This is a genomic window from Desulforamulus putei DSM 12395 (assembly GCF_900129195.1).
In the GTDB taxonomy this organism is placed as follows: Bacteria; Bacillota; Desulfotomaculia; order Desulfotomaculales; family Desulfotomaculaceae; genus Desulfotomaculum; species Desulfotomaculum putei.
In genome coordinates, this window is record NZ_FQUY01000021.1 from 1 (window position 1) to 53,956 (window position 53,956).

44 protein-coding genes and 3 pseudogenes are annotated in these 53,956 nt (G+C 50.0%); 6 read left to right on the top strand and 41 right to left on the bottom strand.

The window, feature by feature from the left end; all coding sequences use genetic code 11:
• The 35 genes and pseudogenes from BUB67_RS12255 to BUB67_RS12425 form a co-directional block, all read right to left on the bottom strand.
• Positions 1–296 (bottom strand): annotated as a pseudogene (locus BUB67_RS12255) (2,3-bisphosphoglycerate-independent phosphoglycerate mutase); the annotation flags it as partial.
• Positions 297–401: 105 nt separating this feature from the next.
• Entirely contained in the window at positions 402–1,154 is a 753-nt protein-coding gene (tpiA, locus tag BUB67_RS12260; protein ID WP_073239717.1) for a triose-phosphate isomerase, read from the bottom strand.
• A 63-nt stretch (positions 1,155–1,217) separates the two neighbouring features.
• Positions 1,218–2,399 (bottom strand): phosphoglycerate kinase, encoded by a 1,182-nt coding sequence (locus BUB67_RS12265; protein ID WP_073239718.1) that lies wholly within the window; start codon positions 2,397–2,399, stop codon positions 1,218–1,220.
• A gap of 4 nt (positions 2,400–2,403) precedes the next feature.
• Complete coding sequence (gene gap, locus BUB67_RS12270; protein WP_073239719.1) at positions 2,404–3,429, bottom strand: type I glyceraldehyde-3-phosphate dehydrogenase; 1,026 nt, start codon at positions 3,427–3,429, stop codon at positions 2,404–2,406.
• Between the two features lie 80 nt (positions 3,430–3,509).
• Positions 3,510–4,268 carry a DeoR/GlpR family DNA-binding transcription regulator gene (locus tag BUB67_RS12275; protein WP_073239720.1) on the bottom strand — a complete coding sequence of 253 codons (759 nt, stop codon included), beginning with the start codon at positions 4,266–4,268 and terminating at the stop codon, positions 3,510–3,512.
• Between the two features lie 32 nt (positions 4,269–4,300).
• Positions 4,301–6,034, bottom strand: a complete 1,734-nt coding sequence (pyk, locus tag BUB67_RS12280) for a pyruvate kinase (protein WP_073239721.1) — start codon at positions 6,032–6,034, stop codon at positions 4,301–4,303.
• A 195-nt stretch (positions 6,035–6,229) separates the two neighbouring features.
• The gene (locus tag BUB67_RS12285) at positions 6,230–7,444 is read right to left on the bottom strand and encodes an anaerobic glycerol-3-phosphate dehydrogenase subunit C (RefSeq protein ID WP_073239722.1); all 1,215 of its coding nucleotides are present in this window, start codon (positions 7,442–7,444) and stop codon (positions 6,230–6,232) included.
• Positions 7,441–8,706, bottom strand: a complete 1,266-nt coding sequence (gene glpB, locus BUB67_RS12290) for an anaerobic glycerol-3-phosphate dehydrogenase subunit GlpB (RefSeq protein WP_073239723.1) — start codon at positions 8,704–8,706, stop codon at positions 7,441–7,443. The genes BUB67_RS12285 and glpB overlap by 4 nt, the downstream gene beginning before the upstream one ends.
• Complete coding sequence (glpA, locus tag BUB67_RS12295) at positions 8,706–10,310, bottom strand: anaerobic glycerol-3-phosphate dehydrogenase subunit GlpA (RefSeq protein WP_073239724.1); 1,605 nt, start codon at positions 10,308–10,310, stop codon at positions 8,706–8,708. The genes glpB and glpA overlap by 1 nt, the downstream gene beginning before the upstream one ends.
• Positions 10,311–10,426: 116 nt before the next feature.
• Positions 10,427–11,929 carry a glycerol kinase GlpK gene (gene glpK, locus BUB67_RS12300; RefSeq protein WP_073239725.1) on the bottom strand — a complete coding sequence of 501 codons (1,503 nt, stop codon included), beginning with the start codon at positions 11,927–11,929 and terminating at the stop codon, positions 10,427–10,429.
• 65 nt (positions 11,930–11,994) lie between these two features.
• Positions 11,995–12,705 (bottom strand): MIP/aquaporin family protein, encoded by a 711-nt coding sequence (locus BUB67_RS12305; RefSeq protein WP_073239726.1) that lies wholly within the window; start codon positions 12,703–12,705, stop codon positions 11,995–11,997.
• Positions 12,706–13,245: 540 nt separating this feature from the next.
• Positions 13,246–13,818, bottom strand: a complete 573-nt coding sequence (locus BUB67_RS12310; protein ID WP_073239727.1) for a glycerol-3-phosphate responsive antiterminator — start codon at positions 13,816–13,818, stop codon at positions 13,246–13,248.
• Between the two features lie 309 nt (positions 13,819–14,127).
• Positions 14,128–14,349: a hypothetical protein gene (locus BUB67_RS12315; protein WP_073239728.1), complete on the bottom strand. Its 222-nt coding sequence runs from the start codon at positions 14,347–14,349 to the stop codon at positions 14,128–14,130.
• A 128-nt stretch (positions 14,350–14,477) separates the two neighbouring features.
• A complete protein-coding gene (locus BUB67_RS12320; RefSeq protein ID WP_073239729.1) occupies positions 14,478–16,181 on the bottom strand; it encodes a formate--tetrahydrofolate ligase in 1,704 nt (567 codons plus the stop codon).
• 238 nt (positions 16,182–16,419) lie between these two features.
• Positions 16,420–16,818: a thioesterase family protein gene (locus BUB67_RS12325; protein WP_073239730.1), complete on the bottom strand. Its 399-nt coding sequence runs from the start codon at positions 16,816–16,818 to the stop codon at positions 16,420–16,422.
• 105 nt (positions 16,819–16,923) lie between these two features.
• Positions 16,924–17,373, bottom strand: a complete 450-nt coding sequence (ndk, locus tag BUB67_RS12330) for a nucleoside-diphosphate kinase (protein WP_073239731.1) — start codon at positions 17,371–17,373, stop codon at positions 16,924–16,926.
• A 112-nt stretch (positions 17,374–17,485) separates the two neighbouring features.
• On the bottom strand, positions 17,486–19,312 hold the full coding sequence (gene ftsH / locus BUB67_RS12335; protein WP_073239732.1) for an ATP-dependent zinc metalloprotease FtsH: 1,827 nt from the start codon (positions 19,310–19,312) through the stop codon (positions 17,486–17,488).
• A 61-nt stretch (positions 19,313–19,373) separates the two neighbouring features.
• Positions 19,374–20,810: a tRNA lysidine(34) synthetase TilS gene (tilS, locus tag BUB67_RS12340; RefSeq protein WP_073239733.1), complete on the bottom strand. Its 1,437-nt coding sequence runs from the start codon at positions 20,808–20,810 to the stop codon at positions 19,374–19,376.
• 200 nt (positions 20,811–21,010) lie between these two features.
• Positions 21,011–23,497, bottom strand: coding sequence for a stage II sporulation protein E (spoIIE, locus tag BUB67_RS12345; RefSeq protein WP_073239734.1), 2,487 nt, complete (start codon positions 23,495–23,497; stop codon positions 21,011–21,013).
• A gap of 77 nt (positions 23,498–23,574) precedes the next feature.
• On the bottom strand, positions 23,575–24,477 hold the full coding sequence (locus BUB67_RS12350) for a Ppx/GppA phosphatase family protein (protein WP_073239735.1): 903 nt from the start codon (positions 24,475–24,477) through the stop codon (positions 23,575–23,577).
• Between the two features lie 224 nt (positions 24,478–24,701).
• Positions 24,702–25,085: a S1 RNA-binding domain-containing protein gene (locus tag BUB67_RS12355; RefSeq protein ID WP_073239736.1), complete on the bottom strand. Its 384-nt coding sequence runs from the start codon at positions 25,083–25,085 to the stop codon at positions 24,702–24,704.
• 92 nt (positions 25,086–25,177) lie between these two features.
• Complete coding sequence (locus tag BUB67_RS12360) at positions 25,178–25,627, bottom strand: FtsB family cell division protein (RefSeq protein ID WP_073239737.1); 450 nt, start codon at positions 25,625–25,627, stop codon at positions 25,178–25,180.
• Positions 25,624–25,860 (bottom strand): helix-turn-helix transcriptional regulator, encoded by a 237-nt coding sequence (locus BUB67_RS12365; RefSeq protein WP_073239738.1) that lies wholly within the window; start codon positions 25,858–25,860, stop codon positions 25,624–25,626. The genes BUB67_RS12360 and BUB67_RS12365 overlap by 4 nt, the downstream gene beginning before the upstream one ends.
• A gap of 178 nt (positions 25,861–26,038) precedes the next feature.
• Positions 26,039–26,599 carry a spore cortex biosynthesis protein YabQ gene (gene yabQ / locus BUB67_RS12370; RefSeq protein ID WP_073239739.1) on the bottom strand — a complete coding sequence of 187 codons (561 nt, stop codon included), beginning with the start codon at positions 26,597–26,599 and terminating at the stop codon, positions 26,039–26,041.
• Between the two features lie 70 nt (positions 26,600–26,669).
• Positions 26,670–26,954, bottom strand: a complete 285-nt coding sequence (gene yabP, locus BUB67_RS12375; RefSeq protein ID WP_073239740.1) for a sporulation protein YabP — start codon at positions 26,952–26,954, stop codon at positions 26,670–26,672.
• A 232-nt stretch (positions 26,955–27,186) separates the two neighbouring features.
• Entirely contained in the window at positions 27,187–28,098 is a 912-nt protein-coding gene (locus BUB67_RS12380; protein ID WP_073239757.1) for a SpoIID/LytB domain-containing protein, read from the bottom strand.
• Positions 28,099–28,253: 155 nt separating this feature from the next.
• Positions 28,254–28,499: an RNA-binding S4 domain-containing protein gene (locus tag BUB67_RS12385; RefSeq protein WP_073239741.1), complete on the bottom strand. Its 246-nt coding sequence runs from the start codon at positions 28,497–28,499 to the stop codon at positions 28,254–28,256.
• A 29-nt stretch (positions 28,500–28,528) separates the two neighbouring features.
• Complete coding sequence (locus BUB67_RS12390; protein WP_274377243.1) at positions 28,529–28,834, bottom strand: HU family DNA-binding protein; 306 nt, start codon at positions 28,832–28,834, stop codon at positions 28,529–28,531.
• A 78-nt stretch (positions 28,835–28,912) separates the two neighbouring features.
• The gene (gene yabN / locus BUB67_RS12395) at positions 28,913–30,445 is read right to left on the bottom strand and encodes a bifunctional methyltransferase/pyrophosphohydrolase YabN (RefSeq protein WP_073239743.1); all 1,533 of its coding nucleotides are present in this window, start codon (positions 30,443–30,445) and stop codon (positions 28,913–28,915) included.
• Positions 30,446–30,685: 240 nt separating this feature from the next.
• Positions 30,686–31,246, bottom strand: coding sequence for a stage V sporulation protein T (spoVT, locus tag BUB67_RS12400; protein WP_008412147.1), 561 nt, complete (start codon positions 31,244–31,246; stop codon positions 30,686–30,688).
• Between the two features lie 132 nt (positions 31,247–31,378).
• Complete coding sequence (locus tag BUB67_RS12405; protein WP_238457050.1) at positions 31,379–32,404, bottom strand: peptidylprolyl isomerase; 1,026 nt, start codon at positions 32,402–32,404, stop codon at positions 31,379–31,381.
• Between the two features lie 60 nt (positions 32,405–32,464).
• Positions 32,465–35,974 (bottom strand): transcription-repair coupling factor, encoded by a 3,510-nt coding sequence (mfd, locus tag BUB67_RS12410; RefSeq protein ID WP_073239745.1) that lies wholly within the window; start codon positions 35,972–35,974, stop codon positions 32,465–32,467.
• Between the two features lie 240 nt (positions 35,975–36,214).
• Positions 36,215–36,655 carry a hypothetical protein gene (locus tag BUB67_RS12415; RefSeq protein ID WP_073239746.1) on the bottom strand — a complete coding sequence of 147 codons (441 nt, stop codon included), beginning with the start codon at positions 36,653–36,655 and terminating at the stop codon, positions 36,215–36,217.
• A gap of 111 nt (positions 36,656–36,766) precedes the next feature.
• Positions 36,767–37,408 carry an aminoacyl-tRNA hydrolase gene (gene pth / locus BUB67_RS12420; RefSeq protein WP_073239747.1) on the bottom strand — a complete coding sequence of 214 codons (642 nt, stop codon included), beginning with the start codon at positions 37,406–37,408 and terminating at the stop codon, positions 36,767–36,769.
• 111 nt (positions 37,409–37,519) lie between these two features.
• Positions 37,520–38,152: a 50S ribosomal protein L25 gene (locus BUB67_RS12425; protein ID WP_073239748.1), complete on the bottom strand. Its 633-nt coding sequence runs from the start codon at positions 38,150–38,152 to the stop codon at positions 37,520–37,522.
• A gap of 136 nt (positions 38,153–38,288) precedes the next feature.
• On the opposite strand from BUB67_RS12425, the gene BUB67_RS12430 reads away from it, so the two are divergent.
• The 3 genes from BUB67_RS12430 to BUB67_RS12440 are packed head-to-tail and all read left to right on the top strand — an operon-like array spanning position 38,289 to position 39,799.
• A complete protein-coding gene (locus tag BUB67_RS12430; protein WP_084127731.1) occupies positions 38,289–39,314 on the top strand; it encodes a PRC-barrel domain-containing protein in 1,026 nt (341 codons plus the stop codon).
• A gap of 27 nt (positions 39,315–39,341) precedes the next feature.
• Positions 39,342–39,548 (top strand): DUF1904 family protein, encoded by a 207-nt coding sequence (locus BUB67_RS12435; protein ID WP_338011676.1) that lies wholly within the window; start codon positions 39,342–39,344, stop codon positions 39,546–39,548.
• A gap of 20 nt (positions 39,549–39,568) precedes the next feature.
• The gene (locus BUB67_RS12440; RefSeq protein ID WP_143157079.1) at positions 39,569–39,799 is read left to right on the top strand and encodes a hypothetical protein; all 231 of its coding nucleotides are present in this window, start codon (positions 39,569–39,571) and stop codon (positions 39,797–39,799) included.
• A gap of 985 nt (positions 39,800–40,784) precedes the next feature.
• Here the strand turns inward: BUB67_RS12440 and BUB67_RS12450 are convergent.
• Positions 40,785–41,735 (bottom strand): Rpn family recombination-promoting nuclease/putative transposase, encoded by a 951-nt coding sequence (locus BUB67_RS12450; RefSeq protein ID WP_073239751.1) that lies wholly within the window; start codon positions 41,733–41,735, stop codon positions 40,785–40,787.
• An 82-nt stretch (positions 41,736–41,817) separates the two neighbouring features.
• Positions 41,818–41,976: pseudogene (locus BUB67_RS17440) on the bottom strand (tyrosine-type recombinase/integrase); the annotation flags it as partial.
• Positions 41,977–42,125: 149 nt separating this feature from the next.
• Here BUB67_RS17440 and BUB67_RS12460 point away from each other — a divergent pair.
• Together BUB67_RS12460 and BUB67_RS17445 are read left to right on the top strand one after the other, a co-directional pair.
• Positions 42,126–43,208 carry a transposase gene (locus BUB67_RS12460; RefSeq protein WP_073239752.1) on the top strand — a complete coding sequence of 361 codons (1,083 nt, stop codon included), beginning with the start codon at positions 42,126–42,128 and terminating at the stop codon, positions 43,206–43,208.
• Between the two features lie 65 nt (positions 43,209–43,273).
• On the top strand, positions 43,274–43,702 hold the full coding sequence (locus BUB67_RS17445) for a transposase (protein ID WP_420795746.1): 429 nt from the start codon (positions 43,274–43,276) through the stop codon (positions 43,700–43,702).
• 388 nt (positions 43,703–44,090) lie between these two features.
• Here the strand turns inward: BUB67_RS17445 and BUB67_RS12470 are convergent, their stop codons facing one another.
• The 4 genes from BUB67_RS12470 to BUB67_RS12485 are packed head-to-tail and all read right to left on the bottom strand — an operon-like array spanning position 44,091 to position 51,962.
• Positions 44,091–44,537 (bottom strand): hypothetical protein, encoded by a 447-nt coding sequence (locus tag BUB67_RS12470; protein ID WP_073239753.1) that lies wholly within the window; start codon positions 44,535–44,537, stop codon positions 44,091–44,093.
• Positions 44,538–44,557: 20 nt separating this feature from the next.
• Positions 44,558–46,027 carry a DUF1998 domain-containing protein gene (locus BUB67_RS12475; RefSeq protein WP_073239754.1) on the bottom strand — a complete coding sequence of 490 codons (1,470 nt, stop codon included), beginning with the start codon at positions 46,025–46,027 and terminating at the stop codon, positions 44,558–44,560.
• A 20-nt stretch (positions 46,028–46,047) separates the two neighbouring features.
• On the bottom strand, positions 46,048–49,839 hold the full coding sequence (locus BUB67_RS12480; RefSeq protein WP_073239755.1) for a DEAD/DEAH box helicase: 3,792 nt from the start codon (positions 49,837–49,839) through the stop codon (positions 46,048–46,050).
• Between the two features lie 14 nt (positions 49,840–49,853).
• Positions 49,854–51,962, bottom strand: coding sequence for a hypothetical protein (locus BUB67_RS12485; protein WP_143157080.1), 2,109 nt, complete (start codon positions 51,960–51,962; stop codon positions 49,854–49,856).
• Positions 51,963–52,570: 608 nt separating this feature from the next.
• Between BUB67_RS12485 and BUB67_RS12490 the strand changes: the two are divergent.
• Positions 52,571–53,787 (top strand): annotated as a pseudogene (locus BUB67_RS12490) (IS110 family RNA-guided transposase).
• The last annotated feature ends 169 nt before the right edge of the window (positions 53,788–53,956 follow it).

The window sequence follows — 53,956 nt, forward strand, 5'->3', positions numbered from 1 at the left end:
AGTTCCGGGTTGCTGAAGAATTCCCCGTCTTGGATGGATTTGGTGATGCGGGTCAGTTCCTGGTAGACCACCCGGCCGGCCCCCATGTTTAGGTGTCCCACCTCGGAGTTTCCCATTTGCCCTGCGGGCAGGCCCACGGCCAGTCCGGAGCATGCCAGCGTGGTATACGGGTAGTTGGTTATATAGTTCTTGATGTTGGGGGTCACTGCCTGGGCGATGGCATTGCCCTTCTCATTTTCACTGACACCCCAGCCATCCAGGATAATTAAGGCCAGGGGATGTTTTTCTTTGTTCAATTTCGGAACCTCCTCAGTTTCGAGGTTCGAGGTCGCAGGTCGAGGTTCCATAATATCCCTGTTTCATCCGGGTCTCGAGCTTAAACCTCGCAGGTCTCATATGTTTTACAGAGAGTTTTCAATGATACCGATAAAGTCGTCCACTTGCAGGCTGGCGCCGCCCACCAGGGCGCCGTCGATATCCGGCTGCGCCATTAACGCCCTGGCATTGCCGGGCTTCACGCTGCCGCCGTATTGTATGCGCACCGCCTCGGCAGCAGCGGCGCCGTATTGGTCGGCAATCACTGTACGGATGCAGCGGTTGACCTGCTGGGCATCTTCCTCTGAGGCTGTTTTGCCGGTGCCGATGGCCCAGACCGGTTCATAGGCAATGACCAGGCCCGCCACCTGCCCGGGGGTCAGACCCTCCAGGGCCCCTGTGGTCTGGGTGGCCACCACTTGTTCGGTGAGGCCGGCTGCCCGCTGGTCCAGGGTCTCTCCCACACAGATGATGGGAATAAGACCGTGTGCCAGGGCTGCTTTCACTTTTTTGTTAACACTGTCGTCGGTTTCTCCAAAGTACTGCCTTCTTTCCGAGTGGCCCAGGATGACATATTTACACCCGATCTCCCTTAGCATAAGGGGTGAAATTTCCCCGGTATAGGCCCCTTGCTTTTCCCAGTGCATGTTTTGGGCACCCAGAGCAATGCTGCTGCCCTTTAAGGCTTCGGCCACCGGCGCCAGGGCGGTAAAGGGCGGGCATACCACCACTTCCACCGGTGTGCTGCCCAATTTCCCTTGCAATTCTTGCAAAAACTCCAGTGCCTCGTGAATATTTTTATGCATCTTCCAGTTTCCGGCGATGATTAACTGCCGCATCGTTGTACCTCCAACACCACGCATTTAGATGGCGGCGGCACATGTACCGCCGCGCTGTTGCTTTTATTTACTCTGAAGCACCGCTACTCCGGGCAACTCTTTCCCTTCCAGGAACTCCAGAGAAGCTCCGCCGCCAGTTGAGATATGGGTGATCCTATCCGCTACGCCAATCTTATTCACCGCAGCCACCGAGTCACCGCCACCTATGATAGTAATGGCAGGAGAATCCGCTAGGGCTTTGGCCACTGCTTCGGTGCCTTTGGCAAAGGCATCCATTTCAAAAACTCCCATGGGCCCGTTCCAAACAACGGTTGCTGCTTTTTGAACCGCTTCAGCATACTTAGCAGCAGTGGCCGGTCCGATGTCCAGCACCATCCAGTCCTCCGGAATCTCTGTCACCGTTACCACCCGGCTCTCGGCAGTTGGTTCAAAGGCCCGCGCCACCACCACATCGGTGGGTAAAAGAAGTTCTACATTACGGGACGCCGCCCGCCGCATTAACTCTTTAGCTAGTTCTACTTTTTCCGGCTCAATCAGAGATGTTCCCGTACCATACCCCTGGGCCTTTAAAAAGGTATTGGCCATCCCGCCGCCGATGATCAATGTATCAACTTTATTTAACAGGTTCTCAATGACGCCGATTTTATCGGACACCTTGGCGCCCCCGATAATGGCCACAAAGGGCCGCCTAGGGGTGGTTACCGCCTGGCCCAACATTGCCAGTTCCTTCTCCATCAGAAAACCGGCCACAGCGGGCAGGTATTTGGCAATTCCGGCTGTTGATGCATGGGCCCGGTGGGCGGCGCCAAAGGCATCGTTGACAAAGATATCGGCCAGTTCCGCCAGCTGTCTGGCGTATTTTTCATCATTTTTGGTTTCCTCGGCATGGAAACGGACATTTTCCAGCAGCAGCACATCACCGTTCTGCATGGCTGCAATGGATTGCTTAACTTCTTCCCCCACCGAATCGTTCACCTTGATAACTTCCTTGCCCAGCAATTCCGAAAGCCTTTTGGCCACCGGGGTCAAACGGTATTTTTCAACCACTTCGCCTTTGGGGCGGCCCAGGTGGGAGGCCAGGATCACCCTGGCCCCCTGATCCATCAGGTATTGGATGGTGGGCAAGGCCTTGCGGATACGGGTATCATCGGTAATGACGTCGCCGTCCAGGGGAACGTTGAAATCCACCCGGACAAAGACCCGCTTGCCTTTTACATCAATGTCCTTAACGGACTTTTTTTGCATAGTTCTACAGCCCCTTTTCAGCTACCAGCAGCGCCAGATCCAGCACGCGGTTGGAATAGCCCCACTCGTTGTCATACCAGGAAACCACCTTGACCATATTGCCTTCAATGACCATGGTGGAAAGGCCGTCAATAATGGAAGAATGGGGGTTACCGTTAAAGTCTTTGGACACCAGCGGCAAGGAACTGAAAGCAAGAATACCTTTCAGGGGGCCCTCGGCAGCTTCTTTGAGGGCGGCGTTAACCTCCTCTGCGTTGGTGGGTTTAGCCAGTTCAGCCACCAGATCCACCACTGACACGTTGGGGGTGGGAACCCTCATGGCAAAACCATTCAGCTTACCCTTTAATTCAGGCAGCACCAGGGCCACTGCTTTGGCCGCGCCGGTGGTGGTGGGAATAATAGATTGTCCTGCCGCCCGGGCACGACGCAAATCCTTGTGAGGCAAATCCAAAATACGCTGGTCGTTTGTATAGGAGTGTACGGTGGTCATTAAGCCCTTCACAATGCCAAATTTTTCATGCAACACTTTGGCAAAGGGGGCCAGGCAGTTGGTGGTGCAAGAAGCGTTAGAGATAACATGATGGTTGGCCGGGTCGTAGGTATGGTCATTAACCCCCATAACAATGGTGGCATCCACTTCTTTGCCAGGTGCAGAGATAATTACCTTTTTAGCGCCGGCCTGGATATGTTTGGCGGCATCCGTGCCCTTTGTAAAGCGACCGGTGGACTCAATGACAATATCAACACCCAGTTCGCTCCAGGGCAGTTTAGCCGGGTCGGTTTCAGCACATACTTTAATTTCAGTACCATTAACCAGAATAGTATTTTCGGTGCAAGCCACTTCAGCATCCAGTTCGCCATGTACAGAATCATACTTCAGCAAATGAGCCAAGGTTTGCGGGTCGGTCAGGTCGTTTACGGCTACGATCTCAACAGGATCTCCCGGACCAAACAAATCCCGTTTCAACATGGCCCTCAAAACATTCCTGCCAATCCGTCCAAAACCGTTAATGGCAATTTTAACTGTCATTTTCATTACCTCCATTTAATTTATTTTTTTAGTTAACTAAAAAGAATTTACCAGCTGTACATTATTTATTACCGTTCGTTTTATATTTGAGCCACCAATACCCTGACCCCTAAATTTTCAAGTTCCCGGCGGGTTTCCTCCGGCAACCCGGCGTCGGTAATCACAGTATGTACCTTATCCCACCGGGCAAAGGTATGATAGTATACATGGTTAAATTTCCCACTATGGGCCACTAGAATGACTTCCCTGGCGGCAGTCAGCATGGCCTGTTTAACCTCTGATTCCAACATATTGTTGGTAGACAACCCGCGTTCAATGCTGACACCGGTAGCAGCAAGAAACAACTTGTCAGCGTTGAAGCCAGCAAAACCGGCCCGGGCCATTGGCCCCACCAGCGCGTGGGTGGTTCCCCGCACTTCTCCCCCGGTAACCAGCACGGTGGTTTCTTCCCCGCGGTTGGCCAGAACCGAGGCGATGGGCAGCGAGTTGGTAATGACAACGCAGGGTTTGTTGATGGATTGCGCAACAGCCAGGGTGGTTGTCCCCGCATCCAGGATAATGGTCTCTCCCTCTGCAACCAGGCCCGCAGCCATACGGCCAATGGCGGTTTTTTCCCGCTCGGCCTCTCCCAACCGGGAGAAAAAACGAGTATCGGTGGCAGTCTGAGGATAGAGCGCCCGCCCGTGTTCACGCTGCACCAGGCCTAAGGCGGCAAGGGCCTTTAAGTCCCGTCGAATAGTCATTTCAGATACTTCAAAACGCTGGGCCAATTCCGAGACGGTCAGATGCCCGTGTTCCTGGAGTAATAAGCGAATCTTCTCTTGGCGCTCGCCACTCATTCCATTGCCTCCCACCTGAACTTGTGTTTACTCTATAGAATGGCTACAGAACCTTCGTAAACCACCCCCGAGAGGGCGTCCACCGTAACGGTCTGCCCCTCGGAAATTTTTATTAAAGCCTCTGCCGCGCCTACCACCGCCGGAATACCATAATGCAGGGCCGCAATGGCGGCGTGGGAAGTTAAACCGCCCTCCTCAACAACCAGCGCCCCGGCCCGGGCCACCAGCGACATAAAACCGGCATCAATGGCAGCTGCCACAAGGACATCCCCGTTGTTGAAGGTGTCCGTTTCAGGAGAGGTGATCTTCCGGGCAGTCCCCGAGTAGGCCTGACGGCCGATACCGGCTCCCCTAGTTAAAATATTACCCACAACCTGGATCTTGATCATGTTGGTGGTTCCTGCTTGACCGGCGGGGACACCGGCGGTAATCACCACCACATCACCGGTTTGCACCAGGTTGTGCTGCAGGGCCGTTGTCACTGCCACCGACATCACCTGGTCCGTACCGGCGCTTTCCGGCACCAGCAGCGGTTGTACACCCCATTGCAGGGCCAACCGCCGGGCCGTCCCTGCAAAGGGTGTGGCTGCCACAATGGGGCACCGGGGGCGATATTTGGAAATCATCCTGGCCGTCAGGCCGGAGTGAGTGGGCGTCAAGATGGCCGCTGCATGGAGATCTTCGGCAATGGTACAGCTGGCGTGACTGATTGCCTCCGTTACATTAACGTGAAGGTTTCGCTCCCTGCTTTGGTTGGATAGTATAGTTTCTGTACGTCTGGCGATTTTATCCATCATTTTTACCGCTTCCACCGGATACTTACCGGCAGCGGTTTCACCGGACAACATGATGGCATCGGCCCCGTCTAAAATGGCATTGGCCACATCGCTGGCTTCGGCCCGGGTAGGGCGGGGCTGACGAATCATAGAGTCCAACATTTGTGTGGCAACGATCACCGGCTTGCCCAGAAGATTGCATTTATTGATCATTTCTTTTTGGGCAATGGGCACTTCCTCAGCCGGAATCTCCACGCCAAGATCCCCACGGGCTACCATCAACCCATCAGCCACTTGTAAAATGGCATCGAGGTTTTCCAGCCCTTCTCTGTTCTCAATTTTGGCAATGATATGCACACTGGCGCCCGCCTCTTCAACGATCCGGCGTACCGCCAGAATATCGGCCGCTTTGCGTACAAAGGACGCGGCAATGAAATCAATGCCCTGGGAAAGCCCGAACCGGATGTCCGCAATGTCTTTTTCGGTAACGGCAGGCAGTTGAATGGAAACTCCGGGGATGTTGACTCCCTTTTGGGACTTCAGGAGCCCGCCATTGCGCACCACGGTGGTGATCCGCTCCTGCTGCACAGCGGTGACCTCCAGTTCAATTTGCCCGTCATCAATTAAAATCCGGGTTCCCGGGGCCACCTCCTGCCACAGGTCTCGGTAAGTAATGCCCACCCTTTCTCGGGAACCGGGTTCGGGATCGGTGTCCAGTATAAAGGTGTCACCGCTACAGAGATACACACCCTGCTCAGGAACCATTCTTGTACGGATTTCAGGCCCTTTGGTATCAAGAATAATGGCCAAATGCTTACCCATTTTGGCAGCCTCTTCCCGGAGGGTGGAGATGCGTCTGCCGTGTTCTTCGTGGGTGCCATGGGAAAAATTCAGCCTCGCCACATCCATTCCGGCGGCCAACAGCCGCTGTACCTGTTCCCTGCTTTCACTGGCCGGCCCGATGGTACAAATAATTTTTGTTTTTCTCATCCGCCGTTCCTCCCCGCGGTAATCATGGTTACTTGCCTACTCATGTTTAAATGATCCTTTCAATTGTTTATATGAACATTGTATTCTGTGCGTATGAGCAAATTCCTGCCAACAAAGTTGTTTATTTGCACATTTTTTAAAAATTAACGCAAGTAAAAAACTTGCATGCTGATGCGTGCAAGTTTTTATATCATTTTACTTGGCAAGCCATTTGCCAGGGCCACAGGCCTGTGCCAGCACCTGGAGGGGATGGTACACAGCAACACCGGTAAGATGGTGAATTTGTAACTGGCACATGCCACATTCGCTGATGACCTGCCGAACCCCCAGTTCTTTTACAGCGTTAAAAACATTGCGGCCGATTGCCTGGCTGATGGCGTATTTTTCTTTTTTAAACCCGTAGGTACCCGCAAGGCCGCAGCAGCCGGCATCCAGGTCTGCCACCCGCAAACCGGGGATCAATTGCAGGATCTCCCGGGAAGGCACACCACACCCGGCCGCTTTAAGGTGACAGGGCTGGTGGTAACCCACTTGTAAGGGCAATTCCTCAAATCGGGTAACCAATTTCCCTTGCTGTAGCAACACGCTTAAATATTCAAAGACATCCAGCATTTTTTCATGTAACGGGTCGGTATTCAATTGAAAGAGTTCCCGGTATTCTTGCCGCAAGGTGAGATGGCAGCTGGGACAGGTGGTGACAATATCATAACCCCTGTTGATATAACCCTGTAACTTGGCCAGGTTTTTCTTGGCTTGATCCCTGGCCGTATCTAACAATCCGTTAGCAATTAACGGCAGGCCGCAGCAGTCAAATTGCTCCACTTCCACCCGGATGTTGTTATGCGCCAAAACTTCTGCCAGGGCCAACCCGACCTCAGGTGCATTGTAGTTTACATAGCATCCCGGGTAGTACAGCACTTTTCTCCCGGTATCGCCAATGTTTTTGGGCTTATATAATTCCAGAAAGGTTTTTTTTGCATAGCGGGGCATGGTCATGGCGGCGCTTATACCCAGCATTTTTTCCGCCAGTAACCGGAGAGGTCGCAAGCCAGCCAACCGGTTCACCAGGGACGGCGCCAGCCGGGCTGCTCTACCCATCCGGTCTACCCTGGCCAGGATCTTATCCCGCAGGGGAGCGCCATGCAGAGACACATATTCTCCCCTGGCCCGGCAGTTCATGGCCGAGACGGCAACGCCCGAGGGACAGACCACATCACATCCTTTACAGTTGGTGCAATAACCGATGGACGGGTGTACCGCCGCCGGTTCCTCCAACCGGAAACGCTCCAGGTCGGGCCCGTTTTGCTTGGGACCGGCAAACTTGTCCGTCACCCTGGCCACCGGGCAATGGGACACGCAAATGGAGCATTTTATGCAGTTATCTAAAGCAAGTCGGTGATCACTGCTCATTCTCCCACCTCCCCTGCCAGTTTTCCTGCCTTATATCCCGAAGCAACCGCCACCCCGTTGCCGCATTTTTCAATGGGGTGGTTGCACCCCGCCAGATTGGCACCGGTGACCATAACATTTTCTATGATGACCTCTCCCGTTTTATCGACCGGCCGCAAGTGTTCATTTACCTTGATGCCCATTTGATTAAACAGGTGCCCTGCCATGGACAGGAAATCCCGGGCAGACCACTTTTCATGGCCGATTTCCACCGGCAAACGGAAAATGCTTTCCCAGGCTTTGCCCGGTTTGGACTCCAGGCCTCCCCCGAGGAATGAACCGGTGGCCAGTATAACGGTTTTGGCGGATATTTTTATTGGTTTGCCGGCGCCGGTGGCCAGCACTTCCGTACAGCGTTTGTCGGCCACCCGGGCGCCGTTGACCGTGCAGCCAATGACCACTTCAACGCCCTGGCCCTTAACGTGATGCAGCAGCATTTGCTGTAACCTTTGCCCGGGTAAAGCCGGGGGTATATTGGCCACTTCGTAAACCGGGTGACCCAGTTTCTCGGCCAGGTTCTTTGCCACTTGGGAATCCCAACGTTCCCCCAGTACCGGCGGCAACAGCAAGACCGCACCGGGCAACAGGTGGGGCTTTATTTGGTCAACGATACGATCCACTACCGCCGGGTTCTCCAGGCGGTGGGCCAGCGTGTTAGGGGTAAGTTCTCCCCCGCCGGCGCATACCATCAGAGTATTTAAGGGGCAATCGGCCTGTAGTACCCCGGACTTCTTCAGGTTGGCTGCCAGCACATCCGGGTAGAAATCCTTTAATTCTCGAAAACCCACCACCAGAACGCCGCGGACTTGCTGCAGGTCACCTACGGCCATGCTGGCGGGGGCCAGGTATGTGGGGCGCAGAGTGCCAAGGGCGGTGGGAAGCAGCCAGTTGCCCCCCCTGTGGTCCAGGTATGGGTTACCGTTTTCCTGGCAAACCCGCCGGAAAAAGAGAAGGCTTTCCTCCAGCACATCCTGTACCCTGGCATAGGGATGCTGCGGGTTGACAGCGCACAGCCGGGCAATTTCAGCCAGAGGGTCCTGACATACCTGGTTCGGATCCTCCAGGTTATAACCCCAGAGGTCAATACAGCCGGAGGAAAGTCCCACCGCCCCCATGCCTTTGGCCACCAGCGTCACTTTTTTACCTAGCTCAGCAGCTTTGGCAGCGGCCATGAGTCCGGAGAGACCGGCTCCGATTATTAATACGTCCGTATATTTATTCATTACCTCATTCTCTCCATAGCAAATAGTGTGCAATAAATTCCGGTTGACAGTTGGGCCTCCCGCAGTTGCTGGCCCCACAACACCGGTCTCATGCCCTTCCAACGCTTTTGCAAAAACTTGGTTAAATACTCCCGGTGGTTCCCGGCGAACTGGGGGTAACCACTTAAAGCCCCCAGTATACGATAGCTGCAAAAGGTGCCCTGGCAGGTGCCCATGCCCATTCTGGTCTTGCGGCGAATGTCTCCCAGGGTAAAGCTGTCCCCACTGTGGGCTGCATGCTCGATTTCAGCCAGGCTGACCACTTCACATTCGCAAAAGATCCTGCCTTTGTCAGGATTTTTTTCTGCCTGCTCCACCACCTGGGCAAAGCTGTCTCCCAATCTCTCAGCGGCCTTTTTGGCACCGGGAACACCAAAGACTTTCTTGCCCCGTTCCAGCAGTTCCTCTGACACCGGAGCCGTCAGCGGTTCCCGGGCAGTCCGGCAAGGGGCATTAACCCCCAGCTGGCTGGCCACCAAATCAACGGTTTTTTCCGCCATCAGGCGGAAGGTGGTGAACTTGCCGCCCACGATGCTCACCATGCCGGCCAAGCCGTCTCTCTGCCGGTGATCCAACAGGGCAAAGTTACGGGTAACAGACCTGCCGCCGGCGGCACTGTTCTCTTGATACAACGGCCTCACTCCGGCAAAGGCCCTGATCAGTCTGTAACTTTCTAATTCCGGCACCATTTCCTGGCCGATTTTAATGAGTTCAAGGACTTCATTGTGGCCTGGTTTTGTACAGCCCGGGTTATCCACGGTAGTAGATGTGGTACCCAGGATGGTAATGGTGCCATGGGGCACAAAAATATCCCCATCTCCCGGCGGTCGTAACCGGTTTACCACCATGCTCATCAACCTGTGATTGTAAGCCACCAAAGTCCCTTTATCCTTAATCACATTAACTTCCAACCCGGCCATGGCCGCTACTTCTCCGCCCCAGGGCCCTGCAGCGTTAATAACCATCTCGCATTCAACAGATCTTTTTTGCCCGTTCAGTTGGTTAATTAATTCTACCCCTGTAACTCTGCCGTTGCTTTGATGAATGGCAGAAACACGGTGATAAGTTAGAACTCTTGCACCGTAGCGTCGGGCAGAATTGACATTGCCCCAGAGAATTCGGAAACCGTCCACCGCACAATCAGGAACCTTGAAGGCCCTGGTAACGTTGGGGGATAAAACGGGATTCTTCTTTATTAATTCCTGCACATCGATCTCTTCACAGTTAATGCCTGCTTCGGCACAGGCGGTAATCCACCGGTCAGCGTATTGGGGGTCATCTTCAGGCAGTTGTACAAAGAGACCCCCGGTAAGTTCCACACAATTGGGAGCGATACGGCGCAGAATCATATTCTCTTCTATACATTCCCTAGCTGCTTCTTTATCCTTTACGGCATACCGGGCACCGCTGTGTAATAGCCCGTGAAACCGGGAGCTGGTGCCATGGGCCAGGTCCCCCTGTTCCACCAGTACGGCGGGAATACCCCTGAGGGCCAAATCCCGAAGTATCCCTGTGCCGGTGGCCCCGCCACCGATTACCACCACCTGAACTTTATCTGTCTCCATACTTCTCATCCCCGATGCAAAATTTGGCGGTAAAAACTTTTATTAAAAAGCCACACAATAGCAGGAAGGATCCCCGATATTGTGTGGCTTTCTCCATCTCTCAAGCCGCTATCAAATTAATATTCGATGGCCCAATCCATGCTGCGACTAACTGCGCGCTTCCACCCGCCATAAAGTTTATTTCTCTTGGCGTCGTCCATTTGGCTTTCAAACCGGCGATCCAGTTGCCAGCGGCTGGCCAGCTCTTCTTTGCTTTGCCAGAAGCCGACAGCAAGACCGGCCAGGTAGGCTGCGCCCAGAGCAGTGGTTTCAATAACTTTGGGTCTTTCTACCGGTACACCCAGAATGTCTGCCTGGAACTGCATGAGCAGGTTGTTGGCCACTGCACCGCCGTCTACTTTCAGTGCCTGCAGTTTAATATTGGAGTCTGCTTCCATGGCTCCCAGCACATCCTTGGTTTGATAAGCCAGAGAATCCAGCGCGGCCCTAATAATATGCTCCTTGGTAGTACCACGGGTCAGGCCCACAATGGCGCCCCTTGCCCGCATATCCCAGTAGGGCGCGCCCAGTCCGGCGAAGGCAGGCACCAGGTACACACCGTCGGTATCCGCAACCTTGCTGGCAAAGTATTCGGAGTCCGGAGCTTCTTCCAATACCTTTAAACCGTCCCTCAACCACTGGATGGCAGCGCCTGCAATAAAGATACTTCCTTCCAGGGCATATTCAACTTTGCCGTCAAGACCCCAGGCAATGGTGGTCAGCAGACCGTTCTTGGAATCATACAGTTTGTCACCGGTGTTCATCAGCATAAAGCAGCCGGTGCCATAGGTATTCTTAGCCATGCCTGGTTGGTAGCAGGCCTGCCCAAACAAAGCTGCCTGCTGATCGCCGGCCACCCCGGCAATGGGGACGGCATGGCCGAGGAAGTTTTTAGGATCGGTTTCGCCGTAAACCTCACTGGAAGGACGAACTTCCGGTAACATGCTGGCCGGTACATCCAGTTCCTTTAGGAGTTCTTCGTCCCAGCGAAGTTCCCGAATGTTATACATCAGGGTACGGGAAGCGTTGGAATAATCGGTAACATGGACTTTACCCCCGGTCAGATTCCAAATTAACCAGGTATCCATGGTTCCAAAGAGCAACTGGCCCTTCTCTGCCTTTTCCCGAGCGCCCTCCACATTGTCTAAAATCCACTTGACCTTGGTGCCGGAGAAATAAGCATCTAGCACCAGGCCTGTTTTGGTTCTGAATACTTGTTCCAAACCCCTGGCCTTCAGTTGATCGCAAATGCCGGCAGTACGGCGGCACTGCCAGACGATGGCATTATAGACCGGCTTGCCGGTTGTCTTATCCCATACCACTGTGGTTTCCCGCTGGTTTGTAATGCCAATGGAAGCGATTTCTTCGGGGTTAATGCCGGTTTTGGCAATGACTTCGGCGATCACGCCGTACTGGGTGCTCCAGATTTCCTCCGCATCATGTTCTACCCAACCTGCCTTGGGATAAATTTGAGTAAATTCCTTCTGGGCCACGCCTTTAATGTTGCTGTCGCGGTCGAACAGGATCGCTCTGCAGCTGGTGGTTCCCTGGTCCAACGCCAAAACATATTTCTTCTCCATAATTAAACCTCCCATACTTAGCTTTATTGGTAAATAAGTTCATTTAAAAAATCAAGAATCAGTGATTAGGCTCCAAAGAAAGTCTTATAGAAAAGTCCGCCCAGGACACCGCCAATAATCGGACCAACCACCGGAATCCAGGCATATCCCCAGTCCGAATCGCCTTTGCCCGCTATGGGAAGTACGAAGTGAGCAATGCGCGGACCCAGGTCACGGGCAGGGTTAATGGCATAACCGGTGGTTCCCCCTAGGGAGAGACCGATGGCCACAATCAGAATACCTACGATAAAGGGGTTCAGACCTTCGGTAAATTTGTTGGCGCCGATGGCCAGAATGCCTAATACCAGCACAAAGGTACCGATGATTTCACTGAGCAGGTTCGCGCCGGTACTGCGGATAGCAGGACCTGTACTGAAAACAGCCAGTTTTGCTCCCTTGTCTTCTGTGGCAGCCCAGTGGGGTAAATAATGTAACCAAACGACTACAGCGCCTAAAAAGGCCCCGATCATCTGACCGGCAATATACGTAGGCACCTGGGCCCAGGGGAAGCTTCCAATTGTTGCTAGCGCAATGGTGACAGCCGGATTCAAATGGGCGCCACTGATAGATCCAACGGCATAAACAGCAACAGCAACCCCAAAACCCCAGCCGCAAGTAATGACAATCCAGCCGCCGTTTTCGGACTTGGATTTTTTAAGTACACAGCCCGCTACAACACCGCCACCGAAAATGATCAGTATCATCGTACCAATTATTTCCGCTAAAAATGGTGACATAAAATATCTCCTCCATTTCCCTTCTTCGCTGGTTAGCGTTTAATGAATCATTCCAGTTATCCAACTACTTGTCCATTTAATCACAGAGCGCCCGGTTGTTCCACAGGATATTTATGGCTCACATTGTGGAAACCCGATAAAAAATATTAACTTTTCCTCTGGTACAGTGTCCCTCCCTTCTTAAAAAAATATAGCCCAGAACAGACATTCTTTGAATGAATGTCCATCCGGGCCGTCTCCTTTTCTCCTGGCCAGAAGAAGTAAAATAAAAACCCTTAAATAGACATATCAAATAAGAAATGCCTACAAAGGGTTATCTCCAAAAACTCCTTACCCAATATCAAATTGTTTTTTGATTATTTTATATATTCTGCAACTAATCTTAAATTCCTGCTTTTTATTAAAAAATTTTTTTATTTTTTCAACTTTATGTATCACTACCTTGGGCGATTTCGCGGACAATGTTGTAGTCTTCGTCACGCACCTTTATAAAACCCAAACCTGAACATATATTTCTCTCCCAATCAATTAAGTAATGCATCACAAAGTAACATTCCAAAGATGCCTGAGACTAGTTGTTATGGCATCTATCCCTTTGCCAAGAGCCTCCTTAACATCCGTTTCCGTCCTTAATAACCCTCCACCTAAAACAGGAATGTTAAGGGCCCTTTTCATATCCTGAATAACATATTGAGGAATTGTGGCCGGTAATACTTCAACTGCATGGGGCTTAATATTTTCTGCCACCCGAACAGCGGTTTTAACGGATTCAGAATCCACGATAAATAAGCGTTGGACAACCCAAAGGTCCTCCTCCATGGCTAATTTGGTCAAGTTTGATTTTGTTGTAACAATGCCCTGTACACCCATTCGTTTTAATAGATGAATACCAGGCCGGTCTTTTCCGATGCCTTCAAGCAGATCTATATGCGTCAGCATAACCTTGCTCGAAGCGCGAACCCTTTTAATCATCCCCGGTAGATAGTTAATATCCCCACCTAAAAGGAAAATGGCGTGAATATTTGGATGCCGAACAGCCTCCTCCAGGTCTTCAACCCTCCGAATAGCCGCTCCGATATGACTTCGGCCCATGACTTTTTCCAAGAAGTCCATATCCTTCCTCCTAACCATTTAATAACAAGCTATCTTTAATTATTTCTTGGAATATACAAAAAAATAAACGACCCAAAGCACATTTTAACATGTACCAATAGGCCGTTTCCCTTTGCTGATGGAGTATGGAACACATCAAACCAGGACAATTCCCAAAGGAAACTGCCTTCTTAGGGGTCGTCTCCGATTACTCCAACCGTATTATCAAATTGTTTTTTATAAATTTCATTCGATACAATCTTTCTTTTTCCTTTTGGAAAATAGAAAATTTTTTAAAAATTGTTTGCGTCTATGTTTCAGTAAAATCAATTATCCCTTTTCCCCCATACCGACGTGCTCGTCGCCTTTATTGGTCAAGTGATTGGGCGGCGTTTTAAAGGGGTTGTTGATCTGCTCCTTCTCCCAGGGTGCCATTTCTTTCTGGCTGGTCTCGTCCTCGGTGGCCCCTTTCACCAATTCCCCTTTACGGGTTACCGTCTGCTCGTGCGACACCCCTGTTTGTAAGGTATGCCTCTTGTCGCGAAGAGTCATGCTGTCACCTCCAAAGTTCATTTGTTTTAGTGTTTCCCATCTATTGCATTTTATAGGATCCACAAGAAAGCAAACCCTGCAATTGCATTCAATTACAGGGTTTTTTCTTGGCAGCGTCTTTATTTTACCTAGAAAAGTCCTATGGTCCGGCCATATTCATCAATATCCACCTGGTGGGCTGCCGGTTTTGAGCCCAGTCCGGGCATGGTTCGCATGGCGCCGGCCAGCGGGTATAGGAACCCGGCGCCCACCGAGGCCCGGATATCCCGGATGGGGAAAAGGTAGTTTTTCGGCAGTCCCTTCATAGCCGGATCGTGGCTGATGGAAAGATGGGTTTTGGCCATGCAGATGGGCAGGTGCCCCAGGCCAAGCTCCTCAAATTGTTTAATTTTTCGTTCTGCCAGGGGTTCGTAAACAACTCCGTCGGCGTTATAAACCTTGGTGGCAAGAATTTCGATCTTCTCTTTTATATTGAGGTTATCCGGGTACAGAAGCCGGAAATCAGAGGGCTTTTCGCAGGCTGCCACAACGGCCTCGGCCAGTTCGACAGCCCCTGCGCCGCCGTCTGCCCATACCGTGATGGGGTAAGCCCCCAGGGCTCCTGCCTCCAGGGCCTTTTGCCGCACTAGGGCCACTTCGGCATCGGTATCCGGGGTGAAGCGGTTGATGGAAACAACCACCGGTACCCCGAAATAACTGGCCACTTTAATGTGGTGTGCCAGGTTGGCGCAGCCCTTTTCCAGGGCAGGCAGGTTTTCCCGGGTTAGTTCTTCCGGCAGGGGTTTGCCGGCCACCACATTGCCCAGACCCCCATGCATCTTTAAGGCCCGGATGGTGCAGGTGATAACCACACAACTGGGACGCAGGCCGGACTGGCGGCACTTAATATTCATAAACTTCTCCATGCCCAAGTCGGAGCCGAAACCGCTTTCGGTTACTACATAATCGGCCAGCCGGAGGGCAATTTTGTCCGCCAGCACGGAGTTATTGCCGTGGGCGATGTTGGCAAAGGGCCCGGCATGCATGATGCAGGCCTGTCCCTCCAGGGTCTGCACCAGGTTTGGCTTGAGGGCTTCCTTCATGATGACGGTCATGGCGCCGGCGGCCTTCAGGTCTTCTGCAGTGACCGGTTTCCCATCGTAGGTGTAAGCAACAATAATGCGGCCCAGACGCCGGCGCAAATCATGCAGGTTCTCTGCCAGCGCCAGAATGGCCATGACCTCCGAGGCCACCGCCATGTCAAAGCCGGTCTGGCGGGGATAGCCGTTTTCTTTGCCGCCCAGGCCGATGACGATATCCCGGAGGGCCCGGTCATTGGTATCCAGGACCCGGTTCCACATGACGGTCATGGGGTCGATGTTCAAGGGATTGCCCAACAGGATGGAGGTGTCAATCATGGCTGCCAGAAGGTTATTGGCTGCTTCCACCGCATGAATGTCCCCGGTGAAATGAATGTTGATGTCTTCCATCGGAACCACCTGGGCGTAACCACCGCCGGCAGCGCCGCCTTTAATGCCAAAAACCGGTCCCATGGAGGGCTGTCTCAGGGTCGTGATCACTTTTTTACCAATTTTACCCAGACCCTGGGTTAATCCAATGGTGGTTACCGTTTTACCTTCCCCCAAGGGGGTCGGCGTAATGGCAGTAACGTCAATCAGCTTGCCAAGGGGTCTGTCATTAAATTTTCTCAGGACATCCAGGTTAATTTTGGCCTTGTATTTACCGTACAGGTCGATGTCATCTTCCCCCAAGCCGATGCGGGCGGCAATCTCGGTAATGGGAATCATTTTATGGGCCTGGGCAATCTCCAGGTCACTGGGAACGACTTTCACTTTATAGCGAACCTCCTTGCTTATACTGTATTTCTTTTGTGTCTGGTCTGGGCTAACAGGTATTCCACTCAGGTCCTGTCTGGGCTAGGAAGCATACCTTTGGGGTCCAGTCTGGGCTAAAGGGTATGCCTCTAAGGTCCTGTATCTTAAAAGCAGGATCTTAAAAGCAGGCCCTTAAAGAAAGACCCGTAAGCCCAGACGGGACTTATAGGAATACCCCAAAGCCCAGACTTGGCACTTAAGCTCTACCCGTAAGCTTGCTCTCCACTTTCTGCAGAAACTTCTCCAGGTTAATAATAAACCGTTCATGGGTGCCGGAACCGATGGGGCCTGCTTCATCCGCTGCATCCACCTTGAAGACCAGGCGTTTGCCGTCAATCTCAATTAATTCCGCCCGGGCCACCACCCTCATGCCAACGGGCGTGGCGGCGGTGTGTTTGACGTTCACCAGGGTCCCGACGGTGGTTTGTCCCTCCGGCAAATATTGATCCGCCAGTTCTAGGGCGGCTTTTTCCATCAACCCAATCATGGCAGGGGTGGCAAACACCCGGACCCCGCCGCTGCCATAGGCGATGGCTGTATTGCTGTCTTCCACCGTAATGCTCGTTTCATGAGTTAACCCTACTTTTAATTCCACCCAACAATCCCCCTATGGTATTTTTTGTATATATATACATCTTTTACTATTCTATCCCAAAACAAAAATCTCCAGCTTTTAAACTGGAGAAAAGAATGTATAAACTTACTCGTAAATCCAGGCGTCAATGGCGCGCCCGTAGTCCACCAATTCTTCCGGACGGAAGAAAAGTGCAATTTCCCTCCGGGCGCTTTCCAATGAATCAGAACCATGGATGACGTTACGTCCCACATCTACCCCAAAGGTGGCACGAATAGTGCCGGGAGCGGCTTTCAGGGGGTTGGTGGCGCCCATCATTTCACGGGTGGTGGCCACAACATCCTTTCCTTCCACCACCATGGCCACCACCGGGCCGGAAGTTATAAAGTCAACCAGTCCCTGGAAAAAGGGTTTCCCTGCATGCTCCCCGTAGTGTTTTTCCGCCACTTCCCGGGAAATTTGCATCATTTTCAAACCAACAATTTTGTAGCCTCTCTGCTCAAAACGGCTGATAATTTGTCCCACCAATCCCCGTTGAACTCCGTCGGGCTTGACCATCAAATAAGTGCGTTCCATCTGTTTTCCTCCTCTTGATACAAAAGAGGTGTGCCCTGAGTGGCACACTCTTCATTTTAAAGATTTTTCTGTCATGTCCCCGGATGTCCCAATGCTTGGTAAGCATTTCCTTTTATGCGATAACCGGTTTTTCCAATCCGGATTCCCGCATCAGTTGAGCAAATTCCTCTGCTTCGATCGTCTCTTTTTCCATCAATACCCCGGCAATCTTATCCAGGGTAGCCCTGTGCTCGGTCAGCAAAGCCTTCGCTTTGCTGTAGGCTTGATCCATCATCTTGCGCACTTCCCGGTCAATGGCGTAGGCCACTTCTTCGGAATAGTTGCGGTCTCTGGCGATGTCCCTGCCCAGGAAAGGGGTATCCTGTTTATGGCCCAGGGTGAGGGGACCCAGTTCCTCACTCATACCGTATTCCATAATCATGCGACGAATGATGCCGGTGGCCCGCTCCAGGTCGTTTTGGGCCCCGGTGCTGATCTCTTTCAGCACTACATCTTCGGCCACCCGGCCGCCCAGCAGCATCACCACCTGGTCCAGCAGCATGGACTTGGTCATGTAGTAGCGGTCTTCCTTTGGCAGCAACAGGGTGTAACCGCCCGCCCGGCCCCGGGGAATAATGGAAACCTTATGCACCGGGTCGGTATTGGGCAACAGGTACCCCAGCAGAGCATGGCCGGCTTCGTGATAAGATACCAACCGTTTTTCCTTTTCGGAAATCACTTTGGATTTCTTCTCCGGACCGGCAATGACCCTTTCAATGGAGTCTTCCAGTTCGCGCATGCCGATCTTCTTCTTGCCGAAACGGGCTGCCAGCAGGGCCGCCTCGTTCATCAAGTTCGCCAGGTCCGCTCCGGTAAAGCCCGGCGTCCGGCGAGCCAGCACTTCTAAATCGACATCCTCTTCCAAAGGCTTTCCTCTGGCATGGACCTTGAGGATTTCTTCTCTGCCCTTGACGTCCGGTTGATCCACCACAATTTGCCGGTCAAAACGACCGGGTCGCAGCAACGCGGGATCCAGGATATCCGGACGGTTGGTGGCCGCCACGATGATAATGCCTTCGTTGGGATTGAAACCGTCCATTTCCACCAGCAATTGGTTCAGGGTCTGTTCACGCTCGTCATGGCCGCCGCCCAGGCCGGCGCCCCGCTGGCGTCCCACGGCATCAATCTCGTCAATAAACACGATGCAGGGGGCGTTCTTTTTGGCCTGTTCAAACAAATCGCGGACCCTGGAGGCGCCGACGCCCACAAACATTTCCACAAAATCCGAACCGGAAATGGAAAAGAAGGGAACGCCAGCTTCACCGGCCACGGCCCGGGCCAGCAGGGTTTTACCGGTACCGGGAGGTCCGAAGAGCAGCACCCCTTTGGGGATTTTGGCGCCGATCTCGTTAAACTTTTTGGGATTTTTCAAATAATCCACAATTTCTGCCAGTTCTTCTTTGACTTCGTCCGCTCCTGCCACATCTTCAAAGGTTACTTTTCTTTTTTCGTCCGTATGTAACCTGGCCTTGCTTTTGCCAAAGGACATGACCCGGTTGCCGCCACCCTGGCTCTGCTGCATCATAAAGAAGAAAAGCACCACAAAAATAAGGATAGGCAGCATGGTGGTTAAGAGACCGCTCCACCACGACGGTTCCGGAGGAGGAACCTGCTCATACTGGACGTTTTTCTCCATCAGCAAAGGAATTAACGATTGGTCCAAAATGGGACCGTTCGTTTGAAAATCCCGGCCGTCTTTAAACTTGCCGGTAATCATGTTGGTGGATTTGTCAGTGGTCATTTCCACAGACTGAATTTTATTTTGTTCCAAGGCGGTGATAAACTCATCATAACGCAGCGGAACAACGGTGGTCTTTTTTTCGCCTGTGAACTGAATTAAAAATATGATAACCAGTACAATCAACAGATAAATACTAAGGTTTTTAAGAACCTTATTCAAAAAATGTCACTCCTCCCTGCAAAGCCCAAGTCCCAACATAATCAATATTTTACCACAAGAGTTAGTTGTTATCAATTTGCGTATTACTATCATGCCCATTTTCCAGACTCAGTAGAATCACTTTTTCCGTGGCGTCACCGATTCCCACACCGTCGGCCATTCGGATGCCGGCAACCCATAAAATTCTTCCTGTTTTTTGTTCCACCACCAGAGGAATGTTATCACGCAGGTGCCTGGGTACCTTGCGGTCAATCAGCATCTTTTTTAACTTTACCCTTTTACCCAACCCGAAAGGAATCAGCACATCTCCCTCCCGTCTAAATCTTACCATGAGAGGGAGGGTTACCCTGGCATAGTCCAGAACTGCCCGGTTGGGAGACAACTCCCCGGGACTGCAGGTCAAATCCTCTCTCCTGATCACCTGGCTGGTAATTTTTATCCCCGTTTCCGTGACTACACTGCCGGGGACGGGGAGCTCATAGGTCTGTAAAGCAGCGGGCTGCTCCGGCCCCCTTGCCAAAAATGCCACCCTGTCATAGGACAGCCGGACGCGAATGCCGGCAGGCAGCTCCCAAACCCGTTCCGGTCCGCCCCCCCTTAACTGTTCCACCAGGTTCTCTACGTGATCAAAGGTCAGGTCCTGTTTGGACCCCCGGATATTTTCCCAGGTAATTCGTATAATTCGCCGGGCCAGGGCAACGGGCTGCCGGGCCAGCCCGGTTCGATCAAGCTCCAGGCCGGCGGTTCCTTGGAAAAGCAGGACCTGTCTGTAAGCATGGCGCGCCAGGTCCTCCATAAATTCATCTTCACTGCGGACCTGTTCCGCCATTCGCACCAAAATATTCACCAAACCCGGTGAATATTCTTGCTCCAGCAAGGGAATCAACCGGTGCCTTATTTTATTCCTCCGGTAAAGGGTCTTTAAATTGGAGCTGTCTGTCCGGAAAGGAATGGCCTGGTCCCGGCAGTACTGCTCGATCTCCTGCCGCCGGATGCTCAGCAGGGGTCGTATAATAAGATTATCCCTGACCGGCGGGATACCGGATAACCCCCCAGGTCCCGCACCGCGCAAAAAATTCATTAAAACCGACTCCGCCTGGTCGTTGGCATGGTGGGCCAGGGCAATTTTTTGGCCTCCGGTTGCCTGCAGAACATCATAAAAAAATTGGTAGCGTACTTCTCTGGCTGCTACCTGAGCTGATAAACGTTTTTCCCGGGCATAGGCAGGGACATTTCGTTCCTCAACAGTACAGGGGATGCCCCACCGTGAACACAACTCCCTGACAAAGGAGGCATCTTCCCTGGCTTCCTCTCCCCTGAACAGGTGATTCAAATGAGCAGCGTGCAGGGATATTCCCAGTTCCCCTGCCAGAACATGGAACATATGTAACAGCGCCACGGAGTCCGGTCCGCCGGAAACCCCTATGATAACCAATTGACCCGGCTCAACCATTTTATGCCGGGCAATTTCTTTGCGAACCCTTTCCAACACCTCCATAGACTATCTCCTCAACCTCACTTTTCTATATTAATATGTTCAACACTTGCCAATAATCTCCTTCCAAAGGGGGCTGAATATTCCTTTAAACGGAAAAACCCCGCCCCCCCATGGCCGGTTTTGCCCCCGCACAGGGCAGCAATTGCGGCAGTCCCCAAGGTCAGCTAACAAAAAAGCAAGAGAGGCTGAGTGTTCTCAACTCAACCTCTCACAGACGATTCCCGGGAAGTTTGCAGCCGGGCGGTGATGACTGTCATATCATCCGGTATTCGACCGCCGGCAGCATTGCGGGCCGACTGCAGGATGACCTCCGCAGCTTCCTGGGCGCCCATGTTACCCAGGTTCTGCAGAATGACGGTCATCCATTGGTCCTGGTCCGCATCGGCGCCCCGGCAGGCATCTAAAACACCGTCACTGACCATCACCAGGAGATCCCCTTCTTCCAGCGCCCTGTTCACGGAAGCAAACTGCAGATTTTCCACCACGCCCACCGGCAGAGAATTCGCCTTAACGATCCCCACCCGGCGTCCCCGCACGATGTAACTGGGCACCGCGCCAATCTTTAAAAAGGTGGCGTTGCCCGTATAGAGGTCCAGCACCGTCAGGTCCACGGTGGAGAAGGTCTCTTCCGCTGACCGCAGCATCATGATGGAATTGACCGTTTTGACCGCCAAATCCTGACCAAAACCGGACTCCAGCAAGTGCTCCAACAAGGACACGACGGTGCTGCTTTCTTTGGCGGCCCTAGCGCCTGTTCCCATGCCATCGGACAATAACAGGGCCATGCGACCTTCCTTCAACTGGAGGACGGAGTGGCTGTCCCCACAAACTGAACTGCCGTCTTTGCCGATTTTTGCCACACCGATGGAAAGGTTGTATTTTAAGGCAGGGTACAGTTTAAAGCTGCATTTATCTTCGCCTTCCCTCAACTGACAATTGGTGCTGGCCACATTGAAGGTCCTGCCCACCACCTTCGACACCACCGGGGCGACGGTAAAGCGGCACTCCATTTCTCCCTGGCAGGCCTGCTTCACCACGCCTATCTCCATCAGGCCGTCTTCTTTATGCAGGGTATACAAATCTTCTATGGGGATGCCCAGCCTGTCAAACCGGTAGCGCAGGGCCTCGTCAATTTCCCCATCCAGCTCCACATCAAATTCCAGTTCACCGGACATGTTCTCCATAATTTGAGCAATGCCTTTCAGCTGTTCTGATACCAATTCCCTGCTTTCCAACAGGCGCCGGTGCCAGTAGATGTTCACTTTGTAGGTCTCGTACAGGCAGGTGATGGTGATGGACATTTCTTTCAACCGGGCGCAGCGTTTTTTAAGATCCTCAGAAAGATCGTCGATGGTGATTTTACCCTGCAGTTCTACGATTGACAGCATGTCCAGCATATTTTGACAGGTACGGTAAAAGTCCCTTTCCCAGCAGGTCCGGTAGAGGGCGCACCCGTCACAGACCTTTTTGCTCACCTCTGAAAACAATTGCTGCAGACCTTGCCCTTCCTGGCTTTGCTGCACCGTGGTGGAGACCTGTTCAAAGCTCCTTGACAGTTCGTTGAAAACGGAAGCCCAGTTGCGGATCCGGTCCACCGTCAGTTCCCTCAGGCGGGTGTCCTGCACAGGTCTTGTCGGGACCGCCTCCCTGTTTAACCCGGGGAGGTGTTCTTTAATCTTTTCCTGGAGACCAGCAGGAAACAACAGAAACAGAAGGGTGGCGATGGCCGTCTCTGCCAGCACACCTTTTAAGTCGCCATAATCAGAAACATAAATGGTTAATATGATATTGCCCAGCAGAAATCCCCCGGCCACGGCCAACTTGCCAAAGTTCCGCACAGCCCCTGCCACAACCCCGGCAAAGGAATAGGCGCCCACAATGACCGGAGCCACCACAAAGGCCAGGCCGGGAATCACACCCACCACCGCGCCGGTGGCAGCCCCCACCCCGGCACCTCCTGTAAGGGCGCCCAGCAAAATGACAAACCGGCTGATGACACCCCGCAGGGTAACAGTTTCATATGCCAGACCCCCGGTTCCGGCAATAATACCCGCCAGCAACACCAAAAAACAAAAGGCCGTTTCCCCGGACATGGTCCTGTGCAGACTTCCCCGGGCAAAGGGGGTTAATGCCTGTAAATACAAAAAGGTGAGCACGCCGGCAAAAACAGACTCAAAGCCTGCTGTAATATAAGGATAGAGGGCAGGTCCCTGCACACTGATAAAAACGCTCTTAACGGTCAGCATGGTGACCGCCACAACCCCCGGAACCGCCAGCCAGGGCCGGTTGACCTGGGATTTCACGGACAACAGGATAAAAAACCCGGCCATCACAGTGGCGCTCGAACTCCAAAACTGAACGCCGCCGGTGATTGTGAAGAGACCAAGTATAACTGATAACACCGGCAGCGGCATGGCTCCGAAGGTCCAGGTGGCCGCGCAGAGGAAACTGACGCCGAAGGGAGACAGTTCTCCCAGCAGCACCGCCCGTCCCAAAAAGAAACCCGCCAAACAAAGAAGGAGATTCTCCCGGGCCAGGGCTCGTCCAGCCCAGGCCAAAGAAGCTTTCCCGGCCCTGCTTTCTGTTTTTTTGCCGGTGAATGCACTGTGGCGGGCACGAGGTCCCTTCTTTGCATGTAACCCCTGCCCAGCCCTGTGATATGTATAGACATCAATGCGATCAAACAACCTTTCCAACCCCTTGCTTTGTCGCTTTGGCTCCATTATAGTACAGGGATTGGAAAATATCTGTCATTATTGGTAGGTTATTCCAATTTTTGTTTCGACAACTGCTGCCCTAATTCCCACACCAAACCGTACAGGATATCGCTCTCGGAAACCGTTAAACACGGAAGCGCCAGGGTCTCCAGAACAATTTTCACAATAATGACGCCGGCCAGAATAATGTCGGCGCGCTCCGGCTGCAGGCCAACAATTTTTTTCCTCCCTTCGGATCCCGCTGCCACCAGCAGGGACAGCAGTCGTTCAACCTCCGGCAAAGTCAGCTGATAGCCGTGAACCAGTTCCGGCCGGTATTGGGCCAACTGCAAAGACATGGCTGCCAGGGTGGTGGCAGTCCCCCCCACCGCCACCAGGGCCAGGTCTTCCCTCTGGCGGTTTTTGATTTCTCCGAGGGTGGGGGCCAGAAGTTCTCTGATTTGTTCCTCGGTATGTCCTCCTTCGGTCATTCTTACCGCCCCTACGGGCAGGCTGACATAACGGAGCCCATCCGGTCCGGTCCAAATCATTTCTGTACTGCCGCCTCCCACATCCAGCACCATGGTGGAATCCCCGGCAACAGGCAGGCCCGCCAGCACCCCCCGGTAGCTGGCGGCCGCTTCCTTTTCACCGGACAGGACAACCACTTTAAGCCCGGTTCTTTGCTGCACCAGGCGGAGAAATTCCTCCCGGTTGGCTGCATCCCTGACGGCGCTGGTGGCAGCGGCAACAATGCCGTAGGGATGATAGGGCCGTATCTGTTTTAGAAACTCCTCAATAGCTGCAACGGTTCGTTCCATGGCCTCGGGCAGCAGGCGGCCATGATTGATCCCCTGCCCCAGGCGGGTGGTGATGAGGCCGCTTTTCACGGCATGAACCGCATCACCGTTCACCTCGGCCAACAAAAACCTTGTTGAATTGGTCCCGATATCAATGCCGGCAAGAAGCACTGTATCTCCTCCCAACTGATCTAGTATGGTTCTATTAGCATCGTTCTGTCTGTTACCTTTTCTGCAAAACATTACACTTTTTCTGGCCATCAGCCATCGGAAGTGCCAAGCACCTTTTAGAAATTATCGACAAAAGACTCAAGAGAACCGTCCCCCTGAGTCTTGCCCTAAATACAAATAAGCATTCCCTTCAACAGAGAATGCTTATCATGACGCAGTTGAATTTAGTATCTGGAGCCGCCGCGACCGCCCCTTTTAGAATCGGTTTGCCTTTTCAGGTCAGACAACCGTTCGTCGCTTTCTCTCATGAATTTGGCCAGTTTGTCTTCAAAGGAGGGTTCAAATTTGGGTCTGCGGGGAGCCCTGTTGGCAGAAGGATTGGCTTGCTTTAGAGACAACCCGATCTTTCCTTTGGGGTCCACCGAAATAATCTTGACCTTTACCTTGTCGTTTACTTTAAGAAATTCATTAATATCCCTGACATATACTTCAGCAACCTCAGAAATATGCACCAGCCCTGTCCGGCCTCCCGGCAACTCTACAAAGGCCCCAAAATTGGTAATGCTGGTAACAACACCCTCTACAATATTCCCTTGTTCCAACGACATGTACTTGCAAGTGCCTCCTTAATTGGCAAGCCAAACATTCTTAATAAAAGTATATTGTAACGGTACAAGAGGTGTCAATATGAATGATCCAATCAGTCATAGATGTTCTTATATTTTACGTTAAAACCCTCACCCTGTGGTTTGTTTTCCTTTGCTGGAACGGGCTGCGGTTTTTTATTGTTTTCCTGTTGGGACTGGGCCTGCACCACCAGAGTTTCTCCCGGTTTCACCAATCCCAACTGTTCCCGGGCCACCTGTTCAACATAGGAATCAGACTTGATTTGCTTAATTTCCTCCCGCAGCGCGGCATTCCTGCTCTTTAGTTCTTGTACCTGGCTTTGCAGGGACTCCATGTTACTTTGCATGGCCTGCAGCTTTTTAAACTGGTTGCCCAGGGAAAAAACAACATATGCCACAACCACAACCGAAAGAATCAGCACCAGTTTACTTCTTCCACTGCGGCGCCGAATTTTTCCGCCCTGTTCTTTATTTTCCCGGTGCAGCTTTAGTTCTGTCACCTTACCTTTTCCTGTGGAAATCATTCGCCCACTTCCTCCTCATCCTCGGGGTCAAACAAACCCAGGTTCTGTCCCGGTATCACAATGACAACCTGATATCCTTTGGAACGGGCCCTGTTATACAAAGTGGCCACGGAACTGGGGCTCAGCTTTAATTTAGCGGCAATCTTCTCGGTGGAATAACCCATTTCCTTAAGGGTTACCACCTGGCGTTCCCGGAAGCTGAGTTTCTCTGCTCCTCTTATTTCCACCTGCACTTTGTCCAACCCCCGTCCGGAATCCACATGTTATCCACAAGTTATTCACAGGTTGTGTACAAATTTATTACATTAATACTACAAAATTACTACAAGCTTGGTTTTTTTTCCTGCCGGCGGGCAAAAAAACAGTACAATAGATTCCCCCAAAAAAGGAGAAAACAGGACTTTTGTCCTGTTATTCAGGGTCTTTGTATTCAAAAATCGGAAATATCGAAGATATTCGTCTTTTAAAACCTTTTTTTATTCGCCTACCCGGCGAACCCAGCAACTTATTGAGAACCGTGCCGGTTCCCTTCAGGACTTTTCCCGTTACACCCGCCACAAACCCGAGGGGAAGGGCCACCAGTAAATAGACCCCCCTGAAGGGAAGACATAGCATACGCCAGGCAAAGGAAAGACTCTTTATGAACCAAACCCAAAGTTGATGAAGGGCTCTGAATGTCCACCGGATCATTGAGGTTGTACGACGGCTGAAAACACTTAAATAAATAACCGCCCCCAGGGCCAGACCCAGTAACACATACAATCGGACCTCACCCCAATTGCCCAACAGGAGCAGTACAAAGACAACCCCTGTCAGCACAAACCAAAATAACAGGTCCCCCAGAGCAGTTCCGATCCTGCGCAGCCTTAAAGTCCCCCTGGTAACCCTGTAAAGGTCGTAACAAAAGCCTGCCACCATACCAATGATAATGGTTAACGCAAAATAATAAAACTGATCCATCAAGGGAACCAATTGCTGCACCACCTTTTTGAGAGGTGAGAACGGCGGTTCTTATGTCCCGCTCAACATATAATCTTGACAACTACTTAAGTAACCGGTTAATAAAGCCCTTTCCTTTGGCCTTGGTGCCTTTGGCCGACCGGCCCTCCATATATGCCAGGCCGTTAATAAATCCTTCCACCACCAAACTGCCCTGATCGAGGTTCAGATGAGTAATGTGCATCCCCTCTCCCTTCAACTGCAAAAACCCCATATTGGTGTCCAGGGTAATCTCCTGTTCATCAAAACTCCCCACATGCTGGACGCCCTCTAATTTTAATTTTTTGCGTCCTTCAATGCTTAAAATATGCTTTCCGTATTCTTCCACAGTACCCCTCCGTTCACAGCGGACTTCGACCACGGTAAAATTCCACGGTAAAATATATGCCGGCAGGCTGTTGGGTATGCCTGTTAGCCTTTAGGGTATTTCTTTGGGGTTCTGCTGGTAGCCTTTTGGGCAACAATATAGGGTCCTGTTGTTAGTAATGCACTGCTAACAACAAGACCCACAAGGAATACCCTTTAGTCTAAGGACTGAACCGAAAAAAAAAACCCAAAGTCTATGGATACAACTTTTCAATTCGTATGTCCTTGAAGTAGAACCGAATGATGTCCTCGGGGGAAATGCCCTTTTCAGCCATGTTTTTGGCGCCCCACTGGGACATACCCACGCCGTGGCCGTAGCCTTTGCCGGTCAGAACCAGGTTGCCTCCCTGAACGGATACACCGGTTAAAAACATGGAACGGATTTCGGTGCTGCCTGCTGCCAGGCGGAAGGCGGGTCCTCCCACCACTGTATTGTTAATCTTTAATTGAACCGTACGCCCCGACGGGCCTTTCTTGGCGATGGCGGCGGATGTCAGGGGGCCGGGATCCTTACCGGAGATGCTTTTTACCGCCTCCCGTACCCTGGCGCCCGGAATGGTAGCTGTCCACTGACGGATTTCCGGCAGGGTGTTTTGAATAGAGGCAGGGTCGTTCATATTGGCTTTAATATAAGGGGTGGGTGTCTTAAAGTAAGCCAATCCTTCGGCGGCGCTGGCGGTTTTGCCGCCGTTGCTGGCGGAAAACCAGGCTTTGATATACCGGCCGTTATAGGTGATAACCTCGCCTCTGGTTTTTTGCACCGCCTGCCGGACATTTTCCGTGATCCGGGAAGGGTCATAGGCCTGGGATTCTTCCACACTGGTGGATACATCTGTGCCATGCAGTTTTTTCACCCGGCCGGATTCAATGTTCTCCATGGTAAAGGTACGGGCTAATATGGCCTGGGCAGCCAGGGCATTGACCGGCCAGCTGGGCTCCATTTCTGCTGCCACCACGCCGGCGATATATTCCTCCAACTTCATTTGTTTCTTTTGTCCTGTCTCGTTATCATACAAACTAATGGTCGGCTCGGAGTCATATTTCCTCTCCCGGTTGGTGACATCGGGTTTTTTGGCGGGCTGACAGCCCAGGGCAAGGAAGGCCATCACCAGGACCAATGCAAGGACAGACAAACAACATTTTCTCAAGGTAAATCCCTCCGTTTTTCATTGTTTGTCTTATTTTCTTCATCCCGAATCAAAAATATGTGAAAAATAACAAGGACACCTCCTTGGGGGAAGTGTCCTCCGCTTACCAAAAATTATTGTTCAATAATTTTATACAGACCGGCCGCCTCTTTTGCGGGAATAGTTTCTTTGATTTCCAGAATCTCAAACACCAGTTTCCTTGTGCCAAAATTGATCTTAACCTTGTCACCGGGCTTAACCTCCAAACCTGCTTTGGCGACACGGTTGTTTACCAGCACTTGACCGCTGTCACAGACTTCCTTGGCCAAGGTACGACGTTTAATTACTCTGGAAACTTTAAGAAACTTATCCAGTCGCAAACCACAAGTCCCTCCAAAATACAAAGCGTTTATTCTACAGGCAGGTTGCTCACGGCATCCTTTAATACTTTGCCGGCCTTAAATACAGGTACTCTGGTGGCGGGAATTTGGATGGTTTCCCCGGTTTGCGGGTTGCGGCCTTCACGGGCTTTGCGGGGCTTGGATTCGAAGGTGCCAAAGCCTACCAGTTGAATTTTATCTCCCCTGGACAGAGCTTCTTCAATGGTGCTTAATACCGCAGAGACAGCCTTTTCAGCATCTTTTTTGCTCAGTTCGGTTTTTTCTGCTACGGCAGAAATCAGTTCGGCCTTGTTCAAATAAGGACCCTCCTCGATATCAGAATAACTATTTGCTATTTCTCTATTTTATTGGGTTTTCCTCCCCTAAAAACAAATTTTTCCTGCTATTTTCATTCAAATTATGATTTTTTTTGCATCTTCCCACCACCGGTCCATTTGCTCCAGGGGCAACTGTGAAAGCTCCTGCCCCCTTTGCCGGGCTTGCTGCTCAATATACTGAAACCTTTTGATAAATTTGTCGGTTGTGCCGCTTAATGCCCCCTCTGCGTCCACATGCAGCAGTCTTGCCAAATTCACCACGGCAAAAAGCAGATCCCCCACCTCTTCTGTCACCGCCTGGGCTTGTCCGGTTTCCAGAGCCTGGAGCACTTCCTTCAATTCTTCGTTGACCTTGTCCACAGCGCCGGTGTGATCCGGCCAATCAAAACCCACCCGGGCTGCTTTCGCTTGTACTTTTTCGGCCCGCAGCAAAGCGGGCAATGCCCGGGGGATATTCCCCAGACAGGACTGTTTTTTCGCCTGTTCTCCCTGCTCCTGGGCCTTGATTTTATCCCAGTTGATCAATACCTCCTGGCTGTTGTTAACATGGGCGGCGCCAAAAACATGGGGGTGCCTTCTCAGCATTTTTTCAGTGATGGCATTGACCACATCGTTCATGTCAAATTGTTTGTTTTCACTGGCAATTTGTGCATGAAAAACGATTTGTAGTAATAAGTCTCCCAATTCTTCACATATTTTATACATTTGCCCTTCGTCCAGGGCCTCAATAACTTCATAGGCTTCTTCGATCAGGTACTGTTTCAGACTTTGATGGGTTTGTTCCCTGTCCCAGGGACAGCCGTTTTCCGCCCGCAGGGCCGCCATCACTTCCACCAAAGGGTCCAGAGGAAAGCAACAGGTGTAGACAGCATCCTCGCCGGCGCCCACAGGTTCCCCAGCAGCAGGCCGGGTCCCTTCTCCTTCCGCCGCCTCCTTTAACGGCGGGATATAAAGGCTGGTCAGGTGATCAATCCAGGGCAACCGGTCCAGTTCATAAAGGGGCACCTGTGCAACCCTTTCTTCGCCCGGAATTCCCGCCGCCCTTACCACGGTAATCCTGTGCTCGTCCGGGTAAACCTCCATCAGGTTGAGTTTGGTCTCTCCGGCTGTAATACGGTCGTAAACCTGCGTCACAACGGTTCCCACCCCGGGGTCCGGCTGCTGTTCATCCAACCGCAGTGCATCAACGATATGCAACCCTTTGCAGGGATCCAATCCCAGGGTGGCAGACAAAGCATCCAGGAAACTCATGGCCGGGACCACCCTGGTTGGGATGCCCTGCCGGGCAGCCAGATCCAGAACCAGGCGGACAGATTCTTCCGCCACCATCGGGTGACCGGGAACAGCATAAACAACCGGCCCTTCCCGGGCAGCTGCCAACACTTCCCGGGCAATGTTCAAGTAAACCTCTTCAAAGGTCTCCCCTTGCTGGTAATGGTAATCCAGAGCACGATAGGACAGGCCCTTTTGTTTTAACCATGCCACGGTGGGGTGAATTGCTGTACGCAGGTAAACCGGCATGCCGGCGTTGAGAAGTTCCCAGACCTGCAGGGGAATCATCCCCGGGTCACCGGGCCCCAGACCAACGATTATGATAGACTTGTCCATTTCTATCTCCTACCTTTCTGAGATGGGTAGCCATCAGCCAATGGTAAGCTGTCCCCGAACCTTTGTCAAGAGTTGTATAACCGGTTTCCTGAAATATCTATAAAAAGCAGACAGCGGAAGACTGATAGCAAGGCCCCAGGTAATACCTGTAAGCCAAAATGAGGGCTGAAGGCCAGACCCCAAAGGAATATCCCATAGACAAAAAAAGGGGCCTGTTCGGCCCGTTACATCTTGAATTAATTATTGTTCCATTTGTTTGGCCAGGAAACCGGCGGCAGTTTCGGCCAGTTTAAGTTCCATTTCCCCCATCTTTACATCCGGATCCTTGGAGGCCAGGATAACTGCACCGATTGGGTCTCCTTCAGAAATGATAGGTGCAATAACTTCTGAAGAATATTTGCATTCGCCGTCCTCCGTGATGCCACATTCCTTACAGTGAGGATCGTTGCCAGGATTATTAATGATAACAGCCTTCCGCTCTTCCATTACTTTCTCAATATTGGGGCCTATGGGTTTGTTGATAAATTCTTTTTTCGGAGCCCCGGCCACGGCGATGATGGTATCCCGGTCAGCAATGCAAGCAATATGACCAAGGGCTTCGTATAACGAATCGGCATATTCCTTTGCAAAATCCCCTAATTCGCCGATGGGAGAGTATTTTTTAAGAATTACCTCACCTTCCCTATCCACAAAAATCTCCAGGGGGTCTCCTTCACGAATCCTTAATGTTCTCCTGATCTCTTTCGGTATAACCACTCGACCTAAATCGTCAATACGACGAACAATACCCGTTGCTTTCATATGAGTTTCCTTCCCTCCTTTTTCTGCATAATCTACGCGGATTAACTTTCACTGATAGTATATAACGGGAGGGATGGTGTTATTCATAATTTTCCATCGTTAGAACTTTATTTTCGGGTTTTGGTTGTTCATCTATTTTTTTGACGAATCCCCTGTTTTTGGGGCTATTTTGTTCTCAATCGTGGCATTTTTTCTCAAACCGTCAATGAACTGGGAAAATTTGGCCTGCTTTGCTTCGCCCTCTAATTGGGCAGCAATGGAACCCTTGACTTCATCCAGGGACTTCTGAGTAGCCGGCAGGATTTTTTCCAGCTTAATAATGTGATAACCGTAAGCGCTTTTCACCGGTTCCCTGGTAATTTCACCGGGTTTCAGGGCTGCCGCAGCCTTTTCAAAGGCCGGGTCGGTGGTGCCGGCGCCCCTGTCAATGGTATAACTGCCGCCGCTCTCCCGGGTTCCCAGGTCATCGGACAGTTCTCTGGCCACCGCAGCAAAATCGCGCCCCTTCTGGGTTACTTCGGCCAGAGCCAGTTTAGCCGCCTCCAGCGCTTCCTTGTCAGTACGTTTAGGCACATTGGGCAGCTTGCTGTCAACGGCAAACAGCATATGCTTTACTTCCAAGCGTTCGGGGGTCCCAATGGGTTCCATATCCTTATGCTCGTTATAAAATTTGACAATTTCCTCCTCGGTGGGTTTCTTCACATCGGCGGTTACCTTTTCATATAGCTTGGTATAGGCATGTTTTAAAACAATATTATCCCTGACATCCTGCTCGGTCATTTTGGCCTCTTCCAGGGCTTTTTTAAAGTCTTCTTCTTTACCCAGGCTGGCCTTAATTTCATTAAGCTCTTTGTCAACTTCTTCCTTGGCAGGCATTAATTTCTGCTTCTCGGCTTCCTGAATAATCAGTTTTTGTTCAATCAATTCGTCTAAAATACCTTGCTCTATTTGAGCTTTCATTTCCTTATTTTCCTGGCTATTTAAATCAATGCCGAATTGTTTGGCAGCTGCATTGACCCGCTTGTCCAGTTCCTGACGGGTAATTTCTTGCCCGTTGACGATGGCCGCCACATTGGCTTTGTTATTGGCACAGCCTGTCAAGAACAAGGCCAGGCTGAGCAGCAACGGCAGGCCCACACGAAAAAATTTGTTTTTCACCACAAAGTCCCCCTTTTGCATGATACCGCCATTATACAACGATAAGGATAGGCCGGCAAGTTATTTCAGCCGGCCTAAAAAAGTGTGTAATTGTTCCAGTTTTCTAAGCCCGATTTCACCCTTTTCCCGGCTCATCAGTTTAATTTCAAATCCTTCGGGGGAGGTGTGATACTTAACATTGTTCTTATATTTCTCACTGACAGCCACCAGCTTTTCCCCGTCCAGGGGCGCATCGGGGGCAAATAACAGTCTGTAGTTGCCCTGGGTGCGGCTGATACTCTTGATGCGCAATTCCCTGCCCGTAATCTTTAACTTGGTGACCAGCAGCAGACACCGGACACTCTCGGGCAGATCGCCGTAGCGGTCCACCAGTTCCTCTTCCAGATCGGAAAGTTCCGCAATGTCCTGTATGGCGGCCAGACGGCGGTAAAGTTCCACCTTCTGGTTGCCGTCGGGCACATAGGTGTCGGGGATGTAAACTTCCACCGGAAGTTCAATGGAGGTGTCCACCACTTGTTCCACCTTCTTACCCCGGGCCTCCTGGACCGCCTCTTCCAGCAAACGGCAGTACAGTTCAAAACCCACTTCGGCTATGTGCCCGTGCTGCTGGGCCCCCAGGATGTTGCCGGCGCCCCGGATTTCCAAATCCCGCATGGCGATTTTATAGCCGGAGCCAAACTCGGTAAACTCCCGGATGGCGGAAAGCCTTCGCTCACTGACTTCCGTCAACACCTTATCCCGCCGAAACAGGAAATAGGCATAGGCCAATCGATTGGTCCGTCCCACCCTGCCTCTCAGCTGGTAAAGTTGGGCCAAACCAAAGTGATCGGCATCTTTGACAATCAGGGTATTCACATTGGAAATATCCAGGCCGGTTTCCACGATGGTGGTGCAAACCAGGACATCGTAAGCGCCGTCCATAAACTCCAGCATCATTTGTTCCAATTCATCTTCCTTCATCTGGCCGTGGGCCACCCCGATGCGAGCCTCCGGCACCAGGCCCTGCAGCCAGCCCGCCAGCCGGTCCAAATCCATAACCCGGTTGTGCACAAAGTAAACCTGGCCGCCCCGGTTTAGCTCCCGCCGGATGGCCTCCCGTATCAAGACCGGGTCTTCCTCCAGCACGTAGGTCTGTACCGGGAAACGTTCCTCCGGCGGGGTCTCCAGCACGCTGGTATCCCGTACCCCCACCAGGGACATGTGCAGGGTACGGGGTATGGGGGTCGCCGTCAGGGTTAACACGTCCACATTCTTGCGCATTTGCTTGAGCTTTTCCTTGTGGATGACCCCGAAACGCTGCTCCTCATCCACCACCAGCAAACCCAGGTCTTTAAAGAAGATATCGTCCTGCACCAGGCGGTGGGTGCCGATAACAATGTCTACTTCTCCGGTGGCCAGTCCTGCCAGCACCTGCCTTTGCTCTTTGGGCGTCCGGAAGCGGGACAGCATCTCAATGCGTACCGGGTAGTTGGCAAATCGCTCCCGGAAGGTGTTGTAGTGCTGCTGGGCCAGGATGGTGGTGGGTACCAGTACCGCCACCTGTTTGTTGTCCATGACCGCCTTGAAGGCTGCCCGCAAAGCCACTTCGGTTTTTCCGTAGCCCACGTCGCCGCAGAGCAGGCGGTCCATGGGCCTGGGTTTTTCCATATCCCGTTTTACCTCTTCGATGGCCCTCAGCTGGTCCGGCGTTTCCTCATAGGGGAACAGCGCTTCAAATTCCGCCTGCCAGGGCGTATCTTTGGAGAAGGCGTAGCCCTTAACGGTTTGGCGGGAAGCGTAGAGCTCCAGCAGTTCCCGGGCCATATCACGCACCGCTTCCCGTACCTTGGCCTTGGCTTTGGCCCATTCGGTGCCGCCCAGTCGGGAAAGCTTAGGATGGTCCGCTTCCGCCCCCAGGTACTTTTGCAGCATCCCCACTTGATCGGTGGGCACATAGAGTTTGTCTTCCCCGGCGTACTGCACCTGTAGGTAATCCTTTTGCAGGCCGCCGATATCCAGGGTGATCACGCCCAGGTAGCGGCCGATGCCGTGGTTCACGTGCACCACATAATCGCCGATCTTTAAGTCCGCCAGGGGTTCCATCCTGGCATCCCGCCTGACTCGGTGCTTGCGGGCCTTTTTGCGCTGGCCGAAGATTTCCGCATCGGTAATGACCACCAGGCGGGCGGCAATCAGTTCAAAGCCGTTGGCCAACTGGCCCACAGTAATCACTACGTTGCCTTCCCGCACTTCGTTATCCAGTTGTTTGACCCGGAAGGCATCGATCCTGGCATCCTTTAACAGCTTCAGCAGGTTGGCCGCCCTTTCTTCGGCGGACACCAGCAGGACCACCGCATAGTTCCGGCGGCGCCAGTGACGAATTTCATCCGCCAGCACCTCCGAATGGCCCAGAAAACTGTGCATGGCCTTGGCCGGGAAGTTGACAACGTTTTGCGGTCGCAAATACTGGGGATGCCGTGGCAAAAAGGAACAGTAGATCCCCTGCAGCCGCTCCATGGAGGCCAAAAGCTGGCGCCATTCCAGGTAACTGTTGATGTGACCGGGCAGCACCTTGCCCTTGCCCAGCAGGTCGGTATAGGTCTCGTTTCTTTCTTTCAGGATGGTGTCCGCCACTTCTTTACAGCGAACGGGATCATCCACCAGCAGCAGGGGCTGCTCAGAGAAATAGTCCAGCAGAGTCACCGGCCGGGGATAAAAGAAGGAAAGAAGCTGTTCCATCCCCGCAAAGGGTACTCTGCGGCGGATTTGTTCCAGCACCATGGCCCCCTGGGAAGAAAGCTGGTGCACCGCGTCCACCGAGCCGGAACGCTGTAATTTCTTCAACTGGTTTTTGTATTCCAGTTCATAGTTTTCTTCACACCGCTGCCAGGCCTCAGGGGTAACCACCAGTTCCCGGCAGGGTGTAATGCGAATTTGCTTTAATTTATCCAGGGACCGCTGGTTGGCCGCATCAAAATGACGGATGGAATCCACTTCGTCATCAAAGAACTCGATACGGATGGGATTGGCCGCGGTCATGGGGTAAATATCGGTAATGCCGCCCCGGCTGGAAAATTGCCCCCTTCCTTCTACAAGGTCCACTCTCTCGTAGCCCAGCTCCACAAGGTCCCGGTGCAGTTTTTCCGGGTCCACCCTTTGGCCCAGGGAGAGTTCCAGGGTGAACCGCCGAAACACCTCCGGCGGCGCCAGCCTTCTTAACAAGGCTTCCACCGAGGTCACCACCAGCACGGGTTCCCCTGTGGTAAGTTTATCCAGGACCCTCAGCCGCTGGGCCAGTACTTCATTGCTGTGAGCCAGCACCTGGTAGGGCAGCAATTGCCACGCCGGGAAGAGCTGTACCTGCATTTCCGGCAGCAGGGAAGTCAAGTCATCCACCAGGACACCCGCTTCGGCTTCCCCCGGGGTTACCACCAAAACCGGCCCACCGGCCTCTGCCAGCCCGGCAAACAGGTAACTGCGCTGGGAACCGGACAGCCCGAACACCATCTGCTGGGTAAAGCCTTTTTGCAACCCCTGCAACAGGTTTTGATATTCAATTGTTGATTCTAATGGTCGTAGTAATCCTTTCATTTGCTCTCCTGTCTTTTAAACCGTCCATGAAAAATGGTAGTGTAGTTATATCAAGCAAAGCTTATCTGGCCATTATCCTCAACAACCCATTTTCAAATAGGCTGTTGATTTATTAAAGAGGGCAAATGGCTTCAGCCCGGTAGAAGATGAAGGGGGGAGGTTTACCCTCTGTCTTCTACCGGGCAGGTTGATTCTGTTTATGTATGTTATATGCCCTTTTGCAGGCAAATTATATCCCAGTTATTTATGTCCCGTCAAGCGGGTCCTGGCACGGCCACTATAGTAAATCACCGCCAGGTTCCAGGCGGCATGGGTCAGGTATGCCAACAAAAGGGCGGGAAAAAGACCCCTTTCGCTGTAAAGCCGGACGGTGATAAACCCGAACAGGCTGTGTGCCGCCAAAGCCGTCCAGCCTGCCATGACTCCTCTGGCGCCTCTTCGCCGCAATTCCACCAGCGCTTCCGCCACACCAAAGCCCGCATGGGTCCACAGGATAGGCGCCCCCAACAGCACAGCCCACAGGGTCTTGGCTGCTTCCTCCGCCAGGGGAGTTAAGCAGATAATACCCCTGTTGCCCATGGCCGGCAGTATCTGCCCGTTCATCACCCAGGCTGTACCGGCAGCCAGGAAAGAGGCAACCAGGACAAAGGGAATGTCCCGAGACAGGATAAAATCTGGCATAGAAACCTCCCTAGCCATTAGCCTTTGGCAATAGGCAAAAGCCAATGGCCAACGGCCTTCTTGGTATTAATGTTCCCTAAAACCCCAAAGGGCTTTGGTAGACTCAATTTTTTATGGGTTATTCTTTTGCAGGGGAGCCTCCGGTTCCGCTTTTTCCTTGTCACCCTCGGTCTTTGGTTTTTCCTTTTGGCTTTTGGGCTTTTGATTAAACCTGTTCATGGCCTTGTCGGTACCCTCAAGTACCCAGACCTTTGCGGCCTCCACCGCCGCCGCAATGGCGGAGTTTATGAGCTCTGCCTCGGTGCCGGTGATTTTTCCCAGGACATGGTCCACCGCGCTATGTTCCGGCCGCCCGATCCCCAGCCGCATGCGGGTAATTTCCTGGGTGCCAAGGAGCTCGATGATGTTCCTCAACCCCTTCTGACCCCCGTCGCTGCCTTTTTTACGAATGCGCAGCCGACCCGGCGGCAGGTCCATGTCGTCGGCAATCACCAGGAGATCCTCCGGGGTCAGCTTGTACCAGTTCATTAAAGCAACCACTGCCTGACCGCTCAGGTTCATATAGGTTTGGGGCTTGGCCAAAATCACCTTTTCGCCCCCTATACTGGCTTGTCCCACCAGGGCTTTGTGCTGGTTCTTGTTTATATCGGTTCCCAACTCCCGGGCCAGGCTGTCAACCACCATAAAGCCTATGTTATGCCTGGTATGCGCATATTCTATGCCGGGATTGCCCAGACCTACGATCAATTTCATAAAAGCAACCTCCTTTACCGAAGGTATTGTACCCCAGTAAGCAGTTGGAGGCAATATCAAAATACACCAAACAGCCTGCCGTTTCAGGCAGGCTCAGGTTGTAAACAAACTCTATTCCTTCTCGGCAGTCTTGGCCCTGGCCTCTTCCAGGGGTTCCGGCGGCACTTCCGGCTGGCCGGCTGGCTCGGGCGCCTTCGTGACAGCCACGCCGACCACGGTGGTATGCGGGTGATCCAGTATTTTAACCCCGGGCGGCACCTGCAAATCACTTACCGACAAGGCATCGCCAATTTCCAGTTCGCTGATATCCACTTTAATGGCATCCGGAATCCGGCTGGGCAAACACTCAATTTCAGCGCTGCGCAGATCGTGTTGTACCACACCTCCCCTGGCCACACCCTTCGGGGTTCCCACCAGCTGCACCGGTACCACCGTGCGGACTTTGGTATCCTCAGTCACCTGCTGGAAATCAACATGCTGAATCTGGTGGTGCAAGGGATCCATTTGCAGGCTTTTGATCATAACAGTCTGCCTGCCGCCGTTCAGGTTCATCTTAATCAGCGTATTGCGACCGGTCACCGACCCAAGAATCTTTTTTAATTCCCTGGCATCCACGGAAATGGCCATCGTCCCCATGTGTTTCCCGTAAACCACGCCGGGAATCTCACCGCTGTCCCTGATACGTTTCAAACTGGATTTGGTGCGTTCTTCCCTGATGTTGGCATTTAAAGCAGTATCTGCCACAATATTAACCCCCTAACTAAATGTACAAGAAAATCTTATCACTGCTTCTATTATTCCCTATTAATGGTCATATCAAACAATGCACAGGCATAAAGATGATGATAAAGAGTATGGAATTAAAAGGGGGCCTTTTCTTATGCGCAAGAGCAAAAAGTTTATCGGTATGCCAGTGATTAGCCTTGCCGAAGGCCAGCAGATGGGAACAGTCAAGGGGTTGGTGGTAGACCCTCATCAACAAAAGGTTGCCGCCCTGATCATAGAGCAAAAAGGTTGGTTCAGCGAACAAAAATTTGCCCCTTACGGAAAGGTACGCAGCGTGGGCACCGATGCCATTACCATTGACCAGAGCGCGGTGGTGGAAAAGGGAGCCAGCCTGCCGGATATTTTAAAACTCTACAAAGATAAAGTAACCGTTATTGGCTGCAAGGTCATCGCGGAAAACGGCTCCCACCTGGGTGAGGTGGATGAATACTTTGTGGAAGAAACGACGGGCAGCATAGTAGGTTTAGAAATCAGCGGAAATTTGCTGAACAGTATAATGAAAGGAAAGTCTTTCCTGGACATCAGTTTTGTCAGGACCATCGGCAAGGAATTGGTAGTGGCCTCCAACGAGGCCATGGATAATATTGTTAAGATTGACGGCGGCTTGTCAGAAACGGTCAAGCAAATTAAGGACAGCACCAGTCACATTTGGGAAAGCACCCTGCAAAAGACCAAGGAACTGGGAAGCAAAACCAAGGAACTAAGCAGCAAGACAAAGGAGGAACTGGAAAGCAAGACGAAGGATCTCACCAGCATCACCAAAGACTTGGGGGAAAGCCTGCTGGAAAAAGTAAGAGGAAAAAACAAAGAAGAAGGGGAAGAACGAACCCGTCCGACTCAACCCACAGAAGATCAAGTAGAAGTGTCGGATCTCCCGCCAGAGGCCATGACACCGGAAGTGGAAAAACTATGCCGGTCCGCTGAACCCGTGGAAGACCGGGTGGAAGTGGCAGATCTGCCGCCGGATGCCTTCACCCGGGAAGAGGAACCCGCTGAGATGCCTGCGGAGCAAGAAGAGAATCAAGATGTTTCCATATCAGAAGAACCCATGGCAGGCACCCTTCAGGAATCCGCTGCGGAAAACAAACCAAACTCTGATCAGGAAGATAAAAAGGAATAGGAAATCTTACCTGCACCACTGGAATGTATTCCTTCCACTTTCATTTTCGACGGGAATATTGTCGCGGGATATCCCTTTGTGGAAGTGGCCTGGTTTGACCGGGGCCAGGAAATTCAGGACCGGGTAGCCAAAACCATAACCAGCTTTATTCAAAGTGTCGGCCATGAGGGTGTGGATGTCATGTTCACGTTTTTTGTGAAAAACAGGTATTGCGAAAACGGCGAGCATTTTTAATTCTTTTACTCATCAGGTTGATGCGTTGTCAATACTTGGGACAAATTAAATACAGCGGTCATCCCATATATGGTTTCCTGATGGCCAAAGGCCTCGGGTTGATGTTCTGGAGTTCGGCCGGACTGGCCCTGCTGGGCGCTGTTCTCGCTTTAATCTTTATAAAAGCTCAAAAGGAAAAAGCCGGCAAGGAAAAACAGGCTCCCATCTTTGTATTTAAACCTGTGCTTGCTAAAAAACCGGAAATAAAATAGTAAGCCGCCCCCCCGGGGGCGGTTGATTGTTTAACTGATTTTGCGCAGCTTTTCCTTTTGTTCAGCTAAAATCCCTTCGTACTGGCTGTTTAAGCGGCCGAGAAATTTCATCCATTCCTCCCAAGGCAGCATTCCTGTAATAACGTGTAGCGGGTGCGGAAGGCGCTGTCAGTAATACCAATAGCATTATCTGTAATCGATCTTTAAAACAATAATGCAGCGCGGAGAGCCGATAACAACTCCATGAGGGCGAAAAGACCCCGTTAGGTAGCACGGAGGCATCCACCCCTGGACAGGTTGGACAAAGGAAAGTCTGGAACCGGCATTATTTACTGGTATCCCGGGAGGTATGAGAAGGTAGGCCGCCAGGGTCAAAACGTGGAGAACTATATGCACGCGAAATATTGGATTCAAGCAGCCCAATCTGATCGCCGAAACATGATACCATATATCAACAAATATGTTAACAGGTGTATAATAAACATCCTTGAACAAAATGAAAATGGCTGAAATAAAGAGAAATGCAAAGAATGAACGACCTTAATGAGAGAGGCTAAAAACGAAAATCGCCACCTTCTTGCCGTGTTTAACTGTGGGTTTCAATTCCTCATAGGTTTTGTGCATGGATGTAAATTTTAGGCATATGTCTTTTTGTATGATAATTGGAAAAGAAGTTGCCTGCATATTTGCAGGGGATGCTGATGTACTTAATAACCAGTCCGGGGTTTGTGATCTATCTACTGTACCCCGCGAGGTTACCACCGGGCGGAAGATGAGCAAACGCTGCCCGAGCCCGATGGACAGATTATCGCCAGTTAAGCGGTTGGTTTTTTTTAGTTCCTCCCTTAAAACAAAAATACATCAGTTTTTAGCCATTACTGATGTATTCTTTATGTTTATGCTTGTTTCCTTCTAATCTTCTATCCTGAAATATAGTTTTCATCCTTCTGCCGGTGCCGCTTTAGCGTCATGGGGGTCTATAAGTTTAGTGCCTTGCACCGATTGCCTCCCTGACGATAGCTGCCGCTTCATCCAGGCTGTTAACTGTGTAGATTTTGTTAATGATTTTATCCAGGATTACTAAGTCATTAATTCTCTGAACCTCAGCTTGCAAGTCAATGGACGTCTTAGGAAACCTTGCATCCAGGTACTTGCAGATGGCATCCTTAGCCATTTCTGCCTTACCCTCTACCAATCCCTCAGCTTTACCCTCAGCCTTACCCTCAGCCCTAGCGCCGCTTATCATAGAAATTTCGTCTCTGGCGGCTTTCTCCCGCAGCTCATATAGACGACGCTCTTGCTGATTCTTAAAGAATATCTGCTCAATGGTCATGGCCTTACGAATACCGGGATTTCCCATGGCGATCGCCTCCATTTCTTCACCCGCAATATTATTGAAGTACAGCAGCCATTCTTCCAGGGCGTCCTTTGGTCTGCGTTTTAGCCTTAGTACCTTTGGCAACTCTAAAAAATGAATTTCCAATTCATCGTTCAGTAACTCACCGGTCTCGTCTTCTCTAATGCGAAAGGTATAATGGTATTTTGTTCTTCTTTTGAACCATTCAAAACCCAAAATGTTTATGGTGATGGTTTTCCTGAGGTGGATGAAATCTTGCCCGCTGCTTAACTGCCCGTGATAAAGTCCTGCCCAGTAGAATAAAGTGCGCTTGTCAATGTTATATTTATTCGCTATCTGAACTTCCACATTTACCAGTGCTCCTGCGGCTGTCCTGGCCAGGATGTCCAGCCGGGCCGCTTTGTCCAGCAGGTACTTGGGATCCAGCTCCCGGTCCAGTAATTCTACATCATGCAGTTCCTGGCCCGGCGGTGGCTTTAAAACTGCGTTAAGAAAACTGATGAGCGCCTCTTTGCCCTCTTCCGAACCCAGTATCCTTTTAAAGGCGTAGTCGTTTATTCTGTTGATGGTCTTAACCATGCCAACTCAACTCTTTCGCATATTACTCTTGCCAACATTATATCAAATTCTAAATTATTACTTAATCCGTTGTGAACAGTTTTTAGTAAATAAATTTTTCTAACCTTTCTTTGCTGGTTTGTTCAGGGTTTATATATTTTAGCGTTGTGTTCACGGAGTCGTGGCCCAATAATTCTTGTATGGCACTGGTTGGCATTCCTTTCTTTGCCAGTGTTGTGGCAAAGGTGTATCTCATCATGTGCGGGGTTACTTTAAAACCAAGTTTCTAGGACTGTTGAAAAACTCCAAACAATAATAACCAAAAATAGATATTTTTAGTATAACAGGAAGGAAAATAGAGATATTTGTAGAAATAAATACCTATCATCAGATAGGGAGTGCTAATTTAATATGTTAAAGCAAAAAGGACGTCAATTATCTATAACCGACATTGATGTATTAGAGCAATGGAGTAACAGACCCCTTGTTTCTGAAAACAGCATCTATTATGCCCTTGCTGAAGCTGATGACATATTTTCTGACGAACTTTTTTCTTCTGCATACTCCCATAAGGGGCGTCCTGCTACCTCTCCGGCCATGCTAACCAAAGTTTTATTACTCCAGTTTTATGAAAATGTGTCAGACCGGCAGGCAGAAGAGCGAGCTTTATACGATCTGCGTTGGAAAGTTGCACTTCATTTACCTATAGGAGAGTCCGGCTTTGACCATAGCACGCTGTCTAACTTTCGTGACCGTCTTCTTCAGAATAAAAAAGAGCAGGAAGTTTTTCAAAAAATACTGGAGAAAGCTGCCGAAAGAAAACTAATCCCTCAAAATTCGGTTAGACAGATAATTGATTCAACCTGCACCCTGGGAGCAGGTGCAGTTCAAGATACTTATATCTTAATTAGAAAATCTATATACAAACTCATTCAAGAACTCCAAAAAAAGATCAATATCGTTGAAATTGCAAAAGAACCATTGAAGCTTAACTATCAAGATGACAGCAAGCCTAAGATTGACTGGAACAACCCGGAAGAACGCAACCAATTATTAAATGACCTGATAAGTGATGCAGAAAAGCTGCTTTCTGCCATTGAAAGTCATAAACTTAGCCCAAAGGGACAGCAATTAAAAGAAGTCCTTTCCAAGATTGTTGAACAGGATATCCAACGGCAGGAAGATGGTACAGTTATTATTAAGCAAGGAGTTGCCAAAGACAGAATAATCTCAACCAGTGATCCGGAGATGCGTCATGGGCGCAAATCCAGTTCCCGTCTTTTTGACGGATACAAAACACATACGGCCATGGAAGAAGAAAGTGAATTTATTACTGCCGTAGAAGTAACCCCTGGTAACCAGCATGATTCCGAAGCTGCGACCAAGTTAATAGAGGCACAACCTAAAGAACAGCAACCGGAAACTATTAAGGGTGATACTGCCTACGGTACCGGACAAGTACGGGCTGCAATGGAAGATAAACAAATTAAATAATTGCCCCTGCTCCAGCCGAACCCCAAAGACCCGGCTGTTTTCCTAAATCTGCTTTTAATATTGACCTGGAAAGTGAGACATGTCAGTGTCCCGCAGGAAAAATCGCTGAAGAAAAAAGATACAGTAGAGCAGGTAAACTTAAAGCCTTTGCATTTAGTGAAAAACAATGCGGTAATTGCTCTTTAAAAACTGAATGTACTCAGAGTAAGCAGAACAGACGAATTGTAACTGTACACCCTTACGAAAAACAACTACAAGCTGCCCGGGCTTTTCAAAAGACTGAAGAATTTAAAGAGGCCTATTCCGTTCGCTATAAAATAGAACGCAAACAATCAGAAATGGTGAGATATGGTCTGCGAAAAGCCAGATACATTGGCCAAGCCAAAGTTAAACTTCAAGCATATCTGATAGCAACATTAGTCAACTTCAAGCGATTGTGCAAACTAACAATGGAACAAATTGCCAAAGAGCCATTACCTGCGATTATAGGATAAGTGTGCCCAATTGCATGACAAATACTGGAAAATAGGAGGTAATATAACCAAAAATATTAGTTTTCGTCTTAAAATCTAAAAAAAGTGGGTCACTACTGTTAATTAATGTAAATTTTATTTTTTGAAAGAAGTAAAATTAGGGTTTTAAAGGGGTTTTTTCAACACCCTCCTAGGTGGGTATGGTTTGACGCTTACTTTCCTACGTCATTGTCAGTGAGAAATGCGCCGTCAAATTAGGTGATTAGCTACAGCAACGCTTGAAGTTCATCCTCGTTTGCATAATCAACCTGATTTAGCTTTGTATTTATCTGATTTTTTCTATATATAACGGGCATTTATATCCCCCCCCTTTGATAATTTGAGTAAATCCAGACTCAAAGATTACTATTTATATTTTTAGAATAGGCAACTTATAAACAACATCCGGAATTGTCGTTTCAGGTAACTCCTCGTATAAATCGCCCAAACCCTCTTTATACTTCTTTAGTAGATTATCAAACATTTGATCAAGATACGTTTGACTCATATCCTTGTAAAGATAATAAGGGTTATTACCATTTTGCCTAAAATCACGACCCCTGTGAAATTCTACTATTATCTCATCCAACCCCATCTTTTCCAGAGGAATTATATAGAAACGTAATTCAATGTGATACTTCATATATTGAACTGTAGCAAATTGTTTTTTACAATCAAACTTATCCTCCAATGCTTTAGTAAGTTTAATCATTACACTTTCTGTGACCTTACCCTCTTTAACTTGAAATTTAAGCTTGAATTGAACAAATTTTTTACATATCTCAATGAACAATTTTTTTGACTCCGTAGAAACCATATGTATTCTCCCCTCCAATCTTATTTACGTTGTAGTAAACGTTTCAGATAGTAAACAGCCCCTTGTCGTTCTAATCTACCAGTGGCAAGGGCCATTTGCGCATCAAAGGTCAATAAACAATCCAAACAGGCCCGCTGACAGAACTTATCATGCTCTTCATTGATGATTAATACTTTTTCCAAAGTATACTCCAGCCACCGTCTACCCATTGCCAGCAATTCCCTGGTGTGCCCTGCACCTCCTGGAACATTATCGTATAATACCACTGCCCAGTGGGCACGGTCTGTACCAACATTAAGGGTTAATACACCAATTTCCCTGGTATCAATTTCCAATAACCTGCAGGCAGCCTGTTGCAGGGCATAACCAACTGTCGTTGCTGTTTTTCCCTCTTCATCCATTCTGACCCGGCAGCCTGAAAAGTCTAAATATAACGCATCGGTGGTCTCCCGGGCAGCCAGCACCATTTTCCGCATCACCGGTGCTTCATCAGACTTCCAGCAATTTTTCCAATCCTTTTCTTCATCTATCGGGGCATGTTTTGTAAAACCATCTGGTAGACTTACCCTGCCATCTCCAGGTGTTTCCGGTTCACTTTCCGCATATCCACATTTTAGACAGATGGCAAACCCCTGTTGATAATCACCTTCGTTAAATACCAGTAATTCGGCATCTTCCTTATACTGGGCCACTAACCCTGATACTCCGGCAAAGTCCCTTTCTACTAATCTGCCATCATTGGTCGTTTGGGAAAAGGTGATAGTTTGCACTTCAGCCTGGCCGACCCGCTCAATATCGGTACCATAATAAGGAGGATCCCACTCTGCCGAGGTAAAACCATATCGAGGGAATAGCAAATTCCTTACTGTACCCGGATCTGCTTCATCACCGCAAATCGGGCATACTGCAGGTCGTTCAGTGGTCCAATAGTAAAAGTGTTTATTCCTGCACCGGGCAAATTGCCCCCTAAAGCCGATGGCATTATCAAAGTTTTCACCGGACCAGTGCTTTAATAAACCACGGGAGGTAACAATCCTCCCCCCCACCAGTAGTTGGGAACCCGGCACATACTCCCGCAGGGCCAGCAGACCAGCACGCTCCAACCGAAACTGATCCTCTTCTTTCTTTGAGTAATAATCCTCCGAGGGGATCATTACCCTTAGTTTTTGTACCCCGATGGGAAATCCGTAGCGGGGTAAAAATTGACGGTCAGCTAGGGCTTCAATGACAGTTGTATTGTACATATGCATCATTTGATAGTAGATTGCATTGGCCTGGGCCGGCTTTTCAGCCAGCTCCCAAGAAGTAACCAATCTCCGGTATTCATCCAGCCAATCTTTAGTAGACAAGTGGAATTGCTGTAAGGTAGCTTCTATAAGAGTATCCCAGTGGTACATTTCCTTGTCCAGTCCGGTATGACGGAATAAAATGTCTACTGCTTCAGAGATAACTCCTTTGCCGTCTTTTTTTACCCAATGTAAAAAGTCCACAAACTCGTCCCTTAAGCATTCTACAGTTTTTTCTTAGTCCAAGGCAACCGGGACGGGTTTACTTCTACTGGTAGAGGATCTTCCAGATGCGGTTTAATGGCCTTGCTGTTCCAACGGTGGGGTGCCGGTACTGCACAGAAATGACCCATTTTTCCGTAGGCGTTCATTGCCCCTACCCTGGTCTGAGGGTGGTAGATTTTGCTAAAGAAAAGACCCAGCAGAAAAGAATTAAAATGTCGCCGCACCACCCTAATACGGTCCAGAAAAATAATTGGTTTACGGGGAGTTTTACCAAGATAATCTCCCAACCGGTAGAATACTTCCCGATCGTAGGGACGCTGACGGCAAAAGGTAACTACCACAGATGACCCGTCGGTCCGCCGGCCGGCACGTCCTGCCCTTTGCAGGTAATTGGCTTTACCCGGAGGTACGTTACCCATCAATACTGCTACTAGACTGCCGATGTCTATACCTAGTTCCAAAGTGGTGGTGGCTGACAAAAGGTTACGCATTCCCTGGCGGAACAGATCCTGTAACCGCCTGTTTTCAGACGGGGACAGTTGAGCACTATGCTCCTCCGCCCATAATCCCAGCGAAAACAGCTTTCCTTCCGCATATTCCCGCCGGGTTCGCCCCCACCTAGGATCCTGGTCAGCCTCAGCGTGGCTTATTGGTTCCAAGGTGCCTGTACAACCTGTTTCCGGGGCACAGCCCAGTACACTGCGTGGCCAAATACGCCCGGTTACCCGGCACCGATAGAGTTGTTTTGGCTTGCGTAACCCCAGCTCTGAAAAGATAATTTGGAAGGCGTTATCACCGGCTATTTTTTTGCTGTGGTAATGGACACTCGGTCTTTTTAGCCACATAATTCGTGTTGCTTCTTTGGTTCCTGTAAAGCACTCCTGTTCCGCAATTATGTTAGATAGTTGGCGAAAGATTGTGGATAGTAACAAGGGGGTAAATTTTCTGGCCTCCATCTCTGCCAAACCGGCGGTCCTTAACACCTCTAGAGTAAACCGGTTGCGGCGGGACAGCTTTTTTCGGTATTCTTCCGGAGATAATTCTTCCCAGTTAACAGGTTGCCGACCTACAAAATTAGTTAACCCCCCGCCGCCTTTCGACTCAACACAAATCTTGTTAAAATATAACTTTCTGGCATATCGCTTGTTTCGCCTTCCGTCCTTGTCCCAGCTGATGACCCCTTCTACCCGCAAAGTGTCTAACAGAAAGGCCACCAGATCGACCCAACATTCTCTTAATGCTTCCCTTTCTTTTTCTGCTGGCAACAATGCCAAAAACTCTTCAGCAGGCATCAGGGTATCAAGCCCGGGGTAAGTTACTTCTACCAAACCTAGGGTCTCCAGAGAAATCTCTCTTGTGGGAGGGGAAGCTAATTCTTGGGCTAAATAATAGTGCATTTCCCGGGCCATGTTACGCCAGTTCTCCTGCCACGCCTCCAGATATTGACCCGGCCTGTGGTTAACAGCAGACTCCACATGCATAAACTCGCTGGCTATCTGCTCTTTAATTAGCTTATCTTCCCAACCCTTCACGGAGCCACCAACAGAAGCAGCATTTAACTTTTGCAACAACTGGAGCCGCTCGTTCTCCAGGTCTGTCCTTTCAGCCTCAGAAATGGTTTCATCACGCAATTCCTCCTCCAGTTCAGCCAACTTTCTTTTGTTTCTGGCAATTACCCGTTCATCGCTAAACACATCTCTGTGCACCATGCGCATAATTGCACTCCTGGCCATTTGCAATTCGTGCTGGCAAGTTAAAAGTGGACCAAGTCTCGCTGCATCCTGGCGGCTATCGGAAAAGGCCAGTACCCTTCTGCCCCGGGCCGGCAGTTGGTCATTGTGGGGGGCCGGGTAGGGTGGAACCTCAGCCAGTAGGGTTTCTGCCGTAATAGATAAATATAGATTATCTCTGCCTACAAACAGTTCTGTTTCCGATACGCTTTCCCGGCAGTTGGGGCAAACGTCTATAATTTTTAATTGCAATCCTGGCCCGCCGGGTAAAGCCACCTGGCCGGTTCTGGAATCGTTAATGCTAAATACATGACTTTGATTGCCTAATGCTTCAATTTTAGTAGTTAGGTATTTCATATCAGAAGATTGGCCCCCGGGAGGGTAGGACAAGAAGTCTTGTTCAATATCAGCTGCCAGCATCCACTCATTGCAACAGGAGCAACGGTATAGGGGCAGTGCTAGAGATTCACAATAAGGGCATTTTTCCACCATGCCGCTCATAACTACACCAAGTGGTTTCAGTTGACGGGAGGCAGGACCAGAACAATCACGGTTCAGACAGACACTCAACCCTTCGGCAGCACGAACAAGCACATGTAAGCGATGAGGTATCAGGGGGTAATCGTAAACCGTTAACCTGGCAGAAGCAGTGATTTGTAAAAGGCGAACGGTGGCCAAAAGAGCTTCCTCATCAATTCTGCTCCATAACATGTCAGCCAAATGAGGTAGTGTTAATCTCTTTTGATGCCAAAGAATATCCGCCAGTTCGTGTACAATGGGAGCATGGGCCAGGGAATGGTAGAGAAGTTTGGCAGGGTGGTTTTCATTGAAATATATCATTACTTGTTCTCCGGCTAGGGAAATAAGACCGGCTTTAAGTTTTTGGCAGTAATCGGCATCTTGTCTTAAAAAGGATACTCCCTGTTCATCTAACTCTATGGTTGATTCTATAGTGGCAAAATCCTTAGCGATTTGTTCAGGGGTAGGTTTAACAGAAGGTGAATATTTAGTACGAAGTGCTACCTCCTCCGGTTGACCCTGCACAACATAAACATGGTTCTTATCCTTACTAAAGATTTGCCCGGCAAAGCTTCTTAATTCATCCTCACTGCCAGTCCCAAGGGTAGCAGAGGTAGCCATTTGCAGAACATCGTTACTGGTTAACCCGCATTTCAAAAGGAGTCTACGCAGGAGTAACGTTATTTCCGCTGCAAGAGTGCCTGTATAAAGGTGGGCTTCATCCAACACAATGGCTTTTAGTCCCCTGCCAAAGAACACTGCATCCTGAGGTCGACAAAGCATGTACTCCAGCATCGAGTAGTTTGTTACCAGAATATCAGGCACCGGCAGCCGATCCGCCGGGTTAACGGTCTGTCCGTTAAGTGTTTCCAACCCCCTGGCCTGTTGCCTTGTTCGAATGCGGCATTCATCATACACCGGGGTGCCAAGTTTATCCGCTGTTTTTTTATCCTCAGGGGTTTCACTGGTAAAATGAAATAAGGTTATGCGATTTTGACCGCGAATCCACCGGTAGATACGATCAACCTGGTCATTAACCAGAGCATTCATGGGGTAGAGTAAGATACAACGGACGCCCTCCCCGGGATTGGCAGGCGTGTTAAAAAGCTCGTTTAAGATAGGTAGCAGGAAGGCCTCCGTTTTGCCCGCACCTGTACCTGCTGTTACAACAACAGCCGACCTTTCATTATTGGGTCCGCTTGTTTGGGCTGCTCGAATGGCTTCCAGTTGGTGAGTACGTAGTTCCCAATGTCCGGGGAAACGATGTCCGTCTTCACTTGGTTGGTTTAATAAATCTGCCAGTTGGGAGTTAAATTGATTAGTATGTACCAAGTCATTTAATGTTACACCGGAGGATTTGGCCGGGAAAGCTCCCTCCACCCAGATATCACTTATAAGCCCGCCGTCCCTGGGACCAGATGACCAAATATCTTGGCATATTTTAGCAAGTTTAGGATCTCTTACGGCAAACTGTTCCAAAGAAAAATCCACCAAGCGCTTTTTTAATGCTTCAGATAATTTCAGCGCATCAATTTGTGACATCTCGCTACCCCCACTCAGTTATATGCTGCATTGATAAGGCTAACACATAAATATTTACGTAAATATGGAAAGGAACAGGCAGCCAGGATGTTAGGCCTGCTCCAGTTACCCAACGGACGTTGGTATATCCAATCCAGAGCCCGACGAACAATACCATTCTTTATAAAAAAATAGTCTACATTTGCTTCCTTGGCCGCTAGCTCCCCTAGTTTTTCCCGCTCTTCGTTTATTTTACCGGGGTTTTTCAATTGAAGAATTTCCAACTCTAATCTATGCACCATATCCCTGGCAGCTATAACCCCCAGGTCTGCTTTAATTCTCCGCACAATTCTTCTTACCAGGTCAGCGTAAAGCAGCGGTGATACATCATTAATTTTCACCCTGCACCAGCCTAAATATTTGATTATTTCATCAATTGTTTGTTTGGTTGGCCTTGTAAAATACCTGCTTATCATTAGCTGGTTCAACATGTTTCCCACTCGAAGGTCAAGTAAATAATAGCGTAATGCCGCTTTTTCTCCTTCGCTGACCATTGCATGTTTTAACCCTTCCGGTAAACCTTCGTCCAATATCCAGGCAGCTATTACATCAGTAGGATGGGTTTGCAAAAGTCGTTGCACAAAACTATAGAGTTGGGAACTTACTATTGGAAACCGCCCCCACCTTAACAAAGCAGCAATAGCTGTCGGGGAGACTATACGGGATGACCCGAGTAGTGTTGGAAAAAATCGTTCCCCCCACCACGTTCCAACCCTTAAACCCCGGTACGCAACCATCACCGCAATATCCGGGGATATCTCAAAAGAAATATACCAGGAATCGTTATCTTTAGACTGCTCAATACAGTTTCCAGGTACTTCTCGTAAGGTACATGTAGAATCCCAGATAAATACCTGATGTTCCTCTCCCAATTCGTAAGCACATTTAAATTTGATTAATGTTTTCTTCAGCCGGGCATCGTAATAAATTTCTCTGATCATTCCTCGGTTTTGAACTTCACCGGCAATGACTAACCTATCCTGAGAGTTGTATGGCCTTTTTAATATCAGCGGGGCCCCAAACCCTCCAACATTTTTTAACAGTTGTGGGGATGTTTTTACTTCTTCCAGTATTTGATAGCCTTCCATAAGGCACAGCTTTTGACGGTTTTCTTTTTGTCGCCAGTTAGCAGGCAAATGTACTTGCAACGGGTTATTTATCAACTCTTTCTGTTCGATGATACATTGCTTGGTTAGAACCACTTTTTCTTTACTTTTAATTAGAGAAGCCCCCCGCCATTTAATCTTCGGCCTTTTCTCCAAACAATACATTTCCCTGCCATTGTAAAGGATATTGATTTTAAATAATGGTTTTAACTCTCTTATCGCAACAGGAACGGTTACATACCTGAAGCCATTTTGGTTGAAAGTAATATTTTTATCACCATATATAATCTTAATAACTTGACAGGATTGACCCGGTACCGAAATAGTAAAGGATATAGCCTCACCCAGTCGAGGTATAACGTCCCGGTCGGGATATATAGTAACTTGTCGAATATTAAAGGGTAATTCATTATTTCTATTTCTTTCACTGTCCGGATTTCTTACGTCAGTAAGCTCATCGTCCAACCAGAGAAATCCCCGCCCCAAAAGAGATTCTAATTGGGAAATTTCCTGGCCATTTAGGTGGTGTAAAAACCACTCCCGGTTAATATCAAATACCCTCTGACCAGAAACCGGTATTTCGGTTCCGCTATCAACAATAGCATAAAAGGACATTTTCTCCTTGTATGAATTACTCTTTGTTAATAATAACCCATCCTGATTGTAAATACTTATTGAACGGGTTGTATCCCAAAGTGCTATGTCATGATTGAATAACTCATTACCACTCTCACTGATAACTTCAACTTTTACAATTGGTTTATTGCAGTCAAGTTTTATCGGATATAAAAGTGTTAATGCACCGCTCTGCTCCGGAAATAAAACACCCTTTAATTCCTCATCCACCAGAACCTGATATTTATTCCTTGCTATCCCAGTTAAAGGTTGCTGTAAATTCAGCAGAAAATATGGTTCAGAATTAACCGGCCAAACCAGTCGCGGGGAAGCAAATATCATATTCACACCATGAGTTGTCAATTTAATCACCCGGAATTGTTCTAGGGAAAGGTATTTTACTTTATCCCTTAGAATATATGTGTACGATACAAAAAATTATTTTGATAATTTAAATAATATCATATAAGTATTGTCGAAATATGTATATTTGTGAAATCTATAATTTTTTTTGAAATTTTATTTACCTTCTGGAGAAACTTAGATATCCGATGGTCCCTGAATGTGCTTATGCTGTAAAGGCATGTACAAAGGCCTCATACAAGCCATGTTGCCTGCTGGCCGTGGCTCCAGCCGTTTCCTTGCGGAGCAGTCCGGGTGTCAAAAAGATACCCCTCCGGGGGGAGGGGTAAGTTTTAAAATTCTTCATCATCTTCAATTGGTTCACTGGTGGGGAACTGTACCACCTTAACTTTCCCCACCCGTTCCCGCTGCTTAAGTAGTTCCTGGAATAACGTGTAGCGGGTGTTGAGGGAAAGAAAAAATCCTGGTATGGTTTAATTGACCAACAAAAACATCAATACCAGGAGGGATCAAACATGTACAATCCACTTGCCCAAAAACTGGCCATGGTCACACCCGAAACTCTGATCGTAGGTGTAGACGTGGCGAAGCGCATCCACTACGCACAGATGATCAATTTCCGGGGGGAGGGACTGCACAAGCCGTTCCCATTCCAGAATACCACATCCGGCATTGGCAATCTAGTCCGTCAAATAAAAACGTTCCAGATGAAATACGGCCTTTCCGATGTCCTGGTGGCCATGGAACCTACCGGTCATTACTGGCTCCCCCTAGCCTGTACCTTGATTGCGCAGGGGATTACGGTGGTTATGGTCAACCCGCACCATGTAAAAAGGCCAAGGAACTGGACGATAATTCCCCCACCAAGCGGGACGACAAGGATGCCGGGGTAATTGCCCGCCTGGCCAGAGATGGACGGTTTCACTTCCCATATATTCCGACCGGGGTGCTGGCGGATATTCGCAACCTGGTCAATTTCCGGGAACGGCTGAACAAAGAACTGCAGCAGGCAAAGGCGGAAATAACCACCATTTTAGACCGCTATTTCCCGGAATTTCTGGACGTTTTCAAATCAGTGGAAGGCAAGGCAGCCATGGCTGCCCTGGAAAACTTTCCTTTTCCTGCCGATCTGCTTGAACGGACAGTAGAGGAAGTGGCTTCTGTTCTTAGAGAAGCTACTAACAAGCGGGTTGGCGGCAGGCATGCCGAACTGCTTCAGGAAAGCGCCAGGAATTCGGTGGGCATAAAGGATGGAGCAGAAGGTGCCCGGATCGATCTCCAATACCAACTACGCAGGGTTAAACAGATTCTTGATGAATGCAAACTGGTTGAAACCCGGCTGGCAGAACTGCTCAAAGAAATCCCTTATGCCGGGTACCTGCTCACCATCCCGGGAATGAGCATACTTCAGGTAGCCACCGTAGTTTCCGAAGTGGGTGACCTGAGCAACTACCGCAGCGCCAGGCAGTTGATCAAGCTGGCCGGCCTGAACCTGGTGGAAAACAGTTCCGGTAGCCACAAAGGACGGATCCGTATTAGCAAGCGGGGCAGGTCAAAACTGCGCTGCGCCCTCTTCCGGGTAGCGCTGATACTGGTAGCCAGAACACAGGAGTTTTCCCTGCTTCACCATTACTACACCACCAGGCCCAACAACCCGCTGAAAGGCAAGCAGTCATTGGTGGCAATCTGCTGTAAACTGTTGCGCATCATCTTTGCTCTGGGCCAAAAGAAAATGGTCTACGATAAAAATATGGTTATTTCTCAGGACCATCCACCCTTTAAGTATATGGAATCAGCAGTGAAATCCAAAAAAGCAGCAGCATAAGTTCGATTCAGCTGAAAAACAGACGGCGGTCCAGGGCCACACTCTCCGGCGCCGCCCGGACAGAACCTCAAGGGTAGTCAGGCCAGAGAACATGCTTATTTTCACCTTTCCTTCCGTCCGACAGGGTTGCAGGCGGAAGGCGCTGTCAGTAATACCAATAGCATTATCT

Excerpts from the sequence above, each read along its gene's own strand:
- tpiA (WP_073239717.1), bottom strand. The coding sequence starts at position 1,154 with ATGCGGCAGTTAATCATCGCCGGAAACTGGAAGATGCATAAAAATATT.
- BUB67_RS12265 (WP_073239718.1), bottom strand. The coding sequence starts at position 2,399 with ATGCAAAAAAAGTCCGTTAAGGACATTGATGTAAAAGGCAAGCGGGTC.
- gap (WP_073239719.1), bottom strand. The coding sequence starts at position 3,429 with ATGACAGTTAAAATTGCCATTAACGGTTTTGGACGGATTGGCAGGAAT.
- BUB67_RS12275 (WP_073239720.1), bottom strand. The coding sequence starts at position 4,268 with ATGAGTGGCGAGCGCCAAGAGAAGATTCGCTTATTACTCCAGGAACAC.
- pyk (WP_073239721.1), bottom strand. The coding sequence starts at position 6,034 with ATGAGAAAAACAAAAATTATTTGTACCATCGGGCCGGCCAGTGAAAGC.
- BUB67_RS12285 (WP_073239722.1), bottom strand. The coding sequence starts at position 7,444 with ATGAGCAGTGATCACCGACTTGCTTTAGATAACTGCATAAAATGCTCC.
- glpB (WP_073239723.1), bottom strand. The coding sequence starts at position 8,706 with ATGAATAAATATACGGACGTATTAATAATCGGAGCCGGTCTCTCCGGA.
- glpA (WP_073239724.1), bottom strand. The coding sequence starts at position 10,310 with ATGGAGACAGATAAAGTTCAGGTGGTGGTAATCGGTGGCGGGGCCACC.
- glpK (WP_073239725.1), bottom strand. The coding sequence starts at position 11,929 with ATGGAGAAGAAATATGTTTTGGCGTTGGACCAGGGAACCACCAGCTGC.
- BUB67_RS12305 (WP_073239726.1), bottom strand. The coding sequence starts at position 12,705 with ATGTCACCATTTTTAGCGGAAATAATTGGTACGATGATACTGATCATT.
- BUB67_RS12310 (WP_073239727.1), bottom strand. The coding sequence starts at position 13,818 with ATGGACTTCTTGGAAAAAGTCATGGGCCGAAGTCATATCGGAGCGGCT.
- BUB67_RS12315 (WP_073239728.1), bottom strand. The coding sequence starts at position 14,349 with ATGACTCTTCGCGACAAGAGGCATACCTTACAAACAGGGGTGTCGCAC.
- ndk (WP_073239731.1), bottom strand. The coding sequence starts at position 17,373 with ATGGAACGCACTTATTTGATGGTCAAGCCCGACGGAGTTCAACGGGGA.
- tilS (WP_073239733.1), bottom strand. The coding sequence starts at position 20,810 with ATGGAGGTGTTGGAAAGGGTTCGCAAAGAAATTGCCCGGCATAAAATG.
- BUB67_RS12355 (WP_073239736.1), bottom strand. The coding sequence starts at position 25,085 with ATGTCGTTGGAACAAGGGAATATTGTAGAGGGTGTTGTTACCAGCATT.
- BUB67_RS12360 (WP_073239737.1), bottom strand. The coding sequence starts at position 25,627 with ATGATTTCCACAGGAAAAGGTAAGGTGACAGAACTAAAGCTGCACCGG.
- BUB67_RS12380 (WP_073239757.1), bottom strand. The coding sequence starts at position 28,098 with ATGGCCTTCCTTGCCCTGGGCTGTCAGCCCGCCAAAAAACCCGATGTC.
- yabN (WP_073239743.1), bottom strand. The coding sequence starts at position 30,445 with ATGGACAAGTCTATCATAATCGTTGGTCTGGGGCCCGGTGACCCGGGG.
- spoVT (WP_008412147.1), bottom strand. The coding sequence starts at position 31,246 with ATGAAAGCAACGGGTATTGTTCGTCGTATTGACGATTTAGGTCGAGTG.
- mfd (WP_073239745.1), bottom strand. The coding sequence starts at position 35,974 with ATGAAAGGATTACTACGACCATTAGAATCAACAATTGAATATCAAAAC.
- BUB67_RS12415 (WP_073239746.1), bottom strand. The coding sequence starts at position 36,655 with ATGCCAGATTTTATCCTGTCTCGGGACATTCCCTTTGTCCTGGTTGCC.
- pth (WP_073239747.1), bottom strand. The coding sequence starts at position 37,408 with ATGAAATTGATCGTAGGTCTGGGCAATCCCGGCATAGAATATGCGCAT.
- BUB67_RS12430 (WP_084127731.1), top strand. The coding sequence starts at position 38,289 with ATGCGCAAGAGCAAAAAGTTTATCGGTATGCCAGTGATTAGCCTTGCC.
- BUB67_RS12440 (WP_143157079.1), top strand. The coding sequence starts at position 39,569 with ATGCGTTGTCAATACTTGGGACAAATTAAATACAGCGGTCATCCCATA.
- BUB67_RS12450 (WP_073239751.1), bottom strand. The coding sequence starts at position 41,735 with ATGGTTAAGACCATCAACAGAATAAACGACTACGCCTTTAAAAGGATA.
- BUB67_RS12460 (WP_073239752.1), top strand. The coding sequence starts at position 42,126 with ATGTTAAAGCAAAAAGGACGTCAATTATCTATAACCGACATTGATGTA.
- BUB67_RS12470 (WP_073239753.1), bottom strand. The coding sequence starts at position 44,537 with ATGGTTTCTACGGAGTCAAAAAAATTGTTCATTGAGATATGTAAAAAA.
- BUB67_RS12480 (WP_073239755.1), bottom strand. The coding sequence starts at position 49,839 with ATGTCACAAATTGATGCGCTGAAATTATCTGAAGCATTAAAAAAGCGC.